Annotated in this window: 49 protein-coding genes, 5 tRNA genes and 1 riboswitch (2 of these 55 cut by a window edge); of the genes, 29 read left to right on the top strand and 25 right to left on the bottom strand. The window is 43.0% G+C overall.

Annotated features, from left to right (window positions below; all coding sequences use genetic code 11):
* The 10 genes from rpoN to WDM69_RS06440 all read left to right on the top strand — a co-directional run.
* Window positions 1-645, top strand: the 3' end of a protein-coding gene (gene rpoN / locus WDM69_RS06485; RefSeq protein WP_338755159.1) for an RNA polymerase factor sigma-54. The gene continues 972 nt to the left of window position 1, outside the view; only the last 645 of its 1,617 coding nucleotides appear in the window; its start codon lies off the left edge, out of view; the stop codon is at window positions 643-645.
* Between the two features lie 732 nt (window positions 646-1,377).
* Window positions 1,378-2,100 (top strand): FHA domain-containing protein, encoded by a 723-nt coding sequence (locus WDM69_RS06480; protein WP_338755158.1) that lies wholly within the window; start codon window positions 1,378-1,380, stop codon window positions 2,098-2,100.
* 73 nt (window positions 2,101-2,173) lie between these two features.
* Window positions 2,174-2,249, top strand: a tRNA-Thr gene (locus tag WDM69_RS06475).
* Between the two features lie 84 nt (window positions 2,250-2,333).
* Window positions 2,334-2,417: transfer RNA gene (locus WDM69_RS06470), tRNA-Tyr, on the top strand.
* A 24-nt stretch (window positions 2,418-2,441) separates the two neighbouring features.
* Window positions 2,442-2,515, top strand: a tRNA-Gly gene (locus tag WDM69_RS06465).
* A gap of 11 nt (window positions 2,516-2,526) precedes the next feature.
* Window positions 2,527-2,601, top strand: a tRNA-Thr gene (locus tag WDM69_RS06460).
* 23 nt (window positions 2,602-2,624) lie between these two features.
* Window positions 2,625-2,700, top strand: a tRNA-Asn gene (locus WDM69_RS06455).
* 306 nt (window positions 2,701-3,006) lie between these two features.
* Window positions 3,007-3,312: a CopG family transcriptional regulator gene (locus WDM69_RS06450; protein WP_338755157.1), complete on the top strand. Its 306-nt coding sequence runs from the start codon at window positions 3,007-3,009 to the stop codon at window positions 3,310-3,312.
* A gap of 122 nt (window positions 3,313-3,434) precedes the next feature.
* Window positions 3,435-4,289, top strand: coding sequence for a 3-deoxy-8-phosphooctulonate synthase (kdsA, locus tag WDM69_RS06445; RefSeq protein WP_078306893.1), 855 nt, complete (start codon window positions 3,435-3,437; stop codon window positions 4,287-4,289).
* Between the two features lie 240 nt (window positions 4,290-4,529).
* Complete coding sequence (locus tag WDM69_RS06440; protein WP_420845505.1) at window positions 4,530-5,852, top strand: lytic murein transglycosylase; 1,323 nt, start codon at window positions 4,530-4,532, stop codon at window positions 5,850-5,852.
* Window positions 5,853-6,042: 190 nt separating this feature from the next.
* Here WDM69_RS06440 and WDM69_RS06435 read toward each other — a convergent pair whose 3' ends face one another.
* Window positions 6,043-6,519 (bottom strand): hemerythrin domain-containing protein, encoded by a 477-nt coding sequence (locus tag WDM69_RS06435; RefSeq protein ID WP_078306892.1) that lies wholly within the window; start codon window positions 6,517-6,519, stop codon window positions 6,043-6,045.
* A gap of 366 nt (window positions 6,520-6,885) precedes the next feature.
* Between WDM69_RS06435 and WDM69_RS06430 the strand changes: the two genes are divergently transcribed.
* The 6 genes from WDM69_RS06430 (at window position 6,886) to WDM69_RS06405 (ending at window position 13,996) form a co-directional block, all read left to right on the top strand.
* The gene (locus tag WDM69_RS06430; protein WP_338755155.1) at window positions 6,886-9,114 is read left to right on the top strand and encodes an NADP-dependent isocitrate dehydrogenase; all 2,229 of its coding nucleotides are present in this window, start codon (window positions 6,886-6,888) and stop codon (window positions 9,112-9,114) included.
* Window positions 9,115-9,333: 219 nt separating this feature from the next.
* Window positions 9,334-10,125, top strand: a complete 792-nt coding sequence (locus WDM69_RS06425; protein WP_078306890.1) for a DnaA ATPase domain-containing protein — start codon at window positions 9,334-9,336, stop codon at window positions 10,123-10,125.
* Between the two features lie 59 nt (window positions 10,126-10,184).
* Entirely contained in the window at window positions 10,185-10,868 is a 684-nt protein-coding gene (locus WDM69_RS06420; RefSeq protein ID WP_338755898.1) for a DUF2057 domain-containing protein, read from the top strand.
* Window positions 10,869-10,994: 126 nt separating this feature from the next.
* Window positions 10,995-12,053 (top strand): recombinase RecA, encoded by a 1,059-nt coding sequence (gene recA / locus WDM69_RS06415; RefSeq protein ID WP_078306888.1) that lies wholly within the window; start codon window positions 10,995-10,997, stop codon window positions 12,051-12,053.
* Between the two features lie 113 nt (window positions 12,054-12,166).
* Window positions 12,167-13,081: a regulatory protein RecX gene (locus tag WDM69_RS06410; protein ID WP_338755154.1), complete on the top strand. Its 915-nt coding sequence runs from the start codon at window positions 12,167-12,169 to the stop codon at window positions 13,079-13,081.
* A gap of 114 nt (window positions 13,082-13,195) precedes the next feature.
* Window positions 13,196-13,996 (top strand): hypothetical protein, encoded by an 801-nt coding sequence (locus WDM69_RS06405; protein WP_338755153.1) that lies wholly within the window; start codon window positions 13,196-13,198, stop codon window positions 13,994-13,996.
* Window positions 13,997-14,078: 82 nt separating this feature from the next.
* Here the strand turns inward: WDM69_RS06405 and ligA are convergent, their stop codons facing one another.
* The 7 genes from ligA to WDM69_RS06370 all read right to left on the bottom strand — a co-directional run bounded on the left by ligA (window position 14,079) and on the right by WDM69_RS06370 (window position 25,727).
* A complete protein-coding gene (gene ligA / locus WDM69_RS06400; RefSeq protein ID WP_338755152.1) occupies window positions 14,079-16,112 on the bottom strand; it encodes an NAD-dependent DNA ligase LigA in 2,034 nt (677 codons plus the stop codon).
* An 18-nt stretch (window positions 16,113-16,130) separates the two neighbouring features.
* Window positions 16,131-17,576, bottom strand: a complete 1,446-nt coding sequence (locus tag WDM69_RS06395; RefSeq protein WP_338755151.1) for a cell division protein ZipA C-terminal FtsZ-binding domain-containing protein — start codon at window positions 17,574-17,576, stop codon at window positions 16,131-16,133.
* A gap of 252 nt (window positions 17,577-17,828) precedes the next feature.
* The gene (locus WDM69_RS06390; RefSeq protein WP_338755150.1) at window positions 17,829-21,857 is read right to left on the bottom strand and encodes an AAA family ATPase; all 4,029 of its coding nucleotides are present in this window, start codon (window positions 21,855-21,857) and stop codon (window positions 17,829-17,831) included.
* Between the two features lie 135 nt (window positions 21,858-21,992).
* Window positions 21,993-22,652 carry a C39 family peptidase gene (locus WDM69_RS06385; RefSeq protein ID WP_338755149.1) on the bottom strand — a complete coding sequence of 220 codons (660 nt, stop codon included), beginning with the start codon at window positions 22,650-22,652 and terminating at the stop codon, window positions 21,993-21,995.
* Between the two features lie 9 nt (window positions 22,653-22,661).
* Window positions 22,662-23,618 (bottom strand): hypothetical protein, encoded by a 957-nt coding sequence (locus WDM69_RS06380; RefSeq protein WP_338755148.1) that lies wholly within the window; start codon window positions 23,616-23,618, stop codon window positions 22,662-22,664.
* Between the two features lie 418 nt (window positions 23,619-24,036).
* Complete coding sequence (locus tag WDM69_RS06375; protein WP_066891645.1) at window positions 24,037-24,510, bottom strand: hypothetical protein; 474 nt, start codon at window positions 24,508-24,510, stop codon at window positions 24,037-24,039.
* Between the two features lie 410 nt (window positions 24,511-24,920).
* A complete protein-coding gene (locus WDM69_RS06370; RefSeq protein ID WP_078306879.1) occupies window positions 24,921-25,727 on the bottom strand; it encodes a sulfite exporter TauE/SafE family protein in 807 nt (268 codons plus the stop codon).
* Window positions 25,728-25,966: 239 nt separating this feature from the next.
* Here WDM69_RS06370 and WDM69_RS06365 point away from each other — a divergent pair, with 239 nt between their 5' ends.
* From WDM69_RS06365 to WDM69_RS06355, 3 genes are all read left to right on the top strand, one after another.
* Complete coding sequence (locus tag WDM69_RS06365; RefSeq protein WP_078306878.1) at window positions 25,967-26,608, top strand: carbonic anhydrase; 642 nt, start codon at window positions 25,967-25,969, stop codon at window positions 26,606-26,608.
* A 233-nt stretch (window positions 26,609-26,841) separates the two neighbouring features.
* Window positions 26,842-27,336: a lactoylglutathione lyase gene (gene gloA, locus WDM69_RS06360; protein ID WP_422393275.1), complete on the top strand. Its 495-nt coding sequence runs from the start codon at window positions 26,842-26,844 to the stop codon at window positions 27,334-27,336.
* 13 nt (window positions 27,337-27,349) lie between these two features.
* Window positions 27,350-28,276: a mechanosensitive ion channel family protein gene (locus WDM69_RS06355; protein ID WP_338755146.1), complete on the top strand. Its 927-nt coding sequence runs from the start codon at window positions 27,350-27,352 to the stop codon at window positions 28,274-28,276.
* A gap of 34 nt (window positions 28,277-28,310) precedes the next feature.
* On the opposite strand, the gene ribA is transcribed toward WDM69_RS06355, so the two are convergent.
* The gene (gene ribA, locus WDM69_RS06350; RefSeq protein WP_338755897.1) at window positions 28,311-28,916 is read right to left on the bottom strand and encodes a GTP cyclohydrolase II; all 606 of its coding nucleotides are present in this window, start codon (window positions 28,914-28,916) and stop codon (window positions 28,311-28,313) included.
* A gap of 349 nt (window positions 28,917-29,265) precedes the next feature.
* On the opposite strand from ribA, the gene WDM69_RS06345 reads away from it, so the two are divergent.
* Together WDM69_RS06345 and WDM69_RS06340 are read left to right on the top strand one after the other, a co-directional pair.
* On the top strand, window positions 29,266-31,485 hold the full coding sequence (locus WDM69_RS06345) for a 1-deoxy-D-xylulose-5-phosphate synthase (protein WP_078307085.1): 2,220 nt from the start codon (window positions 29,266-29,268) through the stop codon (window positions 31,483-31,485).
* Window positions 31,486-31,628: 143 nt separating this feature from the next.
* Window positions 31,629-32,456, top strand: a complete 828-nt coding sequence (locus WDM69_RS06340; RefSeq protein ID WP_078306874.1) for an inositol monophosphatase family protein — start codon at window positions 31,629-31,631, stop codon at window positions 32,454-32,456.
* 68 nt (window positions 32,457-32,524) lie between these two features.
* Here the strand turns inward: WDM69_RS06340 and WDM69_RS06335 are convergent, their stop codons facing one another.
* On the bottom strand, window positions 32,525-33,916 hold the full coding sequence (locus WDM69_RS06335) for a WS/DGAT/MGAT family O-acyltransferase (protein WP_338755145.1): 1,392 nt from the start codon (window positions 33,914-33,916) through the stop codon (window positions 32,525-32,527).
* A 230-nt stretch (window positions 33,917-34,146) separates the two neighbouring features.
* Between WDM69_RS06335 and gspE the strand changes: the two genes are divergently transcribed.
* Both gspE and WDM69_RS06325 read left to right on the top strand, forming a co-directional pair.
* Window positions 34,147-35,649, top strand: coding sequence for a type II secretion system ATPase GspE (gene gspE / locus WDM69_RS06330; protein ID WP_338755144.1), 1,503 nt, complete (start codon window positions 34,147-34,149; stop codon window positions 35,647-35,649).
* A gap of 105 nt (window positions 35,650-35,754) precedes the next feature.
* Complete coding sequence (locus tag WDM69_RS06325) at window positions 35,755-37,152, top strand: FAD-binding oxidoreductase (RefSeq protein ID WP_078306871.1); 1,398 nt, start codon at window positions 35,755-35,757, stop codon at window positions 37,150-37,152.
* A gap of 104 nt (window positions 37,153-37,256) precedes the next feature.
* Here WDM69_RS06325 and WDM69_RS06320 read toward each other — a convergent pair whose 3' ends face one another.
* The 10 genes from WDM69_RS06320 to gcvT form a co-directional block, all read right to left on the bottom strand.
* A complete protein-coding gene (locus WDM69_RS06320; RefSeq protein ID WP_338755143.1) occupies window positions 37,257-38,897 on the bottom strand; it encodes a phosphomannomutase/phosphoglucomutase in 1,641 nt (546 codons plus the stop codon).
* Between the two features lie 135 nt (window positions 38,898-39,032).
* Window positions 39,033-39,497, bottom strand: coding sequence for a dUTP diphosphatase (gene dut / locus WDM69_RS06315; RefSeq protein ID WP_338755141.1), 465 nt, complete (start codon window positions 39,495-39,497; stop codon window positions 39,033-39,035).
* A 30-nt stretch (window positions 39,498-39,527) separates the two neighbouring features.
* Window positions 39,528-40,280, bottom strand: coding sequence for an ABC transporter ATP-binding protein (locus WDM69_RS06310; protein WP_338755140.1), 753 nt, complete (start codon window positions 40,278-40,280; stop codon window positions 39,528-39,530).
* An 18-nt stretch (window positions 40,281-40,298) separates the two neighbouring features.
* Window positions 40,299-41,282, bottom strand: coding sequence for an ABC transporter substrate-binding protein (locus WDM69_RS06305; RefSeq protein ID WP_411350826.1), 984 nt, complete (start codon window positions 41,280-41,282; stop codon window positions 40,299-40,301).
* A gap of 175 nt (window positions 41,283-41,457) precedes the next feature.
* Window positions 41,458-42,219, bottom strand: a complete 762-nt coding sequence (locus WDM69_RS06300; RefSeq protein WP_078306868.1) for an ABC transporter permease — start codon at window positions 42,217-42,219, stop codon at window positions 41,458-41,460.
* Between the two features lie 41 nt (window positions 42,220-42,260).
* Window positions 42,261-45,152, bottom strand: coding sequence for an aminomethyl-transferring glycine dehydrogenase (gene gcvP, locus WDM69_RS06295; RefSeq protein ID WP_338755138.1), 2,892 nt, complete (start codon window positions 45,150-45,152; stop codon window positions 42,261-42,263).
* 159 nt (window positions 45,153-45,311) lie between these two features.
* Window positions 45,312-46,082 (bottom strand): nitroreductase family protein, encoded by a 771-nt coding sequence (locus tag WDM69_RS06290; RefSeq protein ID WP_078306866.1) that lies wholly within the window; start codon window positions 46,080-46,082, stop codon window positions 45,312-45,314.
* A 258-nt stretch (window positions 46,083-46,340) separates the two neighbouring features.
* Window positions 46,341-46,484: a zinc ribbon domain-containing protein gene (locus WDM69_RS10040; RefSeq protein WP_422393258.1), complete on the bottom strand. Its 144-nt coding sequence runs from the start codon at window positions 46,482-46,484 to the stop codon at window positions 46,341-46,343.
* Window positions 46,485-46,695: 211 nt separating this feature from the next.
* Window positions 46,696-47,079: a glycine cleavage system protein GcvH gene (gcvH, locus tag WDM69_RS06285; protein ID WP_338755137.1), complete on the bottom strand. Its 384-nt coding sequence runs from the start codon at window positions 47,077-47,079 to the stop codon at window positions 46,696-46,698.
* A 317-nt stretch (window positions 47,080-47,396) separates the two neighbouring features.
* Window positions 47,397-48,554 carry a glycine cleavage system aminomethyltransferase GcvT gene (gcvT, locus tag WDM69_RS06280; protein ID WP_338755136.1) on the bottom strand — a complete coding sequence of 386 codons (1,158 nt, stop codon included), beginning with the start codon at window positions 48,552-48,554 and terminating at the stop codon, window positions 47,397-47,399.
* Between the two features lie 129 nt (window positions 48,555-48,683).
* Window positions 48,684-48,829, bottom strand: a riboswitch (glycine riboswitch).
* Between the two features lie 367 nt (window positions 48,830-49,196).
* On the opposite strand from gcvT, the gene WDM69_RS06275 reads away from it, so the two are divergent.
* Together WDM69_RS06275 and WDM69_RS06270 are read left to right on the top strand one after the other, a co-directional pair.
* Window positions 49,197-49,517, top strand: a complete 321-nt coding sequence (locus WDM69_RS06275) for a YcgL domain-containing protein (RefSeq protein ID WP_338755135.1) — start codon at window positions 49,197-49,199, stop codon at window positions 49,515-49,517.
* Between the two features lie 63 nt (window positions 49,518-49,580).
* Window positions 49,581-50,111 (top strand): hypothetical protein, encoded by a 531-nt coding sequence (locus tag WDM69_RS06270; RefSeq protein ID WP_338755134.1) that lies wholly within the window; start codon window positions 49,581-49,583, stop codon window positions 50,109-50,111.
* Window positions 50,112-50,192: 81 nt separating this feature from the next.
* On the opposite strand, the gene WDM69_RS06265 is transcribed toward WDM69_RS06270, so the two are convergent.
* Window positions 50,193-51,488, bottom strand: coding sequence for a ribonuclease D (locus WDM69_RS06265; protein WP_338755133.1), 1,296 nt, complete (start codon window positions 51,486-51,488; stop codon window positions 50,193-50,195).
* Window positions 51,489-51,798: 310 nt separating this feature from the next.
* Between WDM69_RS06265 and WDM69_RS06260 the strand changes: the two genes are divergently transcribed.
* The 3 genes from WDM69_RS06260 (at window position 51,799) to WDM69_RS06250 (ending at window position 53,880) form a co-directional block, all read left to right on the top strand.
* Complete coding sequence (locus tag WDM69_RS06260) at window positions 51,799-52,203, top strand: DUF7606 domain-containing protein (RefSeq protein WP_338755132.1); 405 nt, start codon at window positions 51,799-51,801, stop codon at window positions 52,201-52,203.
* A gap of 182 nt (window positions 52,204-52,385) precedes the next feature.
* A complete protein-coding gene (locus WDM69_RS06255; RefSeq protein ID WP_338755131.1) occupies window positions 52,386-52,742 on the top strand; it encodes a DUF7606 domain-containing protein in 357 nt (118 codons plus the stop codon).
* A 427-nt stretch (window positions 52,743-53,169) separates the two neighbouring features.
* On the top strand, window positions 53,170-53,880 hold the full coding sequence (locus WDM69_RS06250) for an epoxyqueuosine reductase QueH (RefSeq protein WP_078306859.1): 711 nt from the start codon (window positions 53,170-53,172) through the stop codon (window positions 53,878-53,880).
* Window positions 53,881-53,995: 115 nt separating this feature from the next.
* Here the strand turns inward: WDM69_RS06250 and WDM69_RS06245 are convergent, their stop codons facing one another.
* The 4 genes from WDM69_RS06245 to WDM69_RS06230 all read right to left on the bottom strand — a co-directional run bounded on the left by WDM69_RS06245 (window position 53,996) and on the right by WDM69_RS06230 (window position 57,042).
* Window positions 53,996-54,439 (bottom strand): cupin domain-containing protein, encoded by a 444-nt coding sequence (locus WDM69_RS06245; RefSeq protein WP_240494844.1) that lies wholly within the window; start codon window positions 54,437-54,439, stop codon window positions 53,996-53,998.
* Window positions 54,440-54,578: 139 nt separating this feature from the next.
* The gene (recR, locus tag WDM69_RS06240; RefSeq protein WP_078306858.1) at window positions 54,579-55,175 is read right to left on the bottom strand and encodes a recombination mediator RecR; all 597 of its coding nucleotides are present in this window, start codon (window positions 55,173-55,175) and stop codon (window positions 54,579-54,581) included.
* Between the two features lie 65 nt (window positions 55,176-55,240).
* Entirely contained in the window at window positions 55,241-55,573 is a 333-nt protein-coding gene (locus WDM69_RS06235; RefSeq protein ID WP_078306857.1) for a YbaB/EbfC family nucleoid-associated protein, read from the bottom strand.
* Between the two features lie 188 nt (window positions 55,574-55,761).
* Window positions 55,762-57,042: an O-succinylhomoserine sulfhydrylase gene (locus tag WDM69_RS06230; RefSeq protein ID WP_078306856.1), complete on the bottom strand. Its 1,281-nt coding sequence runs from the start codon at window positions 57,040-57,042 to the stop codon at window positions 55,762-55,764.
* 310 nt (window positions 57,043-57,352) lie between these two features.
* Here WDM69_RS06230 and WDM69_RS06225 point away from each other — a divergent pair, with 310 nt between their 5' ends.
* Window positions 57,353-57,671, top strand: partial view of a phospholipase D family protein gene (locus tag WDM69_RS06225; RefSeq protein ID WP_143823264.1) — the beginning only. Its footprint extends 1,691 nt past the window's final position; 319 of the gene's 2,010 nt are visible here — the first part of the coding sequence; its start codon is at window positions 57,353-57,355; its stop codon lies beyond the right edge, outside the window.

The raw sequence follows: 57,671 nt of genomic DNA, 5'->3' as shown, positions 1-57,671 counted from the left end.
CTGAGCAATCCAACCCAATCTGCTCAGCCCAATCAAGAGAATGAATTTGCCTTGCAACAAATGACATGGCAAGTGGAACTAAACCCAGATACCCTGCCCAAATTACGCATCAACCAAAAATACAGCCAACTTATCAAACGTGGTGATGCCAGTGATGACAATGCTTTTTTAAAGCAAAACTTTAGCGATGCTCGCCTATTTATCCGTAGCATCGAAGAACGCAACAACAATCTACTTAAGGTTGCCAGTTGTATTGTCAAACGCCAACAGGCTTTTTTATTGTATGGAGCGACTGCCATGCAGCCACTGGTTTTAAAAGATGTGGCTGACGAAGTGGGATTACATGAATCCACTGTCTCACGCTTAACCAGCAATAAAACTATGCTCACCCCACAAGGTTTATTTGAGCTAAAATACTTCTTTTCATCGTCTGTATCTGGCGTGGACGGTGACGTATCATCAACCGCCATCACCGCCATGATAGAGCAGATGATAGCCGATGAAAACCCAAAAAAACCCCTATCCGATAATGCCATCACCGATTATCTGCTTGAGCAAGGCATCGACATTGCAAGGCGTACCGTTGCCAAATATCGTGAACAGCTTGGCATTGGCTCTTCAACTCAACGCAGACAACGTTACTGACTGATTGACATACTCCCACCACCAAACCTAGCGGTTATGGTGGGGGAATCTTTGCGACCCATAACAATCCCAACCTAGATTGAATTGTTACCTTTCGTCATGCCACCATCGCTGAATGGTATCGGCATGAGGGAACTCTTTATACAACACTAAGTCCTAGTGCATCAGCTAATGCTTGCTTTTTATGGTTCTTTACCATGTTTTTTACACCTAAATATTCAATCACATGACTGGTAGCTTGGTTTTCGCAAATCAGTTTATGCGTGACTTTATGGTGTAAGTTTAAATGGTGTCAGTCTAAACGCTGGTTGCGTACTTTTTCATGAATACGAGCAACGGCTAATTTTTTGAAATATGGGTATGATTTAGCATTGTTTTTATTTAGTGTCTATGACATCGAAAAACAACAACGCCCTGATTAGGTCGCCTGTGCTTACATCTCCACCTAAATCAAAGATTATGGGTGGAGAATTACGCACGATGAGTTAAACGTTCTGATTAAACGCCACTGGCCACTAATTGATGACTGATAACCGATGATGATTAGTACGATAAAATAAAATACTTGCTAAGATGAATAAATATGTTCTTAGCAAAATTAACACACAAATTGATGATAAATCCGCTATAATAACGGATTTAAAGTATTTTATTTTAAAGCATCTGACCATCATCGTTTAACATAATCCAAAAGTTTAACATAACCCAAAAAACAGCGGGAGACTTATCAACATGAGCAAATGGTCATTAACAGGCGTGAGCGAAGTCTTAGCAGAACTGGTTATCCCAGTCCATGATGACATACGCATCGGTCGTAGCCCTGATAGTGATGTGGTGTTGGCAAGCCAAAACATCTCTCGCCAACATGCGTTGATTAGTATCCAAAATGGTAACTTGTTTATTAAAGATTTAGGCTCGTCTAATGGCACATCAGTCAATGATAAAGCCCTTGAACCACAAAAATCCAAACACATCAATCATGACGATGTCATCGCTTTTGCCGACTTGGTATTTAAAGTGACTGACAACACTCAAGAGACGACCACCACTCAAGAGCTGACCGTCAGCACAGACAAAACCAATGAAGTCATAAAAAATGAAGAGGTAACAAGTGAAGCCGTAAAAGATGAAGCAGAACCCGCACCAACGACTTTAGAGCCAGAACCAAGCACGCAAGAGCCAATAAGCATAAAAGAACCAGACACAAAACAATCAGAAAAAACCATCACGGCTGAACCAACAAAAATAGAGCTTGCTCAAACAGACACACCAGCCCAATCAGAAAAAGAACCAACCTCTAACCCAACCACCCTCTCTAAAGATGTCTCTAAAGATGTGGTCTTTAAAGAGATGGTGAATGACCCAGCCAAAAAAGGCAACAGTAACCCAGTGAAGTGGTCAATCATCGCCATTATCATCGTTGCCGTGGCTTTTTGGCTATTTAATATGAATTAAATGCAAAAAAATATAAAATAATGGTTGCATTTTAAAATAAACTTGATAGAATACTTGCCACTTTAGCAGACACGCCGGCTTAGCTCAGTTGGTAGAGCAACTGACTTGTAATCAGTAGGTCGCCAGTTCGATTCCGGCAGCCGGCACCATCTGTTAAAGATTGCCAACATAACATCATGCCATTCATGTGATTTATAATGTGGCGTTGTGATATTATTGTTGGGCATGTTATTGGTGGGATTGGGGAGCGGTCAAACCCAGCAGACTGTAAATCTGCCGCGAAAGCTTCGAAGGTTCGAATCCTTCTCCCACCACCATTTATATTTATCTGCCAAGCACTTGCGGGTGTGGTTTAATGGTAGAACCTCAGCCTTCCAAGCTGATGGCGCGGGTTCGATTCCCGCCACCCGCTCCATACATTGATTTGCTCATATAGCTCAGGGGTAGAGCACTCCCTTGGTAAGGGAGAGGTCTCGAGTTCAATTCTCGATATGAGCTCCAATGCAAGTGCCGTTAAAGCCCATTCCCCAATAGCTCAGTTGGTAGAGCATCGGACTGTTAATCCGTGTGTCCCTGGTTCGAGCCCAGGTTGGGGAGCCATTTTAACTTTACTAAATTTTTAATTTAGGCATTTTCAAATAATCGCACCATATCTTATCTTTAAAACACCTATTCTTATCTTTAAAGCACCTATCTAAACACTTTCTATGTCTACCACTGATATGTATCAAGTTTTGTAAGTTGATAACTTTGGTGATTTTGATGACATCTGTCTGATTATCTAATCTTTCTAGTACGATTATCCTGTTGAGCTGGTTAGCTTAAGGTTTTTTTGGTAAAATTTGTTATACTTGTTTTCACCTTGGATTTTAGATTTTATCCATCATTTTTTACCTAGGCTTGATTATGATACCTGTCCGTGTCAAAAACAAATTTTCTGATCACCCACAAAAAGTCATGCGCCCCATCAGTATTCGTCTTTCAGAAGAGATGATTGAGCTTTTAACAGAAACGGCACGTGAACATGGGTTTGAAAAAATTCAAGGCTTACTACGCCTGTATATTCGTGAGGGGTTAGACCGTGATAATGATAAATACACCTTGGCTCATGATGAAATTTTTATTGAAAAATTACGTAAAAAAGGAGTCAGTGAAAAAATCATTGAGCAAGCCATTATTGAAACTAATAATGTCTGCACCAACCAAAAATGACATAAAACAAATCACACAAGTCAAAAGTCATGATTCACTGACTTGAATTTTCACTCGATTTTCACTCGATTTTAGCAAACAAGCACTCAAAAGCCCAAGTAATCAGCATGACGGAGAATACGATGAGTGAAAAAGCCCAATCTCACATTCAGTTAAATGGCATGAACATTGGTAATGATCAGCCTTTTGTGCTGTTCGGTGGTATGAATGTGTTAGAAAGCCGTGATTTGGCGTTTGAAATTGCTGAAACTTATGTTGAAATTTGTCAAAGATTGGATATTGGCTATGTTTTTAAAGCCAGTTTTGATAAAGCCAACCGTTCAAGTTTGTATTCATTTCGTGGGCATGGCATGGAGATGGGGTTACAGTGGCTGTCTGACATTAAAAAAACCTTTAATGTGCCTATCATTTCTGATGTGCATGAGCCATATCAAGCCAAGCCTGTGGCACAAGTGGCGGATATTATTCAGTTGCCTGCGTTTTTAAGTCGTCAGAGTGATTTGGTTACAGCGATGGCAAAGACGGGGGCAATTATTAATATCAAAAAAGCCCAATTCCTTGCCCCACATGAAATGCAACACATCATCAATAAATGTCTAGAAGCAGGTAACAATAAAATTATTTTGTGTGAGCGGGGTACGTCATTTGGTTATAATAACTTGGTGGTGGACATGCTTGGCTTTGACATCATGAAACAGATGAATGTGCCTGTGTTTTTTGATGTAACGCACAGCTTGCAACAGCCCGGAGCAAGAGCGGACAGTGCAGGTGGTCGCCGTGAGCAGATCACCACTTTGGCAAGAGCAGGCATGGCAACAGGGTTGGCAGGGCTATTTTTAGAAGCTCACCCTAACCCTGAGCAAGCCAAATGTGATGGGCCTTGTGCGTTGCGATTAAGTCAGCTTGAACCGTTTTTGGCACAATTAAAACAATTAGATGAGTTGGTCAAAGGTTTTGCTAAGTTAGACACAGCGTGATAGGTTCAATCACCATCAACCTTGTCATCACAACCAACCATGTAAAGGCACAGATTTAAAAGCACATTACAAGGCAGATTAAACGGCACAAGGCAGAAGATTAAAAGGCAGACTAAAAGGATTGTCATGAACTCACAGCATCAAAACCCATCAGCCCAAGTAAAGCGAAACCAATTTGTTTCCAAAGTTGTCCCTAAAGCCAAAGTAATCAATCAGTCTTGTGATGCTCTGCTTGGCGTGATGACGGCGATGCTATCAATGGCAATGCTGTCAGCTTGTGTGAGCAGTCCACAACCCATACCACAACTTATACCACAACCTGCCTCACAGCTTACCCCTCAACCATTCCAAACCGCACCAACGCCAGAACAACCACAAGTGATGCCAAACGTGATTGTGGTAACTCCTCCATCAGTCATTGCCACACGTCCAGTTGTGCCACCACAACCAACAGTGATTAATGGTTTTGGTGATTGGAAAGTCAGCTTTACCAATAAAGCGTTGGCAAGAGGGTTTTCTCAAGCTGAGATTGAGCGGTTGCTGGGCAATGCCCATCTTAATCAAAAAGTCGTTAGCCAAGACCGCAGTCAAGCCGAATTTGTCAAGATGCCTTGGGAGTATGTTGAATCTGCTGTTGCCAACAGTCGTGTCAGCAATGGGCGTAAGCATTTTATTGGTCATCGCAGGTTGTTTGATGACATTGGCAATCACTATGGTGTTGACCCAGCCATTGTGGCTGCCATTTGGGGAATGGAGTCATCTTATGGTGGCTTTATGGGTAATGCCAACTTGGTCAGCTCGTTGGCGACTTTGGCATATGATGGTCGTCGCCGTGATTTTGCTGAAGAACAATTGATGTCTCTGCTGACCTTACTTAGCCGTGGCGATGTGTCTTGGCACAATTTAGATGGATCGTGGGCAGGGGGTATGGGGCATACTCAATTCATTCCTGCCACTTGGTTGACACAAGGTGTGGACGGTGATGGCAATGGGCATAAAAACCCTTGGAATTTGACCGATGCGTTAAACAGCACTGCCAATTATTTGAGAAATTCTGGTTGGGTGCGTGGCGTTGACCCTGTGTATGAAGTGTTTTTGCCCAGTTATTTTGATTATCGATATCTTGATGACACCATGAGCCATGACGAATGGCGACAGCTGGGTGTGCAAGTGCTGGGGGGGTATGTGCCTGCCAATGCTCGCTTAAGTCTGTGGCTACCTGCAGGTAAGTTAGGTCCTGCCTTATTGACCAGTCAAAATTTTGACGTAATTAAGGTCTATAACAATTCCGCTAACTATGCGTTGGGGGTTAGTTTGCTTGCAAAAGCAATAAATGGACAAGGTGGTCTACAAACAGCGTGGCCCAAATATGAGCGACCACTCACCACCGTGCAAGTAACCAACTTACAGCGTCATTTGACACAAGCAGGGTATGATACTCATGGTATTGATGGGGTTATCGGTAGCAATACTCGTAAAGCTTTTGCCAGATGGCAGGCGGATAGCGGACAAGTGCCTGATGGTTTTATCACCCAAGACAGTGCCAAATTATTGATTTGGTAAGGCCATATGAGATTGCCCCTTCGTCATAAAGCTTAAATAAAGCTTGGTCAAAGGTTTGCATGTCCAGCTCACTGGATTTGGTCATGATGGCTGTTAAATAAGTTTTATATGAATGATGCCAAATAATATGTTGACACTTTGATATTATTTGACACTTTGATGGTTGTCTTGTTTGTGGTTATCTTGTCGTTTATTGATTATTTTGTACAAATTCGTTGTGTTCGACTTGATACAGTGAGCCAAGGCGTTGTTGTAAATCATCAGCAAGAATGTCTTTAGACTGTTTAAAGAATTCTTCTTCCTCTTCATCTAAATGATGACGAACTTTATGAATGAGGTCTTTTAAAGCTTGTTGCCATTTATCTGAGTCAGGCTGATGATTGTCTAAAGTGTCAATAAGTTCGTCCATTTCATGATGCTCAGTAATGGCATGACGAGCAATGTCCAAACCATCATCATGCTCCATAACAGGCACATAAAGATGACGCTCTTCAGCGGCCGCATGAGCGGTCAGCTCCAGCTTAAATTGCTGGTAGATTTTGGCTTGTTCTTTACTGTCATCGGTATTCTCTAACTGTTGACACAACTGACGTTGCACTTCATGACGGGCGATAAGGGCAGTAAAAATGTCTTGGTTTAGGTTAATGTCAGCTTTGATGTTGCTCATGGGTTTTCCTTAATTGATGTTAAAAATAAATTTAAAATATCTTTAAAAATAAATCTTTGAACATGGCTTTGATGAAACACATGTTATCCAAAGTATTATTTAAGCATTTTAATCAATTATTTGCTTAAAAACTGTGTTTGCTTGTTGCCATACGGTTGCTATCAGGTTAAGGTTAAGAATGGTTATCATTAGGGCATACCATCATCAAAGATTGACTGTGCATTAAATTTGCTTAATGGTCATCATGTCCTATAAAATAGAGATGCAGAATGCGTATTTATATGGTCAAATCAGGTTCTTTACCGATTTGTATGCCATACCAATTTTGATGCCACACATGATAAACAACAAAAGGATTGCATGATTATGCCAAAGATTTATTATACCCTAACCGACGAAGCTCCTTTATTGGCGACCTATTCTTTTTTACCTATTATTGAGACATTCACCACACCAGCGGGTATTGACATCATTAAAAGTGATATTTCACTGGCATCACGGGTTTTGGCTGAATTCCCTGATTATTTAAGTGAAGAACAACAACAAACAAAAACACTAGAAATCTTAGGTAAGTTGACTCAAGAACCTGATACCAACATCATTAAATTACCCAACATCAGTGCGTCAGTGGCACAGTTAGAAACGTGCATCGAAGAGCTACAAGCCAAAGGATTTGCCATTCCTGATTACCCAAGTAATCCCAACACCGAAGAAGAAAAAAACATCAAAGCCCGTTATGGTAAGTGCTTAGGGTCGGCTGTCAATCCTGTGTTGCGTGAAGGCAATTCAGACCGCAGAGCCCCCGCCGCTGTTAAAAATTATGCCAAAAAACATCCGCATTCGATGGGTGAATGGAAGCCGTGGTCAAAAACGCACGTGTCACACATGAATGAAGGTGATTTTTATCATGGTGAAAAATCCATGACCCTAGACAAAGCGTGTCAGGTAAAAATGGAACTGATTTGCGACGACGGTGAGACCATTTTATTAAAACCTGAAGTGGCATTGGAAAAAGGTGAAATCATTGACTCTATGTTCATGAGCAAAAAAGCCTTACTTGAGTTTTATGAAAAAGAGCTAAAAGATTGTAAAGAAGCGGACATTTTGTTCTCTTTGCACGTGAAAGCCACCATGATGAAAGTCTCACATCCCATTGTATTCGGTCATTGTGTGCGTGTGTATTATAAAGAAGCCTTTGAAAAATGGGGTGATTTGTTTGATGAACTTGGCATCAATGTCAATAACGGCATGGCAGGACTTTACGAAAAAATAGAAACCCTACCACGTTCACAGTACGATGAAATCATCAGAGATTTGCACGCTTGCCAAGAAAATCGCCCATCGTTGGCGATGGTGGACTCTGCCAAAGGCATTACCAACTTTTATTCACCCAATGATGTGATTGTTGATGCGTCCATGCCAGCGATGATACGCAGTGGCGGTAAAATGTGGGGGGCTGATGGCCGTCAGTATGATTGTAAAGCGGTGATGCCAGAATCAACTTTTGCTCGGATTTATCAAGAAGTCATCAATTTTTGTAAATGGCATGGCAATTTTGACCCAAGCACCATGGGAACAGTGCCAAATGTCGGTTTGATGGCAAAAAAAGCCGAAGAGTATGGCTCACATGACAAAACCTTTGAAATCAGTAAAAATGGGGTTGCCAACATCACGGACTTAGAAACAGGTGAGGTGTTGATGTCGCAACATGTTGAAGAAGGTGATATTTGGCGTATGTGTCAGACCAAAGATGCACCTATTCGTGATTGGGTTAAGCTTGCGGTGACTCGCACTCGCAATTCAGGAATGCCAGCGGTGTTCTGGTTAGACCCTTATCGTCCACATGAAAATGAGCTCATTAAAAAGGTAAAAACCTATCTAAAAGACCATGATACTGAGGGTTTGGACATTCAAATCATGTCGCAAGTGCGTGCCATGCGTTATACGCTAGAGCGTGTCTGTCGTGGTTTAGACACCATTTCAGTGACAGGCAATATTTTACGTGATTACCTAACTGATTTGTTCCCCATTCTTGAGCTGGGTACATCAGCTAAGATGCTGTCCATCGTACCCATGATGGCAGGGGGTGGCATGTACGAAACTGGGGCTGGTGGCTCTGCACCTAAGCATGTAGAACAGCTGGTGGAAGAAAACCATTTGCGTTGGGACTCACTCGGTGAGATGCTTGCCTTGGCGGTGTCGCTTGATGAGCTTGGTGATAAAGAAAACAATCCAAAAGCTAAGTTACTGGCAAAAACGTTGGACGAAGCCACTGGTAAATTACTTGATAATGAAAAATCACCATCTAGACGCACAGGTGAACTAGACAATCGTGGCAGTCATTTTTATCTTGCCAAATATTGGGCCCAAGCATTGGCAAATCAAGAAGAAGATGCTGAGCTTAAAGTCAAATTTGAGCCACTGGCGAAATCATTGGCGGATAATGAAGAAAGAATTGTCGCTGATTTGATTGATGTGCAAGGTCAGCGGGTTGATATTGGTGGTTACTATAAGCCAGATGCAGATAAGTTGCAGGCGGTGATGCGTCCTAGCCAACTCTTTAATGAAGCCTTGGCAAATGTGCTGACAAAATAGCCTAAAAGGACGATTGTCCTGATAAAAACCAGTGTCCAAATTCAGCATCTAAATTGAGCGTCTAAGTTTGGGTGCTGGTTTCTTATCAGTTTTAAAGACAGCAAATGACATGCCACTGGCTAATAATCATGCCACTACCAATATTATTCAAAATATGCTATATATAGCCTGCTAATATCACAAGATACGGCATTATGTGTACCATTAAGAGTAAATCGCATGGTTGACAACCAGCTTAATCTAAATCTTGAAGTCAAGCACGATGCTAGCCTAAGTGACTTTGCAGGTCCAGGTTGGCTTGCCATCATTGATGCGGTGCGTCAGTTACATGTCAGCCTAATCCACCAGCTGTATATTTTTGGCAGCCCTGACACGGGTAAGTCGCATCTGCTTTCTGCCATTTGTGAGTCTTTTATCGACATGGGACAGACAGCCATCAATCTGTCTTTAAGTGACTTATTGTACACTGATGTTCAAGTACTGTCGTCGCTTGAGAGTTTTGACTTGATTGCCATCGATGATGTCGATGCCATCGTGGGTCATGAGCAATGGCAAGAAGCGTTATTTCATCTGATTAATCGTAGCCATGAAGGGCAACGGCGTTTGTTATTTGCTGCTGACCGCCCTACCAATCAGCTATTCTTTAGTCTAAGGGATTTAAAGACTCGTTTGGCACAAGCCCCAAGCTTTAAAGTTCCTGATGGACACAATTTGGCAGACCGCAAGGCGATGCTAGAGTCGATATTGCGTCGTCGTGGTTGGCAATTTCATGCTGACATCACTGGGTATTTATTGGCAGAAGGACCGCACAACACAGGGGCGATGCTCAGAGTACTTAGTCATCTACAACCCATGTTTGCCAACATGCCTAGGGTAAATATCTCTAAGTCCAGCATTACCGAAGCCATGAAAATCATTGATGAACAGACTTTGCTTGCTGAACTTGAAGACATTCATGAGCAGACTCAACAAGAAGCGATACAAAATCAAAACTTTATTTTGGATTATTGACCATATAACTGCATTTAAATGAGTAAAGTGAGTAAATAAAGAGAATGGTTATGAAACTGATTGCCCCCGTGTCATTAGCTGTCATCATCAGTGTGTCTGTTGCTGCCACGTCAGCGGTTGCTTCGGTAACCTTAGCTGTCGATGACAATATCAAGGTTACCGCCATCAATGGACAGGCATATAACAGCAGTCCATTCCAAAAAATTCAAAGGTTGTATACGCTACAGCCTGGTAAGCACGTCATCACCGCTCGTTATGACCGCCTGTATGAGCTGGCTGGAGACAACCACGATTATTTAAAATCTGGTCATGTTACTTTGACCGCAGAACTGGCAGACAATCAAAACTATCAGTTGGTCATGCCCGGTCAGCCTGAGAGTTATCGTGATGCTCGTGAGTATGCCAAAAATCCACAGCTTGCCATCAAGCAAGGTAACAAAATTGTGGCAAGTCAAAGTGTCAGTGCCAACACGAAAGACACAGGCTTGTTGGGTGGATTAGGCTCAGCAATTGGTGGTCTGTTTGGGGGTAATTCATTTGGGAATAACTCAGCGGTAGAAGCCAATTCACAAGCCATTGCTGCCATTGACAGTCAGCCAGCCAGTAACAGCATGAATACGGTCAGCACACAACAAACGTTTGCTAATCCTGCCAATATCAGCACCCTTGACCAATTCATGCAGTTATGGTTACAAGCCACCCCTGATGAGCGAGAAAAAATCCGCCAGTGGGTGAGTCCGTAGTTGTTTTGTAGCAGTTATTTTTTAATCCAAGCAGAATTTGCTGATATAAGCAGACTTTATTACCAAACACATCGCCACCAAACCCATCGCCAATAAAATGGCAATCTATCGGAGACACTATCTACTATGGACGAAAATAAAGCCAAAGCCCTTAAAGCTGCCTTGGGGCAAATTGAAAAACAATTTGGCAAAAATACCATCATGCACCTAGGAGATGAATCGGTTGCCATGGACGTTGATGTGGTGTCAACAGGTTCACTGGGATTGGACATCGCCTTAGGTATCGGCGGCTTGCCAAAAGGACGTATCATTGAAATTTATGGCCCTGAAAGCTCAGGCAAAACCACCTTGACCCTACAGACCATTGCCCAATGTCAAAAACAAGGTGGTACTTGTGCCTTTATTGATGCTGAACACGCTCTTGACCCCATTTACGCTCGTAAACTTGGTGTTAATACCGATGAATTATTGGTATCACAACCTGACAATGGTGAGCAAGCTTTAGAAATTACTGATATGTTGGTACGTTCAGGGGCGATTGATATGATTGTGGTCGATTCGGTGGCTGCCTTGACTCCCAAGGCAGAAATCGAAGGTGAAATGGGTGATAGCCACATGGGATTACAAGCCCGTTTGATGAGCCAAGCCTTGCGTAAAATCACAGGCAACGCCAAACGCTCTAACTGTATGGTGGTGTTCATCAATCAGTTGCGTATGAAAATTGGGGTTATGTTTGGCAACCCAGAAACCACTACAGGCGGTAATGCGTTGAAGTTCTACGCATCGGTGCGTTTGGACATTCGTCGTTTTGGCTCAGTTAAGAATGGTGATGAAATCATCGGTTCTGACACTCGTGTCAAAGTGATTAAAAATAAAATGGCCCCTCCGTTTAGACAAGCTGAATTTCAAATCATGTATGGCGAAGGCACTAACCACTTGGCAGAAATCATTGATTTGGGTGTTGAGATGGATTTGGTCGGTAAAGCGGGGGCATGGTACAGCTATGGTCATGATAAAATTGGTCAAGGTAAGGCCAATTCTGTGCAGTATTTAAAAGACCACCCAGAGATTGCCCAAGAAATTGAAGAAAAAATTCGTGCGGTTAAAATGAATCAAGGTGGTTCAAAGAGTTTTGATGACTCAAATGAGCAAGAAATGAATGACAATGATATGGCTAACGAATAAGCAAGTGAATTAGACATATCTATTAGACATCATCTATTATCCATCAAGTGTGCATCTATAAAGTGGCTCATCTTTGGGACACTTTATTGCACATGATGGCACATGGATTTATTATGCAAATTAAAACCCTTGCTGATATCTTGGCTGATAAGCAACAATTCCACAATTCTCAAACCCAAAATGCTCAAACCCACAATTCTCAAACCAACAATTCTCAAAAAAACAGCCAAGAAAAAAGTCAAACAAAAAACAGCCAAACAAAAAATACTCGAGCAAAAAAAAGCCAGTCAACCAAAAAACCATCAGACAATCAAACCGCAAATAATACCAAAAACAGTCGAACAACCATAAAGCCTACGCTGAGTATTCAAGATATTTTGCAACAGGTCAAAGAAAAAACACCCACATGCAACACTGCAACCGATGACGATGTCCTAGACAACCTACCCACCGCATTGACCGCTTATCTAAAAACACCAGAACAACGAGAAGCTGAAAGAGAACACATCAAAGCCGACAGTCGTTTACGCTGGTTGGCATTTTATTATTTGTCTATCCGTGAGCATTCTCGTCAAGAACTCAAAGACAAACTTATCGCCAAACAACAAAATCCTGACAAAGTCGATGCCTTATTAGATGAATTTGCTGAAAAAGGCCATCAAAGTGAGCAACGAGCTGCCATCATGCTTATCAAAGAAAGCATCAGAAAAGGGCGTGGTCGTCGCCGTATTGAGCATGACTTTCGCCAACGCAAACTTGATTTACCTGCCAATATTGATGAGATTATTGAGTTGGCTCAAAGTGAGTCACAAAGTTTTGCCGATTATGTGGCAGATGATGGTGAACAAGTGAATTGGTTGGCATTGGCAGTAGAAGCACGAGTTAAGAAATATGGCAATGCCATTCCAACCAAGCCCAAGGACAAAGCCAAGCAGTTACGATTTTTACAATATCGTGGATTTAAAGCAGGGGTGTGTTATCAAGCCATTAAACTTAATATGCAAAGTTTAGATGATTTAACCCCCTAAAACGCAACTCCCCTAAAACAGATATTGTGACTGTCCGTAACAAATCCGTTATAATTAAAAACAACATTCATCATACCAACAAAGGCAGTCATTAAAGCCAGTATCAAGGACAGTATGAACATTTTAAATAAAATAACCCATTGCCATTTTATCCAGTACCACTTTATCCAGCACCATCTGCTCAAAAATCCACCTCACAATTCATCTCATGGTTCGCTCAAGTCGTTGTCGATGACGAGATTATTAAGTCTGTGTCTTTTATGTTTAGGATTGGGTCTGTCAGCCTGTGATGGCACTCAAACCGCTGGTAAAATAGACACAACAGACACGGAACAAACCAGCACAACTCAAACCAGCACAACTGATATGACCCCAATCGAACAAATCAGCAACGGCAATGGCATCAACGATGCCAGTCATTTGGCTGATGTTAATGAAGACAATTTGGTTGATACAACACACATATCCACATCACAAACAGATGACACCAATACAAATAACACCAATACAAATAACACCAATAAGGTGGGCGAGCAAATCACCATTGATTGGACAAAAGTAGATTCTGGGGTTAAGCCTGTTGACCCAAAAAGCTATCCTTATGTCTTTGCTAAAGACAGCTCACCTGTAAAATCATATGCTGATTATTTTGGCGTGGATAGGGCAACTGCCCAGTACAATCTGACCATTGGCATGGCAAGTAATGAACCTTTATCAAAATTGCTTGACCAACTTGGTACGGCTTATGAAACGCACGAATTGATTGATGGTAATAAAATCACTTTGGTCATATACACCACCGATGCCATCGCTCCAAGCTCATATGACTATGTCATCGCTGATAAAATTGGACGAGGGTTGATATTGCCCATTCGCATCGTCAATAAAAAAGTGGCAGTTGAAACCGTAGAATAAGAAATCAAGCAGATAGGCATTAAAGCAGATAGGCATTAAAGACACGTCCTAGGGACTTGCACTAACACAACACTAATATGCACTAAGATGATGTCATTGCTAAAAACACTTCTTCATTGACCACTTTAATGCCCAGTTTTTGGGCTTTATCCAGTTTACTGCCTGCTTTTTGACCTGCCAGTAGGGTGGTGGTCTTGGTAGAGACGCTACCAGATACTTTTGCCCCCAATGCTTGTAATTTTTCTTTGGCTTCATCACGGCTCATGCTGGCAAGCGTGCCAGTCACCACCCAAACCTCACCTGTGAGTGGCAGATTTTGCTCTTGAGTAACATGCACACTTTGCCAATGGATACCAGCATCTAGCAAGGCGGTGATGACTTCAAGATTATGTTTGGCACGGAAAAACTGATATATCAGCTCAGCGGTGATGTTACCCACATCAGGTGTGGCAAGCAGTGTATTTATGTCGGCATTCATTAAAGGGGTGAGTTCACCAAACTGATTTGCCAAGTTGTGTGCCGTGCTTTCGCCTACCCCACGAATACCAAGGGCATAGATGAATCGGGGCAAAGTGGTGGCTTTGCTTGCTTCGATGGCAAAAAGCAGGTTGTCGACTGATTTTTCGCCCAATTTTTCTAACCCCATCAAAGTCTTTTTATGGGTATGTAGCTGATAGATGTCTGCCACGGTCTTTATCAGTCCCTGTTTAAAAAAACTCACCAGCCATCGTTCACCCAAGCCATCAATGTCCATTGCTTTTCGTGATACAAAATGAATTAAGGCTTCTTGCTGTTGAGCAGGACAGTACAGACCACCTGTACAGCGGGCCAATGCTTCACCTTCGGGTAATGCCACAGGCGAATCACAGACAGGGCAATGGGTTGGTAGGGTGATGGGCTTGCTGTCATTGGCTCGTTTATCATGCCAAACTCGAGTAACCTTGGGGATAACGTCGCCTGCTCGATGCACACTGACGGTATCCCCTGCTCGAATGTCCAAACGTTCAATCTCACCAAAGTTATGCAAGGTAACACTACTGACAGTAACACCGCCCACTTGCACAGGCTCAAGTTTGCCCACTGGTGTTAGTTGTCCTGTCCGTCCCACTTGCCAGTTAATGGCGTTTAAAGTGGTGATGACTGTCTCGGCAGGGAATTTAAAAGCAATTGCCCAGCGTGGTTCACGGCTTAAATAACCCAAACGAGCCTGTAAGGTCAAGTCATTGACCTTTATCACCGTGCCATCTATCTCAAAGGGCAGGGCATCTCTCTCAGCCAACACTTGTTGATAAAACGTCATCGCATCGGTCAGGTCTTTGACAATCACGGTTTTGGCTAATGTAAACCCAAGCTCCCCCAGCCATTGTAAGGATTGATACTGGGTATGAATGCCCATTGGTAGACCTTGATTGACCGAATAAGCATAAAATGCTAAAGGACGAGTGGCAGCAATGCTGGGGTCAAGCTGACGCAAACTGCCAGCAGCAGCATTTCTAGGATTGGCAAAGGTTTTATCTCCACGGTCTTTGGCCTCTCGGTTAAGCTTGGCAAATCCTGCTTTTGGCATCAGAACTTCGCCACGCACTTCTAACAAGTCAATGTTGACAGCTTGGGGTAGATGGCGTGGTACGTTATGAATGGTTTTGACATTTTGGCTGATGTCTTCGCCTGTTTGTCCGTCACCACGGGTCACAGCTTGCATCAACGTGCCATTTTTATACAGAATAGACACTGCCAAACCATCTAGTTTGAGTTCCATTTCGTATTCAGGCTGTCGTAAGGGTTCGGGTAAACGTTCGTTGACTTTACGCATGAAGTCGGCAAGCTCATCTTGGTTGAACACGTTGCCAAGTGACAGCATGGGTATGGTATGGGTAATTTGGCTAAAGGCAGGCAGGGGAGTACCACCCACTTCGTTGATGGGACTGTCGGATTGTATCAGCTTGGGGTGGTGTTGTTCTAATGATAGTAGGGTGTAACGCAGTTGGTCATATTCATTGTCGCTAATTTGTGGTTCATCTAACACATAATACGCATGGTTGTGCTGTTTTAACTCATCTATTAAAGCACGCATTTGCTTGACAATATGTTCATTTTTATCTTCATGATGACGCATCAAAAATACCGCCTATTTTTATGGGTTTTCTAACTCTTCGATATCTTGTAACTGTGAACGCAAGCTAATCTTGTATTCTTTGGTCATCATCTCACCATGCTCATCAACCACGTAACCGCCAAGCTCTCGTGCCAATAGATTGGCAATGCTCATCATGCTATCAAAGCCTTGGAGAATCTTGGGGTGTGGTAAGGATAAAAACAGCACCACGCCTTTGAGCTGGGTATGAGGCAACTCGTTTAAATCAAATGGCTCAACCCCATTCACCGTTAATGCCATCATACTAAACCACAAAATACCCGTACCGTCTTTATTTTGATAACGGTGGAACATGTTCATTGTACCAAACTTAAAGCCAAACTTATCCACTAAATTAAGCAGCGTCCGCCCCCGAAAAAATCCAAACTCATGGACAGGTAATATGCTGATGTTTAAATTGCCTGATGCGTTAGTTAAGGGGCTGTCTTGCTCTGTGGCGTTATTTTGTGCCAAATGCTCATTAAGCATCGGACTGGCTTCTACAAACTCAGGAACAGAAGCGGTCTGTATGTTTGTCTGATGTTTTTTTGTGGCAGGTGCTACGTGTGCTTGTGTGTCTGAGCTGTGCTGTTGTGTTTGTGGTAACTCTTGTTCATGTTCATCTAAATCTAAAGTTTTTGATGTGTAGACCACGTCATATAAATCACCTGTGATGGGCTGATTGTCTACAGATTGACTGTTTATGGACTGATTGTTGTCAGTATTGATATGGACCTCATCAAACAAGGCATCATCATCAAACTCAATGTCCACCCCTTCATCATGAATGTCATCATTAAATGACGTGTTCAATGATGCGTTACTAAGCGTGTGATTAGGCGTGTCATTAAAGAGAGTGTCATTAAAGGGAGTGTTAAAGGGGGTGTTGTGTTGGCTAAAACGCATTGTTTGTTCATGATACGCTGATGATTGGTGATAGGGGCGGTGTTGTTCTGTGCCATGATTGACTGTTAGCCAGTCATCTGCATCATCATCAATATTAAGAAAATTGGGTTCAATGTGCGTTTCATTTTCAATTTCTTCACTTGCATTGTTGACTTGGGTGGTTAGCCAGTCATCATCTGAAGGCTGTTTGTTTTGAGTTGAAAGCTCTGTCTTGTGATGAAAAGATGCGGCATTATCAGTGTCTATGGCGTTTATGCTATCGTTATTTGGGGTTGGTTGATGTTGGTTGTTGTGATGGGGTGGTACATTCGGTTGGTCATCAGAGATGTTATCTGTATCATGGTGTGTCAGCTGGCGTAAATGACGTGGAATGATGGGAATGCCATCTTTATCATGCACATCATCATGCTCATCTTGGTCATACGTCTCATTCGATAGAGTGGCTTTGGGCTTGTCTTGTATGCCTTTAATAAACAGATATAACCCAAGTAGCATCATCGATAGGGGTAAAGCGATGATAAGACAGTTTTCGATGTTCATGAAAATTCCTTAAAGTTAAAAGCTTCCCCAATCTGATAAAGTTTGTGGTATGGCAACCACCATGGTCATTTTTTGCTGATAGGGATTAAATCCTTTTATTTTAGCATGGCTTGACCTTTATCGTCATCACATCATCGCTTAGATGTTGCTTGGACAGTGAAGCAATCCATGAAGCAATCAATAAAACAATCAATAAAACAATCAATAAAACAATCAATAAAACAATCATTAAACTGGCTAATGTGTTTTGATTTAAAGTTCGTATGCAAGATGGTATTCGGCTTCATCTAAATTGACATTCACCAAAGTGGAGATGCCTGCATTGGGCATGGTGATGCCTTTGAGTTCATTGGCAATTTGCATGGACAGCTTGTTATGGCTGATAAAGATAAACTGCACTTCATGTGCCATCTCGTTAATTAAGCTTGTAAAACGTTCGACATTGGCATCATCAAGGGGAGCATCGACTTCATCTAACACACAAAAAGGAGCAGGGTGTTGTTTAAAGATGGCAAATATCAGGCTTAAGGCAGTCAGCGTTTTTTCACCACCAGAGAGTACCGCCAATCGGCTATTGCGTTTGCCTTTAGGCTGTGCCATCAGCTCAAGCCCTGCCCGCCATGCGTCCGATGCGGATAGTCCATCTTCATTCACCAAGCTTAAGCTGGCTTGCCCACCCCCAAACATGTTGGCAAACAGGTTATTTAAATCATCATTGACCGCTGTTAATGTTTGTAAAAATAACTGTTTGGTTTTGTCATCAATGGTGCTGATGGCATCGGTGAGTGTGTCAATACTGGCAAGAATGTCATCTGTTTGCTTGGTTAAAGGGGTAAGGCGTTCGGTGATGGCATCAAGTTCGGCTTTGGCTGCCATGTTCACCGCCCCTAGGCGACCCAGCTGGATTTGTAGGCTTTGGTAGTCTTGTTGTAGCCGTTGTTGTTTGGCGTGGTTATCGGCATTGTCAATTTTGCGGTTATGAGCGATGAAGTCCGCTAATAATGATGACGCACTCACGCCTGTGTTTAATAAATTGGCATGCTCATCTACTCGAGTGGTGGCATCGTTTAGGCGTTCTTTGGCAATGGCAAGTTCGGTGGTGCAGGTGGCAAGATACACATTGCTGTCATTTAATTGTTGCTGGGCATGGGTGCTGGCATCTTTTAAGCTTTGGTATTGCCGTTGTTGTTCTGTGAGCTGATGCTGATGTTCTTCCAGTTCAATTTTGCTGTGAGCAATGTCAGATTGTTGTTTTGTTAACAGAGCATCAAGTTTTACTAACTGTTGCTTGAGTTGATGTTGCTCACTTTGTTGTTGATGAATGCGTTTGTTGGTATGTTCGCTTTGGGTATGTAACTGTTTACTTTGCTCATGCAGATGCTCCAATTGCATGACCAGCTGTTGTTTGGCTAAGCTGGCTTGCTGTTGTGCTTGGGTCAGTTCATTGAGTGTGGTGTGGAGGTGGTCTTTTTGTGTTTGCAGTTGTTGTCTGGTGTTGTCCAGTTGTTTAATGGCAGTGAGATGACGGTGTCGCTGTTGTGTTAGCTCAATATTTTTAGCGTCTAGCTGGGCTTGATGCTGTTGCTGTTCGGTAAAGTCGGCATCGAGTTGATTTTTTTCTTGGTTTAGGCGGCGGTGGTCGTTTTGTAGTCGACGCTGTTCACCTTGCCACATGGCAAGGTCATTTTTGGCTTGCATGTGGTCGGTTTTTAGATTTGCCAGTTGTGCTGTCCACTCTTCAAGGGTGATTTGCCCGTCTTTATGGCGAGAAGTGAATTGTTTGTGGATTTTGGTTTGTTGGTTGATGTCGCTTTGTATGTCGGTCAGCATCTTTTCTAGCTGTGCTAACCGTTGCCTTTGGGCATGACGTTCCTTTAAAAAGTGAGCACCCCTGCCGTCTTGTCCCAATTTTGATAAATGAATGATGCCAAATTGACCGATGAGCCAACCTGTGTCTGTGCAGAGAGTGAATGGTTGATTTGATGACAAGATTTGTGATAGCAAGGTGATGATGGTATTGGTTGTTGATGTTTGCAGGTTTTCATGTTGTTCACGGTGTGGCTGTTCACCGATGCAACAATAATACCAGCCAGATAAGGCGGTTAGCGTTGGGGTTTTGATGAGTGTGTCTATTGCCCATAACGGCAGTTGGTGTGCATCAGCCAAAGTGGTAAGCAGTTTGGATTTTTTGTCATGGGTGGCTAATGTGTTTGCTTTGGTTGCTATTTGAGTGTCATTTTGAGTGTCATTTGCCCCATTTATTCCGTCTACTTGAGCCAAATTTTTTTGCTGTGTTGGTTGAGTATTGAGCAATGCTGTCATTTGACTGTTCGGACTGGATTGGCTGATTAGTGTTGCCAATATTTGCATGTCAAGGTTATTGATTGATGGCTGTGGCACAGTGTGGGTTAAAGCGTTTGGCAAATTTAACACAATGGCATCTAACCATAATGCCAACCATTGATCCAATCCGTCAGCATGCGCTAAACCCAGTTCGGTTAATTCAACACATTGGCCAAGTTGTTGATGTGATGACCGTTGTTGCCAATGATGCCAAAGGGTACTGATGTCGTGATGACCAGCGGTTTTAGGTGATGTTTGTTTTTTGGCTGATGATTGAACATGGTTTGGTTTATCCGAGTGCAAGATAGGCTTGGGGTGAAGAAGGGCATATAAGGTGTGATACTCACTGTCTAACATGGCATGGCGTTTTTCTAAGCTTATCAGTACTTGATGTTGCTCAGTAAGCTGTCGAGTATGTTGTTGTTGTTCGTGTTGGGCTTGTTGGTATTTTATTTCTAATTCATCTAACTGCTGTTCATAACGGCTAATCAGAGTGTGTTGCTTATCGATTTTTTGTTTAAGTAAGTCAAGCAAATGGGTTTGAGCAGTGTCGCTATTATCTTGCTCATCTTGGTTATCTTGATTATTTAGGGTCAATGCTTCTTTGGGTATGCCCAAGATTTTTAATGTGGTGGGTGTTGTCAATGCTTGCCAAGATTGTTGCCATTGATGGTGTTGTTGTTGCCATTTGCTCTTAGTGTGGCTAAGTTGCTTCAATGCCTGTTCATTAACGGCAAGCTGTTTGTCCACATTGTTAAGCTTTTGTTGTTCTTGTTCATGGGCGTGTTGAGCATCTTGCCATGCTTGTTTTAAGGGGGCAAGCTGGTTTTTTAGCTCGGTAATTTGTTGTTGATGTTTGCTTTGAGTGGGGTCAATCGCTTCAAGCTGTTGCTGTTTTTGTTGTCGTTCAACAGTGAGCTTGGCAAGGGTGTTTGTAAGATGCTGTTGACGATGATGATGTTGCTCGATGTTGTTACTGAGTTGATTTTGCTTGTCAAGTAAGATTTGATGCTGATGCTTAGTTTGTTGTTCTTGCATTTGTTGTTCATGCAAGGTATTACGTTTGTCATCTTTTAGCCATTGTTGTTCGGCAATGCGTTCATTTAATTTATCAACTTTTTGGCTAAGTGTGGCCAGCACATCTTGTTGTTGTTTGGCTTGGTGGCTTAGGGTTTGGTACTGTTTGGTCAGGGTTTGTTCATTTTGCTTGGCGGCATACAGTTGAGCGATGGCAAGTTGCCCTTCAATTTGGCTCATCTCGTTTTTGATGGCTTGATATTTTTGAGCGGTTTTGGCTTGATGGCTTAGGGTTTTGTGTTGTTTTTGTAGCTCACATTGTAAGTCATTTAGCCTGTCAAGATTTTCTTGGGCTTTTTGCAATTTTTTATGGGTTTCTTCCCGTCTGGCTTGATAACGTGATACGCCAGCGGCCTCTTCGATGAATTCTCTAAGCTGTTTGGGGCTTGAGTCCACAATCCGCCCAATCATGCCCTGTTCAATAACCGCATAACAGCCAGAGCCAAGCCCTGTGCCTAAAAATATGTCCACCACATCACGTCGGCGAGCTTTTGTGCCATTAATAAAATAGTCAGATTTGCCATCTTTGTTGACTTGTCGGCGTACAGACAACTCGTGATACAAATTAAGTTCGTGACGGATACCTGTGGTCTCATCTTGCGTATGCTCAAAGGTCAGCTCCACGCTTGCCATGCTCTTGCCAGCGTGATGTTGAGTACCAGCAAAAATCACATCACTCATTGACCCACCACGTAACTGCTTGGCAGAAGTTTCGCCCAGCACCCAGCGTATGGCATCAATCACGTTGGACTTACCACAGCCGTTTGGCCCAACAATGGCGGTAATGTCGTGCCCAAAGGTAAAGGTTGTGGCATTGGCAAAGGATTTAAAACCTGAGAGTTTTAGGGATTTTAGACGCATGGTGTGATTTTGATAATCGGATAAAGGCGGATATTATAGCAAATTTTGACAGGGTTTAGAGATGTTTTGTTTTTAACCAAATCCATCAACAAAAAAACCACCAACAAAAGACCACCACTGACACCAATGTCATGCTCACAAAAACCGCCTAAACAGCACAGGACTTTGTTTTAATAAATGCTGAGTATCATGTACGGCGGTAAAATTTTTATCACTCATCTGTTTTTGGTGATTAGTGATGGGCAGTATGAGCAACACCTTGCCTGATGTGTGATTATCGGTGGTAAGCCACAGTCTTTCAAATTGCTTGCGTGTGAGTGTGCGATTGCCCCAACTGCTGTCGGATAAATAAACATTTTGCTTGTCAATGGCTCGCACCACGCTAAAATGGTCGCTTCGTTTGTGATTGACGTAGACGATGGCAGGAATTTTTATTTTGGCAAGCGTGTCATAATCCATCGTCATACCACGAGCGGTGTAGCCGTATTTTTCACTCACGCTTGCCAAGTCTGCAAACGATGCCATCACATCATCTAATGCCATATCATCTAGGATTTGCTGTTCTGTTTTGGGGTGTTGATAAAAGTAAGTCAAGATGGTGGATAGCGATGACGCACCACATGAGTAGTCCACATCTTGCTTGGTGATTTTGCTGTCTCTACTGTCTTTCCAAGTGGCGTGCGTACCTAGCATGATGGGTTTTGGTGCGATAGGAATGACAAGGCTTTGCCCATTGGCATAAACCGATGAGCTAATAAAAGCAAGTGTGATGATGGCAACTTTGACAGATTTCATTTACAGATTTTACGGTGCAGATACAGTAGGCTCTGCTGATTTGATTTGGCGGTATTTTTGAGACAACGGCGGCGGCAACTTACCCAATTTGCTCGTCAAGCCCACAGACAATGTACTGCCACCATCGCCTGAGATGGGTGTGCGAACATTGGCGGTTAGGTTGCTTCTGGCAGTCATGGCATAGGCAAGTCCTAGGTTTAGCGTGGTTTGGGTGCTGTTATTTTCTAGCTTGCCAAGCTCGCCCTTATCCGCCCATTTATGGCGAACCCCAACCCCACCTGTCAGCGTGATGTCGGGATTGACCGCAAAGCCCACCGAGCCGTTTAGGGTTGCTGTATCACCCAAATCCACATGACCACCTGTATTGGTTTCACGTCTTGGCTGATATTGATAAGTACCCGTCAGACTAAGCACAATCGGATCATTGACCGTATAAGTGGTAAAGCCGACAAGGGCGGAGCTGGCGTTTTTGCGTTTTAGCCCTTGGGTGTTGTCATAGACAGACAACTCACCAAACACAAGGCTATCAGGGAATTTTTTATGATTTTTGGTGAGCTGATATTGGGTGCTAATACTGATGTCGTTTAGATGAGTGTCGCTTGACTTTGACAATTCCGCACCATTTTGGTGGCGTGCATTACGATAGATGGCATTCGTTTTTACGCCTATTTCTAGCTTATCGCTCACGCCATAACGCAAGCCCAGCCCTGCAATCAGGCTGTCAGTATTGGTATTACTCTCGCCGATGGACGGCATATACAGCGTGCGACCCTGCCCCAAATCCACCATCTCAAAACCCTGTGTGGCGACAGATGAACGATGATGATTATAATAGCTCAAATCAGTATCAAGTCTAAAACGGTTTTTGTCTGCCAATAGGTCATCGACTGTAAGAGGGAGGTCGGCGTGGGCGGTTAAAGAAAATGACACCAACCCAAATACAATCATAATATGTTTATACATCATTACAAAACCTACTTAATCTCAATTATAACAGAATAAGATAGCCAACATCTTAATTTAGTTTTAGTTTATTAACTGACACAATTATTTACCATATCTTATTTTATGAAATGCCAATAATCCAAAAGCAGGACATACTCCCATACAAATTAAAAATCCTATCGAATAATTACCATAAATAATTTTTGCAAATATAAAACCAATTATACATAAGAGAGCCGTAAAAAAAACAATCTTTTTAATTGATAAATTTTCTCTATTAAAGAAGAAGACTAAGCTAGGATATATTGAGAACAGAAGTATGTAGTATATAATTTCAAAAATTGTCATATCATTATTTATGTAATTGTTGGCATAAAACACTGAAAGAAAGCACATCATTCAAAAGCACTTTCTTTCTTGTAAATAATATTACGGGATGCTACTTTTTCATGGTAACAGAAACACCACTCCCCGCAAGTGCCACACCTCCACCTAGAAAAGCAGCTCTCATAGCTCCTATTGGTGTTGCAGTCAATGCTCCGCCTACTGCCCCACTACCAATCGCAGTAGCGTAACCACCCAAAGTTCTTTGAGACTGGGGTACAGCCCTTACATATGTATTAACATTAACCATGCTTCCAAATAGAGCGGCACCACCCATATACGCTAGTGGCAACGCCGCCCCCTCCGTCTCTTGCATTTCTGCAAGTGTCATGTCTGTCGCTTGTAGATTTTCTACATTATCAAAAGCAAAAGATAGGTCGGCTTGTGGGGTTGTGGCGGAAACAGTTGTTTGGGGTAATACGATTGTTTGTGTATCCACACTCGGTGTGGTATAATGAGAAGTCGTCTCTGCAAATGCAGGAGCGATGGCTACGGTAGCACTTAGTGCTAGGATTGAAAGTTTTTTCATAAGTTTTTTCCTTTTATTGATTGTGAAAAAGCATCAGTCTGATACTGATAAGCCCTAACTACACCAGATGATGATATGTCGGAGTATCATCGTTTGGTGTGGTTTTTATGTAATATGGTAATAAATACAGTTGTACCTATCAATTGTCTTTTGTTTTGATTTTACCACCAATCATCTGGATAAATATCTCTTATCCACCAAAATATCAGAGATGGTTAGGGGTAGCAAGGTTCGGACAAATATCCTTGCATCCATGAAACATTTCATAACGATAAGCTCTTCATAACAATAAGCTCTTGTTTTTGAGTAAATTTTTATTTTTTACTTCACTTCAATGATAAATATGGCGATGGATAACCACTTAATGTTACTTTAACATCAAGTGGATTGCCATGAATGTCAATGACTTTTTAAACCACACTCTTATAAATGAGCTGACAACCCACCACAATGAGCAAACAAGCAAAGGCTTTTTTAAGCGTGCCAGCAGGCAGTTTGTGGGCGATTTTTGCCCCCAGTTTGGCGGTGATGAAACTTGCCACACTGATGGCAACAAAGGCGGGTAAATGCACAAAACCGACCAAGCCTGCCACAGGCTCACTCATGTTTGCCACATGGCGATGCCCAAACACCATAAAGCCTAACGCCCCTGCGATGGCAATGGGCAGACCGCATGCCGCACTGGTGCCAACCGCTTGTTTCATGGGCAGACCTGCGTGGGTGAGGTATGGCACGTTTAGGCTACCGCCCCCAATCCCAAAAATCGCCGAAGCCATGCCAATCACACCACCTGCCACACACTGGCTAAATGGCCTGGGCAGAGGCTTGATGTTCTCATCTGCTTTTTTCATGAACATCTGTATGGACATGATGATGGCAAACACGCCAATCAAGCCCTGCAAATGCTGTCCTTTAATGAGCGTTGCCACCCACGCCCCAAACAGTGAGCCGACCACCAAACCATAGGTCAGATTTTTAAACACCTCCCATCGCACTCCGCCACGTTTGTTGTGTGCTGTCATCGAGCTGATGGAGGTGATGATGATGGTCGCCAACGCTGTCCCCACCGACACATGGGGGATAAACTCAGATGGAAAACCATACGCCCCCAAAATCCACACCAAAGCAGGCACGATAATCAAACCACCGCCCACACCAAACAAGCCAGCACACACACCAGCAAATGTCCCAGCCAAAATAAACCAAACATACAACATGATGCGATGCTTCCTAAAACACGTGTTAATAAAACGAAAACTTAAATGACAAGCGTTAATAAAGTTTAAGGCGGTAACATAGCACATTCATCAACATTCGTCATCAATCGCCCATGTGTCATTAAGTGTCATTAATTTTAGTATGCCAGTATAATAATCGGTGTCTCATTAATCTAACAACCTAACCATCATATCATTACCGCCCATCACCCACAAAAACAAAGGAAATTAATATCATCATGACTTCTCAAAACCAACAACAGCTGGGGCTGGGCAGGCAAGCACTGGCAGAACTTAAAGCAGGCAACGCGCGCTATGTTGATAGCTTAACCAATGCTCAGTACCTTGTTAAGTGTCCAGAATTGACCAAAATTCAAAATCCCAAAGCCATTATTTTGGGTTGTTCTGATGCCCGTGTCCCTGTTGAATTGATTTTTGACCAAGGGTTGGGTGATTTATTTGTTATCCGTGTGGCAGGTAACATTGTCGCACCATCACAAATCGGTTCGGTTGAGTTTGCTGTCGAAAAATTTGCCACACGACTGGTGGTGGTATTGGGGCATTCACATTGTGGGGCAGTCACTGCTTGTGTGGAAGCCTTAATCAATCCTGAGCAATATTATTCCCCTAACCTACAATCCATCGTGGACCGCATTCGCCCCAGTGTTTATAACTTACATGAGCTGGTGACTGCCACAGGCAATGATGCTGATGCCAATGAGCTGATAAAACGTTCCATTCGTGCCAATGTGCGAATGTCGGTCAGTCAGCTAAAGCATGGCTCACGCATGTTAGAGGACATGGTGGATAATGGTGATTTGTTAATTTTGGGTGCCGAATACGACCTTACCACTGGTCAGGTGAATTTTTTAGACGACTGAGGTTTTTAAAAGGCCAAAATTTTTAAAAGAATTCAAGTTTTTACAAGACCAAAAAGTGTGAATGATGGATTAACGCTTTAACTGCTTAAAATTTTAGTTTATCATGCCATCAACATTCAACACACCCAACATTCAACACACCCACTCAAAAAAGGAGAAAACCCATGAAAAGTTCTGATGCTAACCCAAGTCAAATCAACCAACCCACCCAAACCCCACAGGTGGAAGGTGTGATGCCCATTCCCACCCAAAGTGATGGTTTTATTTTTAACCACACAATGTTGCGTGTCAAAGACCCTACAGTGTCGTTGCGTTTTTATACCCAAGTATTGGGCATGACATTGTTGCATGTCAAACGTTTTGCGAACATGGGATTTGATTTGTATTTTTTGGCAAAACTTACTGAGCAAGAAAGAAACAATTTACCCAGTACTGATGAAGAATTGGCGGTTCATACCTTTCGCCAACGGGGCATTTTAGAGCTGACGCACAATTATGGCACAGAAAGTCAAGCCGATTTTGCCTATCACAGTGGCAATCAAGACCCCAAAGGTTTTGGGCATATTTGTTTTAGTGTGCCTGATTTAACCGCAGCCATTGCATGGTTTGATGAGAATGATGTCATTTATCAAAAACGCCCAGAAGATGGCAACATGAAGCACATTGCGTTTATCAAAGACCCTGATGGGTATTGGATAGAGATTGTCCAAGCAGACAAAATGAATTAGTTTGAGGTTGGTTATGCCAGTACAGCAAGCAACCCAAAACATCACTGAAAATGTGGTACAAAAAGTTGATGAATACACCACCATCGCTTCTGCTGCCAATACCATGTTTGTTGATTTCATGCAACAGTTGCCTTACTTCATTGTGGCATTGGTGGTGTTTTCGGTATTTTGGGGATTATCCTATTTTTTTAAAAAGACAGTCAACAAACTGCTGGGTTCACGTCAGGCTCATCGCAATTTAATACAAGTGTTTCAACGTGTTGGTGGGGCATTGATATTGTTTGTGGGCTTTATGGTTGCCATGGTGATTGCCGTACCGGGATTCACCCCTGCCAAATTGGTCGGGGCATTAGGGATTGGTTCGGTGGCGATTGGTTTTGCCTTTAAAGACATCTTTCAAAATTTGTTGTCTGGTATTTTGTTGTTATTGTCTGAGCCGTTTCGCATTGGTGACCAAATCATCTCAGGCAATTATGAAGGCACGGTTGAAGACATTAAGGTGCGAGCCACCACCATTAAAACTTATGATGGTAGGCAAGTGGTGATTCCTAATGCTCAACTGTACACGTCAGTGTTAACGGTCAATACCGCTTATGCTCGCCGCCGTCTGGAAGTGAGCGTGGGCATTGGTTATGAAGACAGCATTGATACCGCAGAGCAGGTGATTTTGCAAGCATTAAAAACAGCTGACAGTGTCTCAAAATTGGCAGAACCTTCTGTGATAGCGGTTGGTTTTGGTGATTCAAGCATTGATTTAAAAGTGCGCTGGTTTATTGATAATGGGGCACAAACCAACAAAGTGGCATCAACGCACGAAGTCATTAAAGCCATTAAATCTGCTTTGGACAATGCAGGGGTGAATATCCCATTCCCCATTCGCACCTTGGACATGAGCGATGATTCGGTGACCAAACTGACCAATAAATTGACAACCCAATGAATCGTCCCCAACGTGAGACACCCTTGAGTGTGGTCTATATCAGCTTTTGAAGGTCTTGCTCAATCATATGCCCCATGTGGTTGCGTTTGGTGTTAAGATAGTTGGTATTGTGTCCATTAACGCCCACCAATAATGGCACACGCTTAACCACTTCAAAACCCAACTCGTTGAGATAACTTAGCTTATCAGGGTTGTTGGTGATGAGATTGAGCCTTGTGATGCCAAGGTGTTTGAGCATGGGCAGGCACATGTCATAAGTGCGAGCATCAGCAGGCAAGCCAAGCATCAGATTGGCTTGTAAGGTGTCATGCCCTTGGTCTTGCAAGGCATAGGCACGGATTTTATTCACCAAACCAATGCCACGCCCTTCTTGACGTAAGTAGAGAATCGCTCCCATGCCATGAGCCTGTATCATCTGCATGCTGGTGTTGAGCTGTGGCCCACAATCGCATTTTAATGAAGAAAAGGCATCGCCTGTTAGGCATTCGCTATGAATGCGTATCAAGGGCAGTTTGTCATTGGCTAAGTGGTCATTGGCTAAGCGATGTTGGTCATCGTGATGAATGTGCATAGGTAGACCCACGCTTAAGATGACATGCTCTTGTTGTTGTTCGTTTTCAAACACATGAATGTCAAACATACCGTGACGAGTGGGCAGTTTGGCTTGACTGATGAATTGATAAGACACGATACCTCACAAAGTTTGAGTGATTTTTATGCCATGAGATGCTTAATTAAGCTCAATGGCATTAGGCGAGAGGATAAAAAAATGCTATTATGCCACAAATCATCAATGTTGCTTTGATAAATGTCTTTGATGAATATTTTGGTGCATTTTTTAGTTTGGCAACGGTTATTTTATGAATATAAATACGGTTATCAATAAGGCGTTTTAGCTCATCATGCACGATTATTCTGACACCAGACACGCAACTGACCAATGCCGACAGCATACGCCAGATGAACCACGTCCAACCAGTCAACGCCACATGACCCATATGCCAAAAACCTTTACCAGCATTCCCACCGAGCGTCCGCTTACCCCTTTGTTAGATACCATTGATGCCCCTGCCCATTTAAAGGGCTTGAGCATCACACAGCTGTTGCAGCTGGCAGATGAGTTGCGTGCATTTATGTTGTATTCCTCTGGCATCAGTGGTGGGCATTTTGGCGCAAATCTTGGGGTCATCGAATTGACCGTGGCTTTGCATGCCCTGCTTGATATGCCCCAAGATCAGCTGGTGTGGGACGTGGGGCATCAAGCCTATGCCCACAAAATATTGACAGGAAGACGAGACAAAATCGCCAGTATTCGCAGTCAAGATGGCTTAACCGCTTTTCCAGAGCGTGGTGAGTCGGTCTATGACAGCTTTGGTGTGGGGCATTCGTCCACCGCCATATCAGCAGGCTTGGGCATGAGTTTGGCGATGCGTCATTTGGGCAAACATGCCAAAGTGGCGTGTGTGGTGGGTGATGGGGCGATGACAGGGGGCATGGCGTTTGAAGCCATGAACGATGCTGTGCAAAATCATGCTGACTTGTTGGTGGTTCTCAATGACAATGACATGTCCATTTCACAAGCAACAGGTGGTTTTTCTAAGCATTTGGCATCGCTCTGGCAACGTGGCTTGGCAGTGGACATTGATGCTGATGGCAAGCCCATCATCACCAGTCGCAAGTTGTCAAGTGATGACCGCCGTTTTCGGCATTACCTGCACATGACCAATGATGCGATTGGTGATTTTACCAATAAGTTGCCAAAAAAACTGGGGGAGAAAATCAGCCAACAATTTGCCAAAAAATTATTGCCAACACCCAGTCAGTTTGAACGCTTACCCGAACAAATTGCCGTTAAAATTGCCCAAAATATGTTTCCTGATAACTTGTTTAAGGCGATTGGATTTGCCTATTTTGGTCCTTTTGATGGGCATGATTTGTCCACTTTGATGCGAGTGTTGGGGCGAGTCAAACAGTTATCAGGCCCCATATTGGTGCATGTGCATACCGTCAAAGGTAAAGGATTTTTGCCTGCCGAAGCTGACCCTGTGGGTTATCATGCGATTGCCAAACTGCCTAAGATGTCAGTTGTCCCATCATCGTCATCTGTCAGTCAGAATAATGGGCAAAACAAACTCACCAAACCATCACCCAAGCCCCTTAAATATTCTCAAGTCTTTGGGCAGTTTATTTGTGATAAAGCATTCATTGACAGTAAGCTGATGGCAATCACGCCAGCGATGGAAGAAGGGTCTGGCATGAGTGAATTTGCTCAGCGTTACCCCAAGCAGTTTTTTGATGTGGCGATTGCTGAGCAACATGCGGTAACTTTGGCAGCTGGCATGGCAACACAAGGCGTTAAGCCAATTGTGGCGATTTATTCCACCTTTTTACAGCGGGGTTATGACCAGTTGGTGCATGATGTGGCATTACAGAAGTTAGATGTTTTGTTTGCCATTGATAGAGCGGGATTGGTGGGTGAAGATGGAGCAACTCATGCAGGGGTGTTTGATATTGCATTTATGCGTTGTGTGCCTAATATGGTCATTGCCACCCCAAAAGATGAAAATGAATGTTATCAACTGCTTAATACTTGCTATGAATACCAAGGGGCAGCAGCGGTTCGTTATCCTCGTGGGCAAGGCTTGGGTGAGCCAATACAGCGTCCTGCAGTGTGTTATGAGATTGGCAAAAGTCAAACAGAAATGGTGCTTGAGATGGGACAAGGCACGCATGTGGTGATGTTGGCATTTGGCACGATGGTTGCCACCGCCAAACAAGTGGCACAGCAGTTGGCAGATTCATGCAATGACGACCATGATGATGACCATGATGGCGGTCATTCAATACGCAAACCAGCCAATCAGCCAATAGGCAAAATCACGGTGATAAACATGCGTTGGGTGAAGCCGTTAGACACAAAAATGTTAGATAAGCTTATCAATGACAGCCACAATCAATCCACCCATGCCATTCATGTCGTTACGTTAGAAGAACATGCGGTGATGGGTGGTGCTGGCAGTGCGGTTAATGAGTATCTATTGACGCATTCAGCGTATGGGCAGGTAAAGTCAAATTTGAGCATCAGCAATATTGGCATTCCTGACCGATTCATTCATCATGGCAGTCATGAACAACAGTTGGCACATTGTGGCTTAGATGCAATGGGCATTCAAGCTCAGATTTTACAAACTTTACCAACTTTAATATGATGAACTGCCAAAGTAATGCTCATCAACTTTCAAACATCACTCTTAAAATTGTAAATTCTTATCAATTCTTAATACAATACAATTCTTAATACAATACAATGTTATCAATGTTCAACACGCCCTAAAACAAAGAGAGAAAATTTATGGAGCCTATGGTTAAAATAGCAGCACGAGCTGCTCAACTGGTTGGTGGTGAGATATTAAAGGCTCACAATAACCGCCACAAAATCGAGCTGAACATCGAGTCAAAAGGGCTAGATGGTTTGGTTACTCGCATTGATAGATACAGTGAAGAGCTGACCATTGCCACCTTAAAGAATAACTATCCCAATCATTCATTTTTGGGAGAAGAGTTTGGCTTGCAAGAAGGCCATGGTCATGATGCCGATTGGTGTTGGGTGATTGACCCATTAGATGGCACGCATAATTTTATCCATGGTGTGCCACATTTTTGTGTGTCCATTGCTGTACAACATAAGGGCGTTACTCAACATGGTGTGGTTTATGACCCTGTGCGAGATGAGTTATTTTCAGCCAGCCGTGGCAAAGGGGCTCGTCTAAATCAACGCCGTATTCAGGTCAGTGAGCGTAAAGAGATTTCAGGTGGTTTGTTCACCACTGGGCATCCATTGGAGCGACAACAAGGTGAAGAGATTTATCCGTTCATTCACCAACATTTTAACAGCTTAGCACGCATCTGTGAGATGGGTGGTCAAGTACGTCGCTTAGGCTCAGCAGCGTTGGATTTAAGCTATGTGGCAGCAGGGCGTTTTGATGGTTATTTTGAAATGTCGTTAAAACCTTGGGACATTGCCGCAGGGGAGTTGATAGTGAATGAAGCTCGTGGTGTGGTTGTTGACCATAAAGGGGCACATCAAGCCATGCAGACAGGCTCGGTCTTTGCCTGTAACGTGAAACTATTAAAGTCGTTGATGCAGGCTGTTGTGCCTGAGTGGGGCGATGAGTTTTGATGGTTTTGATATTGTGTTAAATTGATGTGATGTCAAATTGACGTTGCATTAAATTAACATGCACCAACTCAAGGACATGCCCCAGCCTTATGGTCTTTGGTGATGCCATCTAGCAGACACAATTCATCAGCAATGTATTTGAGCATGTCTTGGGTGTGGGGCAACACATCATTACATGCCATGATGCCAAATTCCACCTTATCAATATAAGTCGCCAACGTAATGTTCATCGCCTGTCCATTGAGTAAAATTGACGCAGGATATAACGCCTTTAGCTTAGCCCCATTCCAATATAACGCTTGTTTTGAACCGGGGACGTTAGAGATGATGAGATTAAATGCTTGTTTTTTTGGATATAAATTGGTTAATAAATTTAATCCTGCCCAAGCATAAGCAATGGCACTGTAGTTAATCACTTGGGCTTGGTTCATACGCCCAAACCGCTCTTTACCTTCTCTCATACTGCCATTGATGACTTTTAGGCGATCGATGGGGTCATGTAAGTGAGTGCCAAGATTGGCAAGCAAGAAAGATACTTGATTGCCACTGGCACTGTTGTCTGTTCGCAACGAAATTGGCACAAAGGCAATGAGTGGTTTTTTTGGTAGGGCATCATTTTGGAGTAAATAATGCCGCACTGCCCCAGCACACACTGCCAACACCACGTCATTAACCGACACTTGCCACCCTTCAGCAATGCGTTTAAAGGTAGACAAATCATAAGACTGGGTGGACAATCTGCGTGATGGGGTGATGCGTTGATTGAGCATACACATGGGTGCTTGCAAGGTGTTGATAAAATGGGGATCTTTAATTTTTTGGATACTCAAGGTCTTAATAAGTTCGTTAGCGACAGGTTTTATTGTGCCAAGTTGTTCTTTGATGATTTGTTTGATGGGTTTATTGATTGGCAGTATGGCATCAATCTGATTGCGATGGCGAGTGAGCAGAGACCATAATGGTAACGTCATCTGTTCATCAGGGGATTGCGACAAGGATTTTTTGACCAATCGCATGGCGGCGATGCCATCTACCAACGAATGGTGAATTTTAAAATACAAGGCAAATCGCTGTGGTCGTTCGGCTGTTTCAGGTTCAATCCCTTCGATGATATGGCATTCCCACATGGGGTTGGACTTGTTTAACAGTTTGCCATGCTCCACAGACACATAGGCAAGTAACTCACGAATACGGGCAGGCTGTGGCAGGGCAATATGGCGAAAGTGCTGAGTTAAGTCAAAATTATCATCTTTTTGCCAAAATAATAATCTATCTAACACTTGATTAAACGGAAAGCTTGGCGGTGTGGTTGATGTTTGCATTTGTTCCATTAAGGTTTTGACAAAGTCATGACCTGCATCTTTTGGGGGTTCAAATAAAAATAAACCACCGACATGCATCGGTTGCGTGCGTGATTCAAGCAACAAAAAAAGTTGGTCAACCAAGGTGAGAAGTCGCATCGCTTGTCCTTTTGTGTTTGGTATTTTTAACAGGTTAAAATAAGAATATTGAAATAATGCAATATTATAATCAATCAAACGTCATCAGAACATGCTTTTGAGTGATGTTTGTACTAAAAATTAGCATACTTTGACAATAAAATTTATCAACCGATTGCTTTATTTTTACGATATTTTACGTCATCATATCCGTTCATTATTAAATTTAGCATTAAATTTAGCCATTTTTTATGACTCAACTTCCTTACAGTTTCGCCAAACGTTACCAAATACTGGTCATTCCTGCTTCACAAATGGGTGAACCTGCCACCATTGTGATGACTGAGAAAACTCCATTATCTGCCGTCAATGAATCCATTCGCTTTGCTCATGAGCAAGGTGATAAGCAAATGCCTTACTTTGAACGCTTAAGTGTGAATGAATTTGATAAGCGTTTGGCAGTTTTTTATCAAGGCAACACAGGTGAGTCACAACATATCGCCGCAGGGCTAGAAGACCACCCAGATTTGATGAGTTTGGCAGACAGTGTGCCTGAAACTGAAGATTTGATGGACAGTCAAGATGATGCCCCCATCATTCGCCTGATAAATGCCTTGCTGTCAGAAGCCATTCGCCTAAACGCTTCTGATATTCATATTGAAACTTTTGAAAAACGGTTGTCAGTGCGTTTTCGAGTTGATGGTGACATGCGAGAGGTGGTTAGCCCAAAACGCCAACTTGCCCCTTTATTGGTTTCTCGTATTAAAGTCATGGCAAAGCTTGACATTGCTGAAAAACGCATTCCACAAGATGGGCGTATCTCGTTGCGTCTGGCGGGGCGTGAGGTGGATGTTCGGGTCTCTACCTTGCCGTCTAGCTTCGGTGAGAGGGTGGTCATGCGACTGTTAGACAAACAGGCAGGGCGACTGAACATAAGCTATCTTGGGCTTGCTGATGCTGACCATGCTCAGTTACAACGCCTAATCCATCGACCACATGGCATCATTTTGGTAACAGGACCGACAGGTTCAGGTAAGACCACCACGCTCTATGCCGTCTTGACTGAACTTAATGATCAGACCCGCAATATTTTGACCGCTGAAGATCCCATTGAATTTCAGTTAGATGGTATTGGGCAGACGCAAGTGAATACTAAAGTGGACATGACCTTTGCTCGTAGCCTAAGAGCCATGCTCAGACAAGACCCTGATGTGGTGATGGTGGGGGAAATCCGTGACTTAGAGACGGCAGAGATTGCCGTACAAGCATCATTGACAGGGCATTTGGTATTATCTACCTTGCATACCAATACTGCCATTGGTGCAGTGACTCGTTTGCAAGATATGGGAGTTGAGCCGTTTTTGTTATCATCATCATTAATTGGGGTGGTTGCTCAACGTTTGGTACGAACCCTTTGCCCACACTGCCACACATGGCGAGATGCCACTGTCAGCGAAGCAAAGTTATTGCAAAACACAGATTTGAATCATCAACAAGTTAAAATTCCCATTCCCCAAGGTTGTGAGCAATGTAACCAATCAGGCTTTAAGGGACGCACTGCCATTTATGAAGTTGTCCCTATTGATGATGACTTGCGACAGATGATACATGAAAAAGTGGCAGAATACGACTTGGAGCGGTATGCTCGCAGTAAAACACCGTCCATAAGGCATGATGGCATAAGCAAAGTCTTGGCGGGTAAGACAACCTTAGAAGAAGTGCTGAGAGTAACAAGGCAGGGAAGTGATGGGTGATGATAATTTTATCATTTGTTTGTGTGTCTTGTATCATGTTAGCTAATCACTTAAAATCACTGTTTAACCCCAGTTTAACCCTAACTTTTTAGCATGACAAAGACCATGAGTAAAATTAATCAACTATTAGACACCTTAAACCAACACGGCTTTGAACCTGCTCAAATTAAAACTGACCCTGATAGCTTAAACCATTGGGGCAAAGACTGGACAAAACACTTTGACCCCAACGCATCAGTCATCATCTTCCCCAAATCCACCGAACAAGTACAAACCATTGTTCAAGCATGTAATGACTTATCACTCATCATCACCCCAAGTGGTGGACGCACAGGGTTATCAGCTGGGGCTGTTGCCAGTAATGGTGAAGTGGTCATCAGCCTTGATAAAATGAACCGCATCATCAACTATTATCCTGCTGATCGCATGGTGCATCTTCAAGCAGGAGTCATCACCAAAACCTTACAAGACTTCGCCGAAAGCCACGATTTGTATTATCCTGTGGATTTTGCTTCAGCAGGCTCAAGCCAAATTGGTGGCAACATCAGTACCAATGCTGGTGGTATTAAGGTCATTCGTTATGGCATGACCCGCCATTGGGTATTGGGCTTAACCGTCGTAACAGGCAAAGGCGATGTCTTACACTTAAACAACGGCATGACAAAAAACGCCACAGGCTATGATTTACGTCAGCTGTTTATCGGAGCAGAAGGCACGCTTGGCATCGTTACCGAAGCCCAAATCAGACTTGAACGTCAGCCCAAAAATTTGAGTGTCATGGTACTGGGCGTGCCAGAATTTGCCCACATCATGCAAATATTATCTGCTTTTCAAGCCAAGATGGATTTGACAGCATTTGAATTTTTTGATGATGTGGCGGTGAGCAAGCTTTTAGCCACAGGACATGTACAAAAACCGTTTGAAACAGATGCCCCATTTTATGCCTTGTTAGAGTTTGAAGCACCTTATGAGCCGATGATGGACATGGCGATGGCGATTTTTTCAGAGTGTATGGAGCAAGGTTGGATTATTGATGGGGTAATGAGCCAGTCGATTGCCCAAGCCCAAGAGCTGTGGAAGTTGCGAGAATACATTTCTGAAACCATTTCGGTTTTCACCCCCTATAAAAATGATGTGTCGGTACTGATTTGTCATGTGCCTGATTTTATCGCTGATATTGAGCAAATTGTGAGTAACAATTACCCTGATTTTGAGATTTGTTGGTTTGGTCATATTGGAGATGGCAATTTGCATTTAAATATCTTAAAACCTGATGACTTAAGCAAAGATGAGTTTTTTGAAAAATGCAAAACCGTCAATCATCATGTTTTTTCCACAGTCAAAAAATATCATGGTTCAATCTCAGCCGAGCATGGTGTGGGCATGACCAAAAAACCGTATTTAAATTACACACGCACTGATGAAGAAATTGGTTATCTAAAAGCGATTAAACAAGTCTTTGACCCTAATGGCATTATGAATAAAGGTAAGATTTTTGATTGATGTTTGATGAAAAAAAGATTAGATGAGCAAAAGATAAGCCGTCAAAAAGGCAGTATTTTTGGCATCTGCTGGTTTGGGTAGCATGTGTTTGGGTGGCATGTGGCTTACTGACATGAGTGATGTATGTTGATATTGGCGATTTGTGTTGCCAAATTTGTGTCTACTTGTTTGCATAAAGTGACTAAGTGGGCTTTTATGGCATTAAAATGATACAAATCATCACCTGCAATGCGACAGGTCAAGCTTGGACTGGTGTTTGATGTTCTGACCACACCCACGCCATGTTCATATTCTAACCTTAGCCCATCGGTGGTGTCTAATTGTATCAACTTTGCTGATGTATTGGTAAGAAATGATTTTCCATGCTGATACCAGCCAAATAGGGCATCTATGATGGGTCGGTTGGTTGTTGGCAAAGGCAGATAGACATCACCAGTACTGACCACTGATGGTAAGGAATCTCTGATATTGGCTAGGCTCTTAGCGTGTTTGCTTAACCAAATCAATAAGCGTACCCCTGCATACATGGCATCGTCATGCAAGATAAAATGCCCATCATTAAAGATAAAATGCCCTGATAATTCTCCAGCAAATAGGGCGTGTCGATGTTCGTTTTTTAACGCATGACGCAGATGGCTGCTGCCCGTTTTACTTAAAATGGGCGTGCCACCATCACGTTGTATCAGTTTTGGCAACACATGTGAACATTTGACATCAAATAGCACAGCAGGTTTGTTCTGTTCTTGTTGTGATTGATATTGTTGTGATTGATTAAGCAGGCGTGTGTCACTGATGGCAATATGCCCAAGTAGATACAACAGATTGTCTTGGCTAAACAGCCGTCCTTGTTCATCAATCACACACAAGCGATCGCCATCACCATCAAACGCCAATCCAAGTTTGGCATGATGCTTAACCACTGTATTTGCCAGTTCTGTCAGCCTGTTTGCTTCGGTGGGGTCTGGGTTGCCTTTAGGAAAGTTACCATCAGCATTGTCATTAAGAACAATGACCGATTGGGCAAAGCCTGTCATTTGTATGATTTCATCAAACAACCGTTGGGCATAGGCGCTGGTTGCCCCATTGAGACAGTCAATCACCAATAAAGGCTTAGTGTGGTGATTTAAGTTGCCATTTGCCAAACCTTGATTCTGTTTTTGCAACATGGTCTTGGTGTCAATGTCAATCAACGTTTGACAAACCTGTTTAATCGCTTTTTGATAGTCGGTAAAAATATCTAAAGACTGTGCTGGTGGGTTTTGCTTGTCTGTGCCGTTATTTAAACTCATACGCCCATGCGCCATATCGCCAGTGATGTGAACATGAGCCATGCGTCGATAAAAATGCTCAATGTCGTTACTGTTTGGCGATTGGTGATGGGTGAGCCATTTGATGCCAGCATAATGCTTGGCAGAGTGGCTGGCGGTAACCATGATGCCATGACCTTCTTGCTGTTCGGCACAAAACACCATCATCGGTGTGGTGACAAGCCCTAAAGACAGCACCTTGATACCAACAGTGATTAAGGCATGGGTTAGCTTGTCTGCAATGATTGGGCTAAATTGTCTGGCATCAAAGCCCACCACCACCGTACTTGCCCCTGCTTGTTGATAATACTCAGCAAACACATAAGCCAATACTGCCAAAAAATCATCGGTAAACAGTTCGTGGTTACCACGGATATCATAAGCTTTAAACAGTGGGTACTGAACAATGAACGGGTGAGGTAAGTTGACGGTTTCCATGTGCTGGTTTCTTTAGCGATGTTGGTGGTTGTCTCTTAACCATTTTGTTGCTTGGTTATTTTTTTGTTTTTTGACCATTTTATTTCTTGATTATTGTCTTGGTTGTTATTGTCTTGGTTGTTATTGTCTTGGTTGTTATTGTCGCCCTGTGTGTCCAAAACCACCTGCACCACGCATTGATGTGTGACCAAACTCATCAACGATGTCAAAAGTTGGTGATAACACTGGCACCACCACATATTGAGCCATACGCTCGGCGGGTTGTAAAATAAAGTCGGTATCACTGCGATTCCAGATACTCACCATCAGCTCACCTTGATAATCTGAGTCAATCAACCCCACCAAATTGCCCAATACGATGCCGTGCTTATGCCCCAAACCAGAGCGTGGCAAAATCAGCCCTGCATAATTTGGGTCAGCGATATGAATGGCAAGCCCTGTCCCTATCAGTTCGGTCTGTCCTTGGCGTATGGTAATGGGTTCATCAATACAAGCCCGCAAATCAATGCCTGCACTGCCCATGGTGGCTTTTTGGGGAATGGGAAAATTGGGGTCTTGCCCAATTTTAGGGTTTAGAATTTTGACTTGAATGCTTTGCATGACGTGTCCTATGTTTATGGCTTATCTTAGTTAAGAAATGTTATTTTGAATGGCATGTAAAATGCTTTTTTTAAGTTTAATATAGGCTTGGCTGTCTAAAAAACCATCATATTTAGGGATAACAAACCGATGACTGAATTTGGCAGGGAATCCTTTTAACACATAAATCTCATCAGACAAAAATAAGGCTTCGTCAATGTCATGGGTGATGATAAGGCAAGTCAGCTCCAGCCGTTGTTGTAATTGATGAAACCAATGATACATCTCATTTTTAGTCACAAAATCCAATGCCGAAAACGGCTCATCAAGCAACATAATGGGGTTATCGCTCAGATAGGTTCTTAGCAAGGCGGCTCGCTGTTTTTGCCCACCAGACAGATAATGTGGATATTGGTTTTCTAACCCATCAAGCCCAAAATAAGGCAGTTGTGGCTTAACCGTTTGGGCAATTTGTGATTTGGTTTGTCCTTTTAATAACAAAGGCAGGCTGATGTTGTCGTACACGCTTTTAAATGGCAACAGCAAGTCTTTTTGTAGCATGTAGCCAACCGTACCTGCTTTGCCTGTGGTGTTGTTGCCGTTGATCCACACATCACCAGATGATGGCGTTATCAGCCCTGCAGCGATGTTAAATAACGTGGTCTTGCCAACACCACTTGCTCCGACAATACTGACCAGTTGTTTTTTTTGTACTTGCAAATCGATGCCTGCAAATAATGGCGACCCATTAAAGGCATGGTGAATGTCTTGTAATATCAGCATGGCATCTGTTGTGTTGTTCATTAGGTATTTTGTGGATATTTATGGTAAATAATCATTACTTACCCCAGCTTGTGGTGGTAGGGGCTTATCAATCAGTTTGTTGTCATAGACCCATTCATAAAATTTATCCCAGCGACCATAGTCAAATTTGCCCCAATCGCCATTATCATCAAGATATTGAGCAGACAGATATTTTTGGCTTGCCATTGCCAACTCTTCGTTGGTTTCTGGGGCGTATTTGAGTAATATTTTGGCACTGTCTTCTGGATTATGAGCGGCATAAACATAGCCCTTTTTAATGGCAGTTAGGGCGTGTTTGATTTTATCTGGATTACTCTGCAACGTGGTGTTGTTGGCGATAATGACAGGGCTATAATAGTCAAAAATGGGTTCATAATCTTTTAAAAAGAAAAAATCAGTTGCCACATTTTTTATTTGGGCATGGATACCGTCCCAGCCATAATAGGCTAAGATATAATCGAATTGGTTTAACCGTAAGGCAGTCGTGGCATCGGTGGTCTCACCAGGAATTTTTACCAAATCATCTCCCACGATATGGGCAACTGTGGTATCATCGATGGGGTCTTCCCATGTGGAGTAGCGTTTACCATTCAGGTCTTTTGGCTTGGTTGCTCCCAATGATTTTAATGACATCAAGCCTATGGTGTTATGCTGAGCAATGGCGGCAACGGCGGTGATGGGTACGTCCTTGACCAGTTTTTTAACCATATTGGGTTGAAAATAAATGCCCAAATCTGCTCGGTTGGTCGCCACCAATGTGGACGCACTGTCTTCACTGGGCTGAACGATTTTAACTTCCAACCCTTCTTCTGCAAAGTAGCCTTTATCTTGTGCCACATAAAGCCCTGTGTGGTTGGTGTTGGGTACCCAATCTAGTGAGATGACCAGTTCAGTTTTTGCGGTGTCATTGGCGTTATTGGCTTGATTGTCGGTTTTATCATTGGTAACGGTGCTGTCAGATTTGGGCTGACAAGCGGTTAATAACATCAGCAATGCCACCATGGTCATCATCAGCACCACCTTGATGGGTGTGTGTGAACGGTGGTCAATATGACAGATTGCCATGGGGGTAAAAGAGGGTGAGTACATAACGTTTCCTTAAATTTCTTTTTTAAATTTCTTAAACCTTAATTAATGATGAATTTTTATAAAAAAATGTTAATCATGATAAACCAAATTATTGATACTCATGCTTTAATACTTGGCGTTCTAGCCACTTTACCAAAGCAATCAATAATAAAGTTAACACACTAATCAAAAAAATCACCGCAAACATGCTGTCTAAATCATAAGACTTACGCACACGGGTCATGTATACACCCAATCCATAATAACCGCCCAACCATTCAGCAATCACCGCTGAGATTAGGGCATAAGATAACGCAACCTTTAACCCTGTAAAAAAAGATGGCATGGCGGCAGGGATTTTAAGATGACGGTATAAATCTATTTTATCTGCTTGCATGGACTTAAACAGATTAAGATGTTCACGGCTGACTGATTGATAGCCATCAACCAATGCCACGGTGATGGGAAAAAATACCGATAAGACCACCAGCACCACTTTTGGGGTGATGCCATAGCCAAGCCAAATGATTAACAAAGGAGCAATGGCAATGGTGGGAATGGTTTGGTTAAGTAAAATTAATGGGTATACGGTTTGCTTAATGGTTTTGGACATGTCCATGGCAATCGACAGCACAAAGCTGATGACAAGACCAATGCCTGTGCCTAAAAATGCCGTTGCTAACGTGTATTTGGCATGGGTCATCAGCAAAACAAAGTCATTCACAAACGCCAGCACAATCTGCCAAGGTGATGGCAATAAATAATCAGGCAACAGCCCAAACTGAACCGAAAATTGCCATGCCAACAGTAAGCCAATCACCAGCACATGGCTTTTTATCAGTTTTTTGGTGCTGTACCAAAGTGTTGACATGGCGAGTCCTTTTGCTAAGCATGCTTGCATCAAACAGGGTTTTAAGCATAGCTGTCGGTGCTTGGGCAGCTGCATATTAAATTTTTATCGCCATACACGTCATCAACCCGTCCAACCGATGGCCAGAACTTATGCCCACGAATATAATCCAATGGGAAAGCGGCGGTATCACGACTGTAAGGGTGCGACCAATCACTGCTGGCAATCACAAATGCTGTGTGTGGGGCATTAACCAATGGGTTATCATTGCTTGTCCAGCCATCTTTGCCCTCTTTGACTTGCATGGCTTCGGCTTTAATTTGTTTTAAAGCGGCGATAAAGCGGTCAAGCTCAGCTTTTGATTCAGATTCAGTTGGCTCAATCATTAATGTGCCAGCGACAGGAAAGCTCATGGTTGGGGCATGAAAGCCATAATCCATGAGACGTTTGGCAATGTCCGACTCGCTGATGCCTGTTTCTTCTTTTAATGGGCGAATGTCAATGATACATTCATGAGCCACACGCCCATTTTTGCCAGTGTATAAGACAGGGTAGCTGTCTTTGAGTTCATTGGCAATGTAGTTGGCGTTGAGCAATGCCAGTTTGGTGGCTTGCGTCAGACCTTCAGCCCCCATCATGGTGATGTACATCCAAGTAATGGGCAAAATGCTGGCTGAGCCATAAGGGGCAGCTGAGACGGCACTGGTGTGATGACTGGCATTATGCACGGGGCTTACGCTGTGGTTGGTCATATAAGGGGCAAGGTGTGATTTCATGCCGATGGGTCCCATGCCCGGACCACCACCACCATGGGGGACACAAAAGGTCTTGTGCAGGTTCATGTGTAGCACGTCTGCCCCCACGTCAGCAGGTTGCATGATGCCAACTTGAGCATTCATGTTTGCTCCATCCATATAGACTTGACCGCCATGTTCATGGATAAGGTTGCAAATATCACGGATACCCTCTTCAAACACGCCATGTGTCGATGGATAGGTTATCATCAATGCCCCAAGTTTGTCTGTGTGTTCTTGGCATTTGGCTTTTAAGTCGTCAGTATCGACATTACCATGTTCATCGGTATTCACCACCACCACGGTCATGCCCATCATCTGTGCGGTGGCAGGATTCGTGCCGTGGGCAGAGCGTGGGATTAGGCAAACATTTCGTTCGCTGTTACCATTGGCTTCATGATAACGGCGAATGGCAAGCAGACCTGCGTATTCACCTGATGCCCCAGAATTGGGTTGCATGGAGATTGCATCAAAACCTGTGATGGCCTTAAGTTGATTTTGCAACTCATCAATCATGGCGATATAGCCTGTTACTTGCTCACGGGGGGCAAATGGATGCACATTGGCAAACTCATTCCATGTGATGGGCAACATCTCACTGGTGGCATTTAATTTCATGGTACAACTGCCCAAAGAAATCATGCTGCGGTTCATCGCCAAATCTTTGTCTTCTAGTGACTTTAAGTAGCGAAGCATCTCATGTTCGGTGTGATGACTGTTAAAAACTTGATGGGTCAAAATGTCACTTTGTCTAAGCAGGTCATCGGTCAGGCAAATATCAGCTTGCTCTGGCAGTTGATGGGATTTATTGACAAACAGCTGAGTGAGTGCTTCAAAGTCAGTCTGATCGCTGGTTTCGCTAAAGCTAACAGACAGCTTGCCATCGCCATGTTGCCATAAGTTGTAGCCAACGTTGGCGGCATTTTCATAGATTTGCTGAGCCAGTTTCTCACTGCCACAATCAATCAGCACCGTATCAAAAAACAGCGAATGCACCACGTTGTTATCACCATCTGTTTGGCGGATAACATCAGCAAAGGCAGTTGCCATGGCGTGAATGCGATTGGCAATGCGTTTAACCCCAACCGCCCCATGATAAACGGCATACATGCCTGCCAAATTTGCCAGCAGGACTTGTGATGTGCAAATATTGGAATTGGCTTTTTCACGGCGGATATGTTGCTCACGAGTTTGCAATGCCATGCGTAAAGCCATGTTGCCTTGAGCATCTTTTGACACACCGATAATACGCCCTGGGGCTTGGCGTTTATGCTTATCGCTAAAAGCAAAATAAGCGGCATGCGGACCACCAAATCCCATGGGAATGCCAAACCGCTGGGTACTGCCCAAAGCAATGTCTGCTCCCATTTGGGCAGGAGACTTTAACAACACCAAACTCATGATGTCCGCCCCAACGATACAAATAGTTTTGTTACTCTTTAACTTGGTGATGATGTCGGTTAAATCAACCACATCTCCTTCACGCCCCACATATTGCAGATATGCGCCAAAATAATCACCGTCGGTTGCTTTGGTAAAATCACCAACCACCACGTCCCAACCGAAATATTTGGCACGGGTACGGATAACGTCAAGCGTTTGTGGGTATGTTCGTTCATCAACAAAAAAACGCTCAGACTTAGATTTGCTGACACGTTTTGCCATTGCCATGCCTTCAGCGGCTGCCGTGGCCTCATCAAGCAGCGATGCCCCAGCCAAATCTAGCCCAGTCAAGTCGATACAGACTTGTTGAAAGTTCAACAACGCCTCTAACCGACCTTGTGAAATTTCAGCTTGATAAGGGGTATAGGCAGTGTACCAACCGGGATTTTCTAGCACATTACGTTGAATAACCGCTGGCAAGCGAGTGGGTGAATATCCTTGTCCAATATAGCTTTTATTCACCGTAATGTTATCAGCATGACGACGCAGTTTTGCCAACGCATGATGTTCACTGATGGCAGCAGGTAATTGCAGTTTGTTTGGCATACGTACAGGCTTAGGCACGGTATCATCAATAAAGCTGTCTAGGTCATCATAACCCAATGTTTTTAGCATTTGTGCTTGTGTGTCGCTGTCTGAACCAAGATGACGGTGGATAAAAGCATTTTCGTTAAACAATGTCGCAAATGTTTGCGTGGCTGATTGAGAGTGGCTCATATGACATTCCTTATGTGGTGTTGGCTTATGTGGCGTTGGCTTAGTTGATTGTTGATTGTTGATTATGGCTGATTGATTGGTTACTGATTGTCTGATGACTGATTAACAATGGCAAAGCGGTGGTCAATAGATGATTGGTTTAAGTTTAAGTTTAAAGCATCATACTCTATGCACAAAACGACGTTCATCAAAACGGAACTGCTCGCCATAGATGCCTTTCTCACTTCGTTCACCTGCCCCTAGCATCATGGCAATGTGTTGATGTTCATTCAATCCTAACAATTTTTTCATCGCTGGCTCATCAAAACCACCCATGGCACAGCTGTCAAAGCCATAAGCCCGTAACGCAAGCATCAGATTTTGAGCTGCCAAATACGCATTATTCACTGCCCACTCCTTGCGTTGTCTTTCATCATAAATGGGCGTTTTTATGGGACCTTTAAAAGCACGATGTCCTTTGATGACGGCTTTTTTTATCGGAGTCAGCACATTGGCAGGACCTGTGGTGAACGCCACAGGGATAAGCTTGCCATAGTAATCTTTGACAAGTTTGGGAACAGGCTTACTGGGGTATTGCTCAATGATTTGCTTGGCATGCTGACGCCATGTGTGGGTATTGGCAACAATGGCAATGAGTTTATTGGCAGTTTTGGCGGCATTTTGATTCATACAGAGTTGGTTGGCTCGTTGGCGTTTCTGTATTGACTCAATGACATAAAATTCCCAAGGTTGCAGATTGCTTGAGTTGGGGGCAAGCATTGCCAAACGCAGACAATCATCTAACACCTCATCAGAAATGGGTGTGTCAGTAAAGATGCGTACTGACCGTCTTGAGCTGACCACTGATTTAAACGCATCAAGATGCGGCGTGTGGTTGGGTGTGGCGATGGTGTTTTCTTTGATGCTGTTTTCTTTATTGTTATTTGCCATGTATCATTCCTAACTTGTTTATAATCTGTTTCTAATTTGTTTCTAAGTCGTTCCTAAAGTAGCCTAAAGTGGCATTGATTGGTGATTGACTTTGTGATTACACGTAAGTCTTACATAAGCGCCATAGACTGACACGGTGGAACTCACCGACAAACTTTTTTAGGTAAAAGTTAATACTTTTATTGCGTTGTTTAAAATATTGAGACTGGTATTAATGTCTGTGTCATGAGTATTTCCACAATTTTGCCATTGTCAGTTTCATTCATTCAAAGGTAATTTATCTAACTTATCATTGCAAGCGTGGCAAGTCTTAGAACTTGGATAAAACCCGTCCAACTCTTTAATTGTTTTGTCCCGCTTAGCCTTATAGATGAGTTGGCGTTTAAATTCATAACAGCCCAAGTCAGAGATGGCACGGCTTAGCTGGATTTTATGAGCTGGATTTTAAATGGCTGTTTTTAGCCCTTTGCTGTCGCCGACACAAAAGGCTAAAACAAACAGATGGCTTATCAGATACCACTGCTTAGTGATTGTTCAATGATTTCCCAACCACTATTTAACCACTGTTTAACTATTTTTTAACCATGATGGTTTTTAACCATGATGGTCTTAATTATGACAACTCATTTTTATAGTCGTCAGCACTTAATAAGCCATCAAAGTCTTCAGCATTGTCAGGTTTGATGCGAAAAAACCAACCATCACCATATGGGTCTGTGTTGATGGTTTCTGGTGCGTCTTCTAGCTCTTCGTTGATGGCAACGATTTCGCCAGAGATGGGGGCATAAACATCAGATGCCGCTTTAACTGATTCTACAACGGCAATCTCTTCATCAGCGGATACTTCACGCCCAACTTCTGGCAATTCCACATAGACAATATCACCGAGCAAATCTTGAGCGTGTTCGGTAATGCCAACAGTAATCGTACCGTCATCTTCTTGGCGTAGCCATTCATGACTGGCGACATATTTTAGTTCAGCTGGAATGTTACTCATGGTCTTCTCCTGTGAGTTTGGTGAATAAATGGGGGTTAATGAGTTAATGGGTTAAAGGGTGTACTTAAAAGCAGTGTACGGCGTACAACGATTGGTCAAGCTATTAATAGACGCATTGTTTGTTTGCTTCATCATAATGACCGCCATAATCTAAGCAAGTGTCTTTGGCATCACAGCCTACCAATAATAAAATAACCAAACCTGTACATAGATATTTCATATTATTTCAATTTCTAAATCAATTTCTAAACATAATAAAACGAACATAAAGACCCAAAAGCACCTTTGATGCTTTTGGTCAGTTTTTCGGTGTACAATCAATCAAATTGCTTTTTGCCATTTCTGACAAATGGCAGTTTGATGACTTTGACTTCAGAGAACTTGCCTTTACCACGCAAATCCACCAACATCACATCACCTTCAGTAACGCTATCAGGCACACGGGCGATGGCAATCGATTGCTTAAGGGTTGGGGAAAATGTGCCACTGGTGATGATGCCTGTTTGTTCACTCGAACCTTGATTGATAAAGACTGGCATGCCCTCACGCAACACGCCTTTACCTTCTAGTAATAAGCCGACTTGCTTCATGGCAGTGCCATCAGCCTTGGACATATCACGCTTGGCAATCAGAGCATCACGACCGATAAAATCACGTTCATCTTCTGCTTCCTTGGTTTTAAAAGACAGCGTCCAGCCCATATTGCATTCATAAGGGCTGATGGACTCGTCCATATCATGACCGTATAGGTTCATGCCAGCTTCCATGCGTAAGGTATCTCTTGCTCCCAAACCTGCAGGTTTGATGCCCACTTGAAGCAAATCGGTAAAAAATGCTGATGCGTCATCACCAGGCAAAATCACTTCTACGCCATCTTCCCCTGTGTAGCCTGTGCGAGCAACAAACCAATCTGCCCCTTCAATGTTGGTTAAATCTGCCCCAACAAACGGCTTTAAACCATCTAAAACACCTGCCCAGCTTGGTTTAGCTTGTTTGAGTTTGGCGATGGCGTTAGGTCCTTGCACAGCGAGCATGGCAAGCTCTGGGCGTTCGGTGATGACGACATCAAAGTCATGGGCAACACTGATGAAGTGTGCCAAATCTTTATCACGAGTGGCAGCATTGGAGACAATGCGATATTGGGTTTCATCTTCGTTCATGCGATAGACAATCAAGTCATCAATCACCCCACCTTGTTCGTTAAGCATGCCAGAATACAGGGCTTTACCAACAAACTTTAACTTAGCAACATCATTAGCAAGCAGCTTTTGTAGCCATGCCTTGGTATCTTTGCCTTGCACATCGCTGACCACCATGTGCGACACATCAAACATGCCTGCATCAGTGCGGACAGCATCATGTTCTTCTAACTGTGAACCGTAATGAATGGGCAACTCCCAACCAGAAAAATCCACGATTTTGCCGTTGTTATCCAGGTGAGATTGATAAAAAGGAGTGCGTTGTGAATCAGTCATAAAAATCCTTAGCAAATAGGGTAAAGCAAACCGTTAACATAAACGTTGAAGGCAATCAACCATCATAATAAACAATCAAAGCATCAAAATACGCTGTTATCTGAGTGATGAGCTGATTTGGCGTTGATTTTTACCCCATCTGTCCGTTTTACCTGAGATTTTCAACAGACAATGATGGTTGAATGTCTCCAACCGATTGGCTGTTTTCTCCCCTTCGGTGATGGCAATATGACATGATAACTTATCAGCTTGCCATGCTCTCCAGATTTTTCACGACCTTTTTGTTAATATGACCATGCTTACTATGACCATGCTTTAAGTCAATAAGTCAATATGACACATCAAAATGGGTGTGAGTGTTTCAGTCCTTTGACCTGAGCGATTGGCAGGGTGCATACGCCTTCGGTGGCAAAAGTATAACAAAGTATAAAAGTATTTTGTGCATGACATGTTTTGTGCATGACAACAGCACCAAGATAAAAATATCTAAGATAACCGTACCCAAGATAGATGCTATACTATGCCGTCTCCTGAAACATGCTTTCATTATGAAAAATTTCTGGCAAAATTACAAGACAAATCATCACAAGATACATTTTCAGACACATTTTTAGCCACAGTTAAGTAAGGTAAAATAACCCCATGCACTGCGATATCTATAAATTCCCCAAATATGAAGATTTGTATGTCTATGTTGCTCGCCCCAATTATCCTGACGACATCGAGACGTTAACCGATTGGTTGGGCGTGTTGCCCAAGGCGTTTCGGACAAATTTGGGGCGCAGTGAATTTGTGATGCACCTAGATTTGGGCAAAACCGATAAATTGGCTCGGGCAGATAAAGCTGACGTATTGGATAAGCTGGCATCACAAGGCTATTATGTGCAGATGCCACCAACAGACATATTGACTAAAACCGCCAAAAATCGTACCAAACAAATGCAAGATAAACGCTATGACTGATGGGCAGGGCATGTTAAAATCTGACTTTACCCTATTGACATGCCTAGGTTGAAGATTGGACATATGATGGATTGGTTAAAAGACTTCATACTGAATTTACCGTTAGATGACATCAGCAACTGGGTCAGTCGTTTTGTGTTTTGGTGGAGTGATTTTGTTAAGGAAGTGCCAGCAGAACAATTGCCACTATATGCGTATGTTGGTGGCAGTGTTTTGGTGTTGTTATTATGGATTTTGGTGGTAAGAGCGTTGCCTAAGCCGATTGGTGGCATGAGCTGGGTGGTGTTATTGGCGGTATTATTAACCCCTGGGACAGCCGCTGGTGATTCAGTTGAGCTTGCTCCTGCCAGTATTGGCGTGGTATATGGGCTGTTGACCAAAGACCACACCACAGCATTAACCAGCTTATTACCCATCATGGTGGTGATTGTGGTGGGTTTATTTTTGGGATTTTTGTGGCAACTTATCCGTACCGCCATTGAAAAAGCCTTGTACGAAGACAAACAACGCCGAGTGGCTGAGCAATTAGATGACTTTGATAATACCGATTTACCAGACGATTTTGAGAATACCAATTACGATGCCAACCATTAAGATACCCTAAATTAAGTAAGACGCCATAAATCAGTAAGACATCATAAATAAGACATCTTCAATACACAACCTGCCCCCCCATCAAGTATGCTTAGAGTGTTGTAAATCCATGGCTTCTTGAATGTGTGCTTTATGTGAAAATAGCACAGGTAATATATGATTGGTAACTAATGACAATCGCCAGCCTTGCAATCCCAATGGTAACTGGCTGACTTCATTGCCTGTCATGCCAGTACCATCATCAATGATTTCTAATGCCACCAGCTCAAGCAGTTCTGTGAGCCATTTTTTCTTTAATAGTATGGTGGTGGGAATGCCCGTTTTTGTGTGATAATCCTGCAAAATGGAATTTAACTGATTTTTTAGGGTTTTGTCCTTACTTCGGTAAGGTGGTATCGTGGGGGCGGGGTATTCGCTGGCAGGCAATTGTTTGGCAGTATGCACAAGCTTAATAATTTCTGAGCCATATAGCTCGATGATGTGTCGGTGCAAACTGGTTTGGCGGTATAATTGTTTGTGAGTGCTTGGTAATAGCTCTACCAATTCAGCAATGCCTTGCTTGCGAATGATGAAGGGGCGTGGTTTATTGGTCTGCCGTGCCAGCTCTTCTCGCCATATCAACAAACTTTGCAAAAATGCCAATTGCACCCCATCATAACGATAATCTGCCGCTGACAGATACAGTAGGTCATCATCCATATTTTGAGCATCATAGACTTCTTGGGCATAAAGCTGGCAGTCTTCGATGACCATGTCAATCAAGCCTTTATCGTTTAGTTGTCGACAGATGACCGCAAATAATGGCAATAGATAACGCACATCATCAGTGGCATAGTTTATTTGGGCATCAGATAAAGGACGGTGTAGCCAATTAGATTGACTTTCGCCCTTGTCAATGTCTACCCCAAGCTCGGTAGCAATTGCTTTTTGATACCCCATTTTTAGCTGTTGGGTCAAAAACCCCAAAGCAATTTGCGTATCAAAGACATTGGTCAACACAGGGCAATCTGCCAGCAGATAAAAGATGGCCAAATCTTCGCCACACGCATGCCAAATCATCAGTGGACATGCCATCAATGCTTGCCAAAGTGGCATTAGGTCATCAAACTTTAGAGCATCAATCAGATAAATCCGCTTCCCTGTGTTGATTTGTAGCAATGCCAATATCGGATAGTAAGTGTCTCGTTTGATGAATTCGGTATCCAGTGCCACCATACTCACATGAATAAGTTCAGCAAGTAAGTCTTGCAAAGCCTGCTCATGTCCCACCCAAACTGTTGGCAAACTTGTGGCACAGATGACATCCATGGCTAAGGTAGGGTTGTTTAGAGCGTGGCTGATGTGGCTGACGGTCTCAGATGGGGGTAATGGGGGCATGGTGGTGTTGATAACTCCAATGACATCAGTTGCTGATTATAGCAATAATTTTTTACCTTAATATTATAATCTTTACCATAACACTATAGTATTATTTTTTTTTTACATTATCATTTTACATTATCCTTACCCATTCATTGACTGTTTGGTTGTGCGTTTGCTGTTTGCATGGAGATGCTTAACATTCATCAACTAAGCACATTCATTAACTAAGCAAATGCACTTAAAATTTGGCGATGGGTAAATTAGGTTAATATGCTGTCAAACAAACGTCATTCTTTTAAACTTTTAGAACATTTGGAGATGTTATATGAAAATTTTAGCCCTAGCCCCTGCTGCTGTTTTGGCACTTGTTGGATTGACTGGCACTGCCCATGCTCACGATGCTCAACAAGCTCATGACTCTGCCGTGTTAAAGCGCCAAGTTACTTATGCTTGCCAATCAGGCAAACAAGTGACGGTTACTTATGGTTTCAACCAACAAAGACTGCCAACCTATGCCAGCTCTTATGTTGATGGCAAAACTCGCTTTATGCCACTTAATTTAAACCGTTCTGATAACATTGACAGCGTTTTTGGTGATGAAAATAATTACAGTTTAATGACCGATGCCATGTCATTAAATAACTACCACAGATTGGGCATTAACATCACCAGCCCTGCTGGAGATTTTGCTTATAAAAACTGCAATGTCAGATATGTTAAAAAACTGTAATGACAATCACATAACGTCAATATCCACATAACGTCAATATCGTCATTCAATGACACCCAGTCAATGGCACCTAATATTGGTACCTAATAATAATGATGCCCAATTATGGGGCATCATTTGATGCCAATTGACACAAAAACCTGATACACAAATTGACACAATTGACACACAAGGAAAATCTCATGAAAAAACTTGCCTTTAGTCTTATCATGGCCGCTGCTGGTATGATGGCTGTTTCTGCCAATGCCATGAGCCCAAAAACCGTCCAATATGCTTGCCAAGGTGGCAAAAATATAAACGTCAAATACATATTTAACGACGCAGATTTGCCAACCAAAGCCGTTGCCAGCTTATCTGGCAAAACTGTGGGCATGCCCATCAATCTCAACGCATCAGATATGACAAGCTCAGTTTTTGGTTTTGGTGGTTATACCATGACCGCAGACTATATCGATGCTAAAAGCTACAATCAAGCGGGCATTGCAACCATCACCGACCCAAATAACAAAATTTTGTTCAAAAACTGCAACCCAAAATAGGCAGAGCTTAATCTTAATAAGGTTAAGAAAACAAGATGAATAGAATTGAAACCTAAAACCTAAAATAAGTTTATTGACCACCAATAAAAAAGCATGGTTATCCATGCTTTTTTTTATTAAACTTACTGCAAAACCCTAATTTTATTAGGTTCAGCTTTTTTACAAAAGCCTTATACAATAAGAATAATCTGATTGTTGCTCATCAGTTTTGTAGGAAGTCTATTTTATGATTGTTTTTTTATGACTGTTGCCATGGGTGTTTTATGGTGGAGTACAAAGATTTCTACCCACTAAAAACTTGCTTAATGGGCAAAAAAACAGCACAATACAACAAAATTGGGCATTTGGTCAGTCCTTTTACCCTAAACTTCAGCACTCTAAACTTAAATAAATCAGCCAATCACACACATCAATGAGTACTATTGACATGAAAACAGACACACCTGTGGCAATTGCGAAAGCCTGTGATTATCCAACACTCACCCCCATTGACCGCCCCATTTTAACCCCACCAAACGGACATAAAAAAGTGCTGCTGCACTCATGTTGTGCCCCTTGTTCAGGTGAGGTCATGGAGGCGATGATTGCCAGTGGCATTGAATTTACCATTTATTTTTATAACCCCAACATTCACCCCAAAAAAGAGTATGAGATTCGCAAAAACGAGAACATCGCTTTTGCCCAAAAGCATGGCATACCATTCATTGATGCTGATTATGACATGGATAACTGGTTTACCCGTGCCAAAGGCATGGAGCAAGACCCTGAGCGAGGTCGCCGCTGTACCATGTGCTTTGACATGCGATTTGAACGCACTGCCTTGTATGCCCATGAAAATGGTTTTCCTGTAATAACCAGCTCTTTGGGAATTTCACGATGGAAGAACATGGCGCAAATCAATGATTGTGGTCATCGTGCCGCTGCCCCTTATGATGACCTTGAATATTGGGATTTTAACTGGCGTAAAGGCGGTGGCAGTAATCGCATGATTGAGATTAGCAAACGAGAGCATTTTTATCAACAAGAATACTGTGGCTGTGCTTACTCACTGCGTGATACCAATAATTTTCGCCGCAGCCAAGGACGAGAACCCATTAAGATTGGGGTTAAGTATTATGGTGATGAGCCAGTTGAATGACGGTCATAACACTCATAAACCATAAACGGTCATAAACCATAAACAGTCATAACAGACGCACGCCAAGCTTTTGATGAGCTTGGCGTGTTTTTACTGCTGTTTTTTATGGTGTGTTTTAATGAGCGTGATGATGGTGATGTGCTGGCTTTAAGTGATTGTTTGCGGTTTTATCTTTGGATACCAAGGTTACCACCACCGTTGTCGTTGCTAAAAAGGTGGCTTCAATGTCATGATTGCCATCAAAAATAAGCACATCACCTGAAGACAGTGTATGTGCTTCTTGACCATTTAATAACACCTGTGCCAAACCATTGGTAACAGTCAAGGTAACAATGTCGTTTGGGTGATTATGACGCTTCATCGGGGTGTCTTTGCTAAAAGTTTTACGCACCGTTTGAATGCCCAATTCATTTTGATAAATGACGCCTTCACCCTTTGGTGATATGCCCATTGGCTCTGCATGAGCAGGGGTGTGTAACCACGATAGTGATAAAACGAGTATTGATAAAATGGCTGTGCCAAGCCGTGTGTTGTTCATTGTTTTGTTGGTGTTTTTCATGGGTCATGCCTTTTTTATCTGAAATGTCTTTTAATGTCAATGCCAATACCTATGATATACGTACCTTTTGCACACAACAAGCTTTAAATAACAATATTTAAACAATAAGGTTTAAGTGATTTTACTTTAAAATCAATGGTTATGATAGCTTTAAACGGTGATTAAAAGCTTGATGTAAGGTGATTCCATCAAGGTATTCAAGTTCGCCACCCACTGGTACGCCTTGAGCCAGTTGGGTGATGGTGCTGACATGGGGGCTGGCAACTTGTGAGATAAAGTGGGCAGTGGTTTGACCTTCAACGGTGGTGCTGGTGGCTAATATCAGCTCATTGATGGGTTCGTCTTGTAGGCGTTTGAGCAGTTGTTCGATATTTAATTCATCGACACCAATGCCGTCAATGGGTGATAAATGCCCACCCAATACAAAATAACGGCCTTGATAACCGCCACTGCTCTCTATTGCCATGATGTCAGTAACCGATTCCACCACGCACAGCACGCTGTCATCACGCCTTGGGTTTTGACAAAGATGACATATCGGCTCATCGCTAAAGCCATGACAGCGGTTGCATTCAATGATGTTTTGCATGGCATCGTTTAGAGCGGTGGCTAGGGCAATGCCACCAGATCGCTTGTGGGTAAGCAGGTACAACGCCATACGTTGGGCGGTCTTTTGTCCGACTCCTGGCAAGATGCGTAGCTGATGAACCAGCTGATTAAATTTGGGGCTAAGCAAAATCAATGACCAAAACAAACCATCTATAAAATCACAACCATCTAAAAAATCAGATGATAAACCGCTTAGCCAAACAGCCCTTGCATGCCTGGTGGCAAGCCCATGCCACTGGTGGCATTAGCCATGACTTGTTCGTGCAATTCATCGGCTTGGCGAGAGGCATCATTGATGGCAGCGGCGATTAAATCTTCAATCATGTCTGCATCATCTTCTAATAAACTTGGGTCAATTGATAGGCGTTTGACCACATGGCGACCTGTCATGGTAACTTTGACTAAGCCATTACCAGCTTCAGCGTTAACTTCTTTATTTGCCAATTCTTTTTTGGCTTTTTCGACATTGGCCTCTACCTGTTTTTGCATGGCTTGGGCTTGTTGCATTAAGGCTTGGATATTCATATGGGTATTGTTTCCGTGGCTGATTGACTGTGTCAATGATTGGTTGACTAAAATCAGTTGAATAAAAAAGGCATTATAACGGTTTATGAGGGGGCTGTCTAAAGGTTAATGCTGGAATATTGATACAAAAAATCACGAACAAAAAGACCATTAGACAGTCTGGTCATCAAGCAGTCTGGGTCATGACATCACAGGCTGTCTAGACCCAAGGCTAAATCGGCGATGATGTCATCGACATTTTCAAGTCCGACTGATAGACGCAAAAGACTGTCTTTTACCCCAGCATCGGCACGAGCCTGCTCACCCATGCGATAATGGGTGGTGGTGGCTGGGTGGGTGATGATGCTTTTGGTGTCGCCAAGGTTATTACTGATGGAAATCATGCGGGTGCTGTCGATGACATGCCACGCATTGGCTTGCATGGCGGTGCCTTCACCAATCACCTCAAAGGCAACCATTGCCCCAAAACAGTCTTTTTGGTGATGTTGTTGTTTTGCCAATTCGTGAGCAGGGTGTTGTGGCAGTCCAGAGAAATGCACGTTACTGACATTGGGGTGTTGGTCTAGCCAAAAAGCGACTTTGTTGGCATTGGCACAGTGGGCAGACATTCGCAAATTAAGCGTTTCTAGCCCCTTAATAAACACCCACGCATTAAACGGACTCATGCTGATGCCAGCTGAACGCACCACCACAAATGCTGCTTCCATCAACTCATGTGAGCCAACCAACGCACCACCAAGTACTCGCCCTTGACCATCAATGTATTTAGTTGCTGAGTGAATGACAATGTCTGCCCCAAGCTGAAGTGGTTTTTGAATGGCGGGGGTGGCAAAGCAGTTATCCACCACCAATAGGGCATCATGTTTGTGGGCAAGATTTGCCAAATGGCGAATGTCGCATAACTGGGCAAGTGGGTTGCTTGGGCTTTCACAAAACAGCAGTTTGGTGTTGTCTTGTATGGCAGCCGCCCACGCTTGGTTATCCGTGGCATCGACAAATGTGCTGTCAATGCCAAACTTTGCCATTAAGTTGTTTAAAAGTCCTACGGTTGAGCCAAAGATTTGTTTGGCAATCAGCACATGGTCGCCAGCTTTTAGATAAGCCAAACACATGGTCAAAATCGCTCCCATTCCTGATGCGGTTGCCACTGCTCGCTCACCCCCTTCTAAGGCTGCCAGTCGTCTCTCAAAGGTGCGTACCGTGGGGTTGGTGTGGCGAGAATAAACGTTGCCTACCGCAGAACCATTGAAGTGATTGGCAGCATCTTGAGCGGAGTGGTACACATAAGAGCTGGTGGTAAAAATGACTTCGCCATGTTCACCTTCATCGGTGCGATGATGCCCTGAGCGAATGGCAAGGGTTTGGTCGCCATAGCCTGCATCAAGGCTGAGTGCGTCATTTTGCCAGTTGTTATCAAGGTTGTTATTAAGGTTGTTCGTTTTGTTGGTTGAGTGGTTGGTTTGGGTCATGATAAAGGGCTACCTACTGTGTGTTAATATAAAGCTTTTTAACAAATGATAAGCAGTTTGAATGAAGCAAATTTGTTATCATGCGTCAGCAATTTTGATGAAATTGGTGGTTGTTAGATTGGTGGTTATTATTTGGCATTTGGCATTTGGCATTTAACGTTATTAATCATTTGGCTTAAAGCTTGTTAAGGGATTGGTGTGATTTGATTTATCGGAATCAATCATTGCATAGATTACAATTTCTTTCAATAGCAGGGTGTTACCAGTCTTTTATATGGTTGTCATTAAGTAAGCTTAGGGAATGGGATTTATGAGCAGTTACGGGCTTGTTAGTCGTTTGCTGATTGGTCGCTTACTGATTGGTCGTTTGCTGATGATTGTGTCTTTGTCTGCCTTGCTGATGAGTTGTCAAAACTTATCTGATTTTGGTTTGCCCAATGAGCCACATTCGCCCAGCAGTCAAGCATTTACCCAAGTGGTTTATGACTTATATGCTGATAAGGATTTAGCTGTTGATAAGAGTGTTGCTGATAAGCGTGTTAAGGTCAATGTCAATGCTGATGTGGCGACTCACAATCAAGGTCAGGGTCTAGAAGTACCGACACTCACTCAATCCATCACTCAGCTGA

Origin of the sequence: Lwoffella lincolnii, from assembly GCF_037201985.1 — a bacterium.
Taxonomy (GTDB): domain Bacteria; phylum Pseudomonadota; class Gammaproteobacteria; order Pseudomonadales; family Moraxellaceae; genus Psychrobacter; species Psychrobacter lincolnii.
This window is presented reverse-complemented; position numbering and strand designations above follow the sequence as displayed.

Excerpts from the sequence above, each read along its gene's own strand:
- kdsA (WP_078306893.1), top strand. The coding sequence starts at position 3,435 with ATGAGTGAAAAAGCCCAATCTCACATTCAGTTAAATGGCATGAACATT.
- WDM69_RS06355 (WP_338755146.1), top strand. The coding sequence starts at position 27,350 with ATGCCAGTACAGCAAGCAACCCAAAACATCACTGAAAATGTGGTACAA.
- WDM69_RS06310 (WP_338755140.1), bottom strand. The coding sequence starts at position 40,280 with ATGAACAACACAACAGATGCCATGCTGATATTACAAGACATTCACCAT.
- WDM69_RS06340 (WP_078306874.1), top strand. The coding sequence starts at position 31,629 with ATGGAGCCTATGGTTAAAATAGCAGCACGAGCTGCTCAACTGGTTGGT.
- WDM69_RS06345 (WP_078307085.1), top strand. The coding sequence starts at position 29,266 with ATGACCCATATGCCAAAAACCTTTACCAGCATTCCCACCGAGCGTCCG.
- WDM69_RS06320 (WP_338755143.1), bottom strand. The coding sequence starts at position 38,897 with ATGGAAACCGTCAACTTACCTCACCCGTTCATTGTTCAGTACCCACTG.
- WDM69_RS06265 (WP_338755133.1), bottom strand. The coding sequence starts at position 51,488 with ATGCCCCCATTACCCCCATCTGAGACCGTCAGCCACATCAGCCACGCT.
- gcvP (WP_338755138.1), bottom strand. The coding sequence starts at position 45,152 with ATGAGCCACTCTCAATCAGCCACGCAAACATTTGCGACATTGTTTAAC.
- WDM69_RS06480 (WP_338755158.1), top strand. The coding sequence starts at position 1,378 with ATGAGCAAATGGTCATTAACAGGCGTGAGCGAAGTCTTAGCAGAACTG.
- WDM69_RS06405 (WP_338755153.1), top strand. The coding sequence starts at position 13,196 with ATGAACATTTTAAATAAAATAACCCATTGCCATTTTATCCAGTACCAC.
- WDM69_RS06275 (WP_338755135.1), top strand. The coding sequence starts at position 49,197 with ATGCACTGCGATATCTATAAATTCCCCAAATATGAAGATTTGTATGTC.
- gspE (WP_338755144.1), top strand. The coding sequence starts at position 34,147 with ATGACTCAACTTCCTTACAGTTTCGCCAAACGTTACCAAATACTGGTC.
- WDM69_RS06230 (WP_078306856.1), bottom strand. The coding sequence starts at position 57,042 with ATGACCCAAACCAACCACTCAACCAACAAAACGAACAACCTTAATAAC.
- WDM69_RS06255 (WP_338755131.1), top strand. The coding sequence starts at position 52,386 with ATGAAAAAACTTGCCTTTAGTCTTATCATGGCCGCTGCTGGTATGATG.
- WDM69_RS06440 (WP_420845505.1), top strand. The coding sequence starts at position 4,530 with ATGACGGCGATGCTATCAATGGCAATGCTGTCAGCTTGTGTGAGCAGT.
- WDM69_RS06425 (WP_078306890.1), top strand. The coding sequence starts at position 9,334 with ATGGTTGACAACCAGCTTAATCTAAATCTTGAAGTCAAGCACGATGCT.
- WDM69_RS06260 (WP_338755132.1), top strand. The coding sequence starts at position 51,799 with ATGAAAATTTTAGCCCTAGCCCCTGCTGCTGTTTTGGCACTTGTTGGA.
- WDM69_RS06410 (WP_338755154.1), top strand. The coding sequence starts at position 12,167 with ATGCAAATTAAAACCCTTGCTGATATCTTGGCTGATAAGCAACAATTC.
- ligA (WP_338755152.1), bottom strand. The coding sequence starts at position 16,112 with ATGCGTCATCATGAAGATAAAAATGAACATATTGTCAAGCAAATGCGT.
- ribA (WP_338755897.1), bottom strand. The coding sequence starts at position 28,916 with ATGTTTGACATTCATGTGTTTGAAAACGAACAACAACAAGAGCATGTC.
- WDM69_RS06290 (WP_078306866.1), bottom strand. The coding sequence starts at position 46,082 with ATGGCAAATAACAATAAAGAAAACAGCATCAAAGAAAACACCATCGCC.
- gcvT (WP_338755136.1), bottom strand. The coding sequence starts at position 48,554 with ATGACTGATTCACAACGCACTCCTTTTTATCAATCTCACCTGGATAAC.
- WDM69_RS06395 (WP_338755151.1), bottom strand. The coding sequence starts at position 17,576 with ATGAACATCGAAAACTGTCTTATCATCGCTTTACCCCTATCGATGATG.
- WDM69_RS06390 (WP_338755150.1), bottom strand. The coding sequence starts at position 21,857 with ATGCGTCTAAAATCCCTAAAACTCTCAGGTTTTAAATCCTTTGCCAAT.
- WDM69_RS06245 (WP_240494844.1), bottom strand. The coding sequence starts at position 54,439 with ATGAAAAACACCAACAAAACAATGAACAACACACGGCTTGGCACAGCC.
- WDM69_RS06435 (WP_078306892.1), bottom strand. The coding sequence starts at position 6,519 with ATGAGCAACATCAAAGCTGACATTAACCTAAACCAAGACATTTTTACT.
- gcvH (WP_338755137.1), bottom strand. The coding sequence starts at position 47,079 with ATGAGTAACATTCCAGCTGAACTAAAATATGTCGCCAGTCATGAATGG.
- WDM69_RS06370 (WP_078306879.1), bottom strand. The coding sequence starts at position 25,727 with ATGTTGTATGTTTGGTTTATTTTGGCTGGGACATTTGCTGGTGTGTGT.
- WDM69_RS06325 (WP_078306871.1), top strand. The coding sequence starts at position 35,755 with ATGAGTAAAATTAATCAACTATTAGACACCTTAAACCAACACGGCTTT.
- WDM69_RS06250 (WP_078306859.1), top strand. The coding sequence starts at position 53,170 with ATGAAAACAGACACACCTGTGGCAATTGCGAAAGCCTGTGATTATCCA.
- WDM69_RS06305 (WP_411350826.1), bottom strand. The coding sequence starts at position 41,282 with ATGGTGGCATTGCTGATGTTATTAACCGCTTGTCAGCCCAAATCTGAC.
- WDM69_RS06375 (WP_066891645.1), bottom strand. The coding sequence starts at position 24,510 with ATGAAAAAACTTTCAATCCTAGCACTAAGTGCTACCGTAGCCATCGCT.
- WDM69_RS06450 (WP_338755157.1), top strand. The coding sequence starts at position 3,007 with ATGATACCTGTCCGTGTCAAAAACAAATTTTCTGATCACCCACAAAAA.
- recA (WP_078306888.1), top strand. The coding sequence starts at position 10,995 with ATGGACGAAAATAAAGCCAAAGCCCTTAAAGCTGCCTTGGGGCAAATT.
- WDM69_RS06335 (WP_338755145.1), bottom strand. The coding sequence starts at position 33,916 with ATGCGACTTCTCACCTTGGTTGACCAACTTTTTTTGTTGCTTGAATCA.
- WDM69_RS06380 (WP_338755148.1), bottom strand. The coding sequence starts at position 23,618 with ATGATGTATAAACATATTATGATTGTATTTGGGTTGGTGTCATTTTCT.
- WDM69_RS06385 (WP_338755149.1), bottom strand. The coding sequence starts at position 22,652 with ATGAAATCTGTCAAAGTTGCCATCATCACACTTGCTTTTATTAGCTCA.
- WDM69_RS06235 (WP_078306857.1), bottom strand. The coding sequence starts at position 55,573 with ATGAATATCCAAGCCTTAATGCAACAAGCCCAAGCCATGCAAAAACAG.
- WDM69_RS06365 (WP_078306878.1), top strand. The coding sequence starts at position 25,967 with ATGACTTCTCAAAACCAACAACAGCTGGGGCTGGGCAGGCAAGCACTG.
- WDM69_RS06270 (WP_338755134.1), top strand. The coding sequence starts at position 49,581 with ATGATGGATTGGTTAAAAGACTTCATACTGAATTTACCGTTAGATGAC.
- gloA (WP_422393275.1), top strand. The coding sequence starts at position 26,842 with ATGCCCATTCCCACCCAAAGTGATGGTTTTATTTTTAACCACACAATG.
- WDM69_RS06430 (WP_338755155.1), top strand. The coding sequence starts at position 6,886 with ATGCCAAAGATTTATTATACCCTAACCGACGAAGCTCCTTTATTGGCG.
- WDM69_RS06300 (WP_078306868.1), bottom strand. The coding sequence starts at position 42,219 with ATGTCAACACTTTGGTACAGCACCAAAAAACTGATAAAAAGCCATGTG.
- dut (WP_338755141.1), bottom strand. The coding sequence starts at position 39,497 with ATGCAAAGCATTCAAGTCAAAATTCTAAACCCTAAAATTGGGCAAGAC.